Annotated in this window: 50 protein-coding genes and 5 pseudogenes (2 of these 55 running past the window's edge); 28 read left to right on the forward strand and 27 right to left on the reverse strand. The window is 69.7% G+C overall.

Annotation, left to right across the window (positions count from 1 at the left end):
* Both ACH4DX_RS06605 and ACH4DX_RS06610 read left to right on the forward strand, forming a co-directional pair.
* Positions 1-524, forward strand: the 3' portion of a protein-coding gene (locus tag ACH4DX_RS06605; protein WP_398154257.1) for an acyl-CoA thioesterase. The gene continues 355 nt to the left of window position 1, outside the view; the window shows 524 of its 879 coding nt (coding positions 356-879); its start codon lies off the left edge, out of view; the stop codon is at positions 522-524.
* A gap of 281 nt (positions 525-805) precedes the next feature.
* Positions 806-1,282 (forward strand): tetratricopeptide repeat protein, encoded by a 477-nt coding sequence (locus tag ACH4DX_RS06610; RefSeq protein WP_398154739.1) that lies wholly within the window; start codon positions 806-808, stop codon positions 1,280-1,282.
* Positions 1,283-1,480: 198 nt separating this feature from the next.
* On the opposite strand, the gene ACH4DX_RS06615 is transcribed toward ACH4DX_RS06610, so the two are convergent.
* Together ACH4DX_RS06615 and ACH4DX_RS06620 are read right to left on the reverse strand one after the other, a co-directional pair.
* A complete protein-coding gene (locus tag ACH4DX_RS06615; RefSeq protein WP_398154258.1) occupies positions 1,481-2,734 on the reverse strand; it encodes a DUF6397 family protein in 1,254 nt (417 codons plus the stop codon).
* Positions 2,735-2,869: 135 nt separating this feature from the next.
* On the reverse strand, positions 2,870-3,283 hold the full coding sequence (locus ACH4DX_RS06620) for a roadblock/LC7 domain-containing protein (RefSeq protein WP_030572088.1): 414 nt from the start codon (positions 3,281-3,283) through the stop codon (positions 2,870-2,872).
* A 93-nt stretch (positions 3,284-3,376) separates the two neighbouring features.
* On the opposite strand from ACH4DX_RS06620, the gene ACH4DX_RS06625 reads away from it, so the two are divergent.
* On the forward strand, positions 3,377-3,805 hold the full coding sequence (locus tag ACH4DX_RS06625) for a PPOX class F420-dependent oxidoreductase (RefSeq protein WP_398114030.1): 429 nt from the start codon (positions 3,377-3,379) through the stop codon (positions 3,803-3,805).
* Between the two features lie 66 nt (positions 3,806-3,871).
* Here the strand turns inward: ACH4DX_RS06625 and ACH4DX_RS06630 are convergent.
* Positions 3,872-3,940, reverse strand: a pseudogene (locus ACH4DX_RS06630) (ATP-binding protein); the annotation flags it as partial.
* A 16-nt stretch (positions 3,941-3,956) separates the two neighbouring features.
* Here ACH4DX_RS06630 and ACH4DX_RS06635 point away from each other — a divergent pair.
* Entirely contained in the window at positions 3,957-4,565 is a 609-nt protein-coding gene (locus ACH4DX_RS06635; RefSeq protein WP_398154259.1) for a class I SAM-dependent methyltransferase, read from the forward strand.
* Positions 4,566-4,712: 147 nt separating this feature from the next.
* Here the strand turns inward: ACH4DX_RS06635 and ACH4DX_RS06640 are convergent, their stop codons facing one another.
* Positions 4,713-5,468, reverse strand: coding sequence for an alpha/beta fold hydrolase (locus ACH4DX_RS06640; RefSeq protein WP_398154740.1), 756 nt, complete (start codon positions 5,466-5,468; stop codon positions 4,713-4,715).
* Between the two features lie 171 nt (positions 5,469-5,639).
* On the opposite strand from ACH4DX_RS06640, the gene ACH4DX_RS06645 reads away from it, so the two are divergent.
* Positions 5,640-6,161, forward strand: a complete 522-nt coding sequence (locus tag ACH4DX_RS06645) for a PadR family transcriptional regulator (RefSeq protein ID WP_398154260.1) — start codon at positions 5,640-5,642, stop codon at positions 6,159-6,161.
* 55 nt (positions 6,162-6,216) lie between these two features.
* Here ACH4DX_RS06645 and ACH4DX_RS06650 read toward each other — a convergent pair whose 3' ends face one another.
* Positions 6,217-7,125 carry an oxygenase MpaB family protein gene (locus tag ACH4DX_RS06650; RefSeq protein ID WP_398154261.1) on the reverse strand — a complete coding sequence of 303 codons (909 nt, stop codon included), beginning with the start codon at positions 7,123-7,125 and terminating at the stop codon, positions 6,217-6,219.
* A 95-nt stretch (positions 7,126-7,220) separates the two neighbouring features.
* Here ACH4DX_RS06650 and ACH4DX_RS06655 point away from each other — a divergent pair, with 95 nt between their 5' ends.
* Complete coding sequence (locus ACH4DX_RS06655; RefSeq protein WP_398154262.1) at positions 7,221-7,520, forward strand: hypothetical protein; 300 nt, start codon at positions 7,221-7,223, stop codon at positions 7,518-7,520.
* A gap of 133 nt (positions 7,521-7,653) precedes the next feature.
* Here the strand turns inward: ACH4DX_RS06655 and ACH4DX_RS06660 are convergent, their stop codons facing one another.
* A complete protein-coding gene (locus ACH4DX_RS06660) occupies positions 7,654-7,866 on the reverse strand; it encodes a hypothetical protein (protein WP_398154263.1) in 213 nt (70 codons plus the stop codon).
* Between the two features lie 133 nt (positions 7,867-7,999).
* Between ACH4DX_RS06660 and ACH4DX_RS06665 the strand changes: the two genes are divergently transcribed.
* The gene (locus tag ACH4DX_RS06665) at positions 8,000-8,836 is read left to right on the forward strand and encodes a hypothetical protein (RefSeq protein ID WP_398154741.1); all 837 of its coding nucleotides are present in this window, start codon (positions 8,000-8,002) and stop codon (positions 8,834-8,836) included.
* Positions 8,837-9,064: 228 nt separating this feature from the next.
* Here the strand turns inward: ACH4DX_RS06665 and ACH4DX_RS06670 are convergent, their stop codons facing one another.
* The 3 genes from ACH4DX_RS06670 to ACH4DX_RS06680 form a co-directional block, all read right to left on the reverse strand.
* The gene (locus ACH4DX_RS06670; protein ID WP_398154264.1) at positions 9,065-10,615 is read right to left on the reverse strand and encodes a hypothetical protein; all 1,551 of its coding nucleotides are present in this window, start codon (positions 10,613-10,615) and stop codon (positions 9,065-9,067) included.
* A 363-nt stretch (positions 10,616-10,978) separates the two neighbouring features.
* Complete coding sequence (locus ACH4DX_RS06675) at positions 10,979-11,161, reverse strand: hypothetical protein (RefSeq protein ID WP_398154265.1); 183 nt, start codon at positions 11,159-11,161, stop codon at positions 10,979-10,981.
* 127 nt (positions 11,162-11,288) lie between these two features.
* Entirely contained in the window at positions 11,289-12,344 is a 1,056-nt protein-coding gene (locus tag ACH4DX_RS06680; RefSeq protein WP_398154266.1) for a fatty acid desaturase family protein, read from the reverse strand.
* A gap of 306 nt (positions 12,345-12,650) precedes the next feature.
* Between ACH4DX_RS06680 and ACH4DX_RS06685 the strand changes: the two genes are divergently transcribed.
* The 3 genes from ACH4DX_RS06685 to ACH4DX_RS06695 all read left to right on the forward strand — a co-directional run bounded on the left by ACH4DX_RS06685 (position 12,651) and on the right by ACH4DX_RS06695 (position 18,387).
* Positions 12,651-15,479, forward strand: coding sequence for an SNF2-related protein (locus ACH4DX_RS06685; protein WP_398154267.1), 2,829 nt, complete (start codon positions 12,651-12,653; stop codon positions 15,477-15,479).
* 127 nt (positions 15,480-15,606) lie between these two features.
* On the forward strand, positions 15,607-16,881 hold the full coding sequence (locus tag ACH4DX_RS06690; RefSeq protein ID WP_398154268.1) for an SWF or SNF family helicase: 1,275 nt from the start codon (positions 15,607-15,609) through the stop codon (positions 16,879-16,881).
* Positions 16,882-17,016: 135 nt separating this feature from the next.
* Positions 17,017-18,387: an esterase-like activity of phytase family protein gene (locus tag ACH4DX_RS06695; RefSeq protein WP_398154269.1), complete on the forward strand. Its 1,371-nt coding sequence runs from the start codon at positions 17,017-17,019 to the stop codon at positions 18,385-18,387.
* Positions 18,388-18,871: 484 nt separating this feature from the next.
* On the opposite strand, the gene xylA is transcribed toward ACH4DX_RS06695, so the two are convergent.
* On the reverse strand, positions 18,872-20,038 hold the full coding sequence (xylA, locus tag ACH4DX_RS06700) for a xylose isomerase (RefSeq protein ID WP_398154270.1): 1,167 nt from the start codon (positions 20,036-20,038) through the stop codon (positions 18,872-18,874).
* 136 nt (positions 20,039-20,174) lie between these two features.
* On the opposite strand from xylA, the gene xylB reads away from it, so the two are divergent.
* From xylB to ACH4DX_RS06735, 7 genes and pseudogenes are all read left to right on the forward strand, one after another.
* On the forward strand, positions 20,175-21,638 hold the full coding sequence (gene xylB, locus ACH4DX_RS06705; RefSeq protein WP_398154271.1) for a xylulokinase: 1,464 nt from the start codon (positions 20,175-20,177) through the stop codon (positions 21,636-21,638).
* Positions 21,639-21,894: 256 nt separating this feature from the next.
* A complete protein-coding gene (locus ACH4DX_RS06710) occupies positions 21,895-23,025 on the forward strand; it encodes an ROK family protein (RefSeq protein WP_398154272.1) in 1,131 nt (376 codons plus the stop codon).
* Between the two features lie 430 nt (positions 23,026-23,455).
* The gene (locus ACH4DX_RS06715; RefSeq protein ID WP_398154273.1) at positions 23,456-24,136 is read left to right on the forward strand and encodes an N-acetylmuramoyl-L-alanine amidase; all 681 of its coding nucleotides are present in this window, start codon (positions 23,456-23,458) and stop codon (positions 24,134-24,136) included.
* A 242-nt stretch (positions 24,137-24,378) separates the two neighbouring features.
* Positions 24,379-25,659: a GAF domain-containing protein gene (locus ACH4DX_RS06720; protein WP_398154274.1), complete on the forward strand. Its 1,281-nt coding sequence runs from the start codon at positions 24,379-24,381 to the stop codon at positions 25,657-25,659.
* A gap of 116 nt (positions 25,660-25,775) precedes the next feature.
* On the forward strand, positions 25,776-27,299 hold the full coding sequence (locus tag ACH4DX_RS06725; protein WP_398154275.1) for an aldehyde dehydrogenase family protein: 1,524 nt from the start codon (positions 25,776-25,778) through the stop codon (positions 27,297-27,299).
* Positions 27,300-28,029: 730 nt separating this feature from the next.
* Positions 28,030-28,749, forward strand: coding sequence for a DUF6082 family protein (locus ACH4DX_RS06730; RefSeq protein ID WP_398154276.1), 720 nt, complete (start codon positions 28,030-28,032; stop codon positions 28,747-28,749).
* Between the two features lie 34 nt (positions 28,750-28,783).
* Positions 28,784-29,099, forward strand: a pseudogene (locus ACH4DX_RS06735) (IS5/IS1182 family transposase); the annotation flags it as partial.
* A 470-nt stretch (positions 29,100-29,569) separates the two neighbouring features.
* On the opposite strand, the gene ACH4DX_RS06740 reads toward ACH4DX_RS06735, so the two are convergent.
* Positions 29,570-30,265, reverse strand: coding sequence for a TetR/AcrR family transcriptional regulator C-terminal domain-containing protein (locus ACH4DX_RS06740; RefSeq protein ID WP_398154277.1), 696 nt, complete (start codon positions 30,263-30,265; stop codon positions 29,570-29,572).
* 656 nt (positions 30,266-30,921) lie between these two features.
* On the opposite strand from ACH4DX_RS06740, the gene ACH4DX_RS06745 reads away from it, so the two are divergent.
* Both ACH4DX_RS06745 and ACH4DX_RS06750 read left to right on the forward strand, forming a co-directional pair.
* Positions 30,922-31,146, forward strand: coding sequence for a hypothetical protein (locus ACH4DX_RS06745; RefSeq protein WP_398154278.1), 225 nt, complete (start codon positions 30,922-30,924; stop codon positions 31,144-31,146).
* A gap of 24 nt (positions 31,147-31,170) precedes the next feature.
* Positions 31,171-32,211, forward strand: a complete 1,041-nt coding sequence (locus ACH4DX_RS06750; protein WP_398154279.1) for a threonine/serine dehydratase — start codon at positions 31,171-31,173, stop codon at positions 32,209-32,211.
* A gap of 1,118 nt (positions 32,212-33,329) precedes the next feature.
* Here the strand turns inward: ACH4DX_RS06750 and ACH4DX_RS06755 are convergent.
* The 6 genes and pseudogenes from ACH4DX_RS06755 to ACH4DX_RS06780 all read right to left on the reverse strand — a co-directional run bounded on the left by ACH4DX_RS06755 (position 33,330) and on the right by ACH4DX_RS06780 (position 39,131).
* Positions 33,330-34,433 (reverse strand): DUF4037 domain-containing protein, encoded by a 1,104-nt coding sequence (locus tag ACH4DX_RS06755; RefSeq protein WP_398154280.1) that lies wholly within the window; start codon positions 34,431-34,433, stop codon positions 33,330-33,332.
* A 440-nt stretch (positions 34,434-34,873) separates the two neighbouring features.
* A complete protein-coding gene (locus ACH4DX_RS06760; protein ID WP_398154779.1) occupies positions 34,874-35,236 on the reverse strand; it encodes a hypothetical protein in 363 nt (120 codons plus the stop codon).
* Between the two features lie 209 nt (positions 35,237-35,445).
* Positions 35,446-35,664 (reverse strand): annotated as a pseudogene (locus ACH4DX_RS06765) (NUDIX domain-containing protein); the annotation flags it as partial.
* 113 nt (positions 35,665-35,777) lie between these two features.
* Positions 35,778-37,766, reverse strand: coding sequence for an ATP-binding cassette domain-containing protein (locus ACH4DX_RS06770; protein ID WP_398154281.1), 1,989 nt, complete (start codon positions 37,764-37,766; stop codon positions 35,778-35,780).
* Between the two features lie 913 nt (positions 37,767-38,679).
* On the reverse strand, positions 38,680-38,883 hold the full coding sequence (locus ACH4DX_RS06775; RefSeq protein ID WP_398154282.1) for a hypothetical protein: 204 nt from the start codon (positions 38,881-38,883) through the stop codon (positions 38,680-38,682).
* Between the two features lie 110 nt (positions 38,884-38,993).
* Positions 38,994-39,131 carry a hypothetical protein gene (locus ACH4DX_RS06780; protein WP_398114081.1) on the reverse strand — a complete coding sequence of 46 codons (138 nt, stop codon included), beginning with the start codon at positions 39,129-39,131 and terminating at the stop codon, positions 38,994-38,996.
* Positions 39,132-40,041: 910 nt separating this feature from the next.
* On the opposite strand from ACH4DX_RS06780, the gene ACH4DX_RS06785 reads away from it, so the two are divergent.
* Together ACH4DX_RS06785 and ACH4DX_RS06790 are read left to right on the forward strand one after the other, a co-directional pair.
* Positions 40,042-40,908, forward strand: a complete 867-nt coding sequence (locus ACH4DX_RS06785; protein WP_398114083.1) for a hypothetical protein — start codon at positions 40,042-40,044, stop codon at positions 40,906-40,908.
* 708 nt (positions 40,909-41,616) lie between these two features.
* Positions 41,617-42,006, forward strand: a complete 390-nt coding sequence (locus tag ACH4DX_RS06790) for a hypothetical protein (protein ID WP_398154283.1) — start codon at positions 41,617-41,619, stop codon at positions 42,004-42,006.
* Here the strand turns inward: ACH4DX_RS06790 and ACH4DX_RS06795 are convergent.
* Positions 41,970-42,239 carry a hypothetical protein gene (locus tag ACH4DX_RS06795; protein ID WP_398154284.1) on the reverse strand — a complete coding sequence of 90 codons (270 nt, stop codon included), beginning with the start codon at positions 42,237-42,239 and terminating at the stop codon, positions 41,970-41,972. The two genes, ACH4DX_RS06790 and ACH4DX_RS06795, sit on opposite strands and share 37 nt — an antisense overlap.
* 802 nt (positions 42,240-43,041) lie before the next feature.
* Between ACH4DX_RS06795 and ACH4DX_RS06800 the strand changes: the two genes are divergently transcribed.
* The 3 genes from ACH4DX_RS06800 to ACH4DX_RS06810 all read left to right on the forward strand — a co-directional run bounded on the left by ACH4DX_RS06800 (position 43,042) and on the right by ACH4DX_RS06810 (position 46,826).
* Positions 43,042-43,689: a hypothetical protein gene (locus ACH4DX_RS06800; RefSeq protein ID WP_398154285.1), complete on the forward strand. Its 648-nt coding sequence runs from the start codon at positions 43,042-43,044 to the stop codon at positions 43,687-43,689.
* Between the two features lie 1,133 nt (positions 43,690-44,822).
* A complete protein-coding gene (locus tag ACH4DX_RS06805) occupies positions 44,823-45,779 on the forward strand; it encodes a CehA/McbA family metallohydrolase (RefSeq protein WP_398154286.1) in 957 nt (318 codons plus the stop codon).
* A gap of 618 nt (positions 45,780-46,397) precedes the next feature.
* A complete protein-coding gene (locus tag ACH4DX_RS06810) occupies positions 46,398-46,826 on the forward strand; it encodes a signal peptidase I (protein WP_398114092.1) in 429 nt (142 codons plus the stop codon).
* Between the two features lie 188 nt (positions 46,827-47,014).
* Here ACH4DX_RS06810 and ACH4DX_RS06815 read toward each other — a convergent pair whose 3' ends face one another.
* The 3 genes and pseudogenes from ACH4DX_RS06815 to ACH4DX_RS06825 all read right to left on the reverse strand — a co-directional run bounded on the left by ACH4DX_RS06815 (position 47,015) and on the right by ACH4DX_RS06825 (position 48,796).
* Positions 47,015-47,695, reverse strand: coding sequence for a hypothetical protein (locus ACH4DX_RS06815; protein ID WP_398154287.1), 681 nt, complete (start codon positions 47,693-47,695; stop codon positions 47,015-47,017).
* A gap of 423 nt (positions 47,696-48,118) precedes the next feature.
* Positions 48,119-48,583: pseudogene (locus ACH4DX_RS06820) on the reverse strand (SDR family oxidoreductase); the annotation flags it as partial.
* A gap of 12 nt (positions 48,584-48,595) precedes the next feature.
* Positions 48,596-48,796: a hypothetical protein gene (locus ACH4DX_RS06825; protein WP_398154288.1), complete on the reverse strand. Its 201-nt coding sequence runs from the start codon at positions 48,794-48,796 to the stop codon at positions 48,596-48,598.
* A 54-nt stretch (positions 48,797-48,850) separates the two neighbouring features.
* Between ACH4DX_RS06825 and ACH4DX_RS06830 the strand changes: the two genes are divergently transcribed.
* On the forward strand, positions 48,851-49,165 hold the full coding sequence (locus tag ACH4DX_RS06830) for a hypothetical protein (protein WP_398154289.1): 315 nt from the start codon (positions 48,851-48,853) through the stop codon (positions 49,163-49,165).
* A 211-nt stretch (positions 49,166-49,376) separates the two neighbouring features.
* Positions 49,377-49,682: pseudogene (locus tag ACH4DX_RS06835) on the forward strand (diadenosine tetraphosphate hydrolase); the annotation flags it as partial.
* Positions 49,683-49,832: 150 nt separating this feature from the next.
* On the opposite strand, the gene ACH4DX_RS06840 reads toward ACH4DX_RS06835, so the two are convergent.
* Positions 49,833-51,086, reverse strand: coding sequence for a serine hydrolase domain-containing protein (locus tag ACH4DX_RS06840; protein WP_398154290.1), 1,254 nt, complete (start codon positions 51,084-51,086; stop codon positions 49,833-49,835).
* A gap of 341 nt (positions 51,087-51,427) precedes the next feature.
* Positions 51,428-51,820 (reverse strand): Dabb family protein, encoded by a 393-nt coding sequence (locus ACH4DX_RS06845; RefSeq protein ID WP_398154291.1) that lies wholly within the window; start codon positions 51,818-51,820, stop codon positions 51,428-51,430.
* A gap of 96 nt (positions 51,821-51,916) precedes the next feature.
* Here ACH4DX_RS06845 and ACH4DX_RS06850 point away from each other — a divergent pair, with 96 nt between their 5' ends.
* Positions 51,917-52,552, forward strand: a complete 636-nt coding sequence (locus tag ACH4DX_RS06850) for a TetR/AcrR family transcriptional regulator (RefSeq protein ID WP_398154292.1) — start codon at positions 51,917-51,919, stop codon at positions 52,550-52,552.
* Positions 52,553-52,642: 90 nt separating this feature from the next.
* Entirely contained in the window at positions 52,643-53,056 is a 414-nt protein-coding gene (locus ACH4DX_RS06855; protein ID WP_398154293.1) for a cytidine deaminase, read from the forward strand.
* Between the two features lie 52 nt (positions 53,057-53,108).
* On the opposite strand, the gene ACH4DX_RS06860 is transcribed toward ACH4DX_RS06855, so the two are convergent.
* The 4 genes from ACH4DX_RS06860 to ACH4DX_RS06875 all read right to left on the reverse strand — a co-directional run.
* Positions 53,109-53,822, reverse strand: coding sequence for an alpha/beta fold hydrolase (locus ACH4DX_RS06860; RefSeq protein WP_398154294.1), 714 nt, complete (start codon positions 53,820-53,822; stop codon positions 53,109-53,111).
* 119 nt (positions 53,823-53,941) lie between these two features.
* Positions 53,942-54,742, reverse strand: a complete 801-nt coding sequence (locus ACH4DX_RS06865; protein ID WP_398154295.1) for a helix-turn-helix domain-containing protein — start codon at positions 54,740-54,742, stop codon at positions 53,942-53,944.
* Positions 54,743-54,892: 150 nt separating this feature from the next.
* Positions 54,893-55,744 (reverse strand): alpha/beta fold hydrolase, encoded by an 852-nt coding sequence (locus ACH4DX_RS06870; protein ID WP_398154296.1) that lies wholly within the window; start codon positions 55,742-55,744, stop codon positions 54,893-54,895.
* Positions 55,745-55,882: 138 nt separating this feature from the next.
* Positions 55,883-56,768: the 3' portion of a PucR family transcriptional regulator gene (locus ACH4DX_RS06875; protein ID WP_398114115.1), read on the reverse strand. 362 nt of this gene lie beyond the right edge of the window; only the last 886 of its 1,248 coding nucleotides appear in the window; its start codon lies off the right edge, out of view; the stop codon is at positions 55,883-55,885.

The raw sequence follows: 56,768 nt of genomic DNA on the forward strand, positions 1-56,768 counted from the left end.
AGCTGCCGCCCCGTATCGACGCGCCCGCCCCTGAGTCGCTGCCGACGGTCGCCGAGGAGATCAAGGAGCACCTCGGCGCGCTCCCGGAGCAGCTGGAGCGGATGGCCAGGCGGCAGCCCTTCGACATCCGCTACGTGGACCGGCTGCGCTGGACCGCGGAGGAGGTCGAGAACGCCGAGCCGCGGAGCGCCGTGTGGATGCGTGCCGTCGGACCGCTCGGCGACGATCCGCTGGTGCACACCTGCGCGCTCACCTACGCCAGCGACATGACCCTCCTCGACGCCGTCCGCATCCCGGTCGAACCGCTGTGGGGCCCCCGCGGCTATGACATGGCCTCCCTCGACCACGCCATGTGGTTCCACCGGCCCTTCCGCGCCGACGAGTGGTTCCTGTACGACCAGGAGTCCCCGATCGCCACGGGCGGCCGCGGTCTCGCCCGCGGACGGATCTACGACGCCGAAGGCCAGCTCCTCGTCTCGGTCGTCCAGGAGGGGCTCTTCCGCCCGCACACGCCGCACCACTAGGCAACGCCCGTGCCGACGCTCGGGCGGGGGGCGGTGCTCCGCGGTCGGCGGGGCGGGCGGCAGGTTCGGTCGACAGGACATGACAGCCTCCGGGGCCGGGCGGGCCACCCGCCCTGACGGACGGGGTGACCAAGACGGACATGAGCGACTCCCGGAACCGGGCAGGTCGCTGGGGACGGGAGAACCAGATGAACGACAGCGGCACCACTGGCTCGGGCAGAGCCACCAACACGCCCGCGCCCACAGCCACGGACACGGAAGCCGGTGACGACCGCGACCGAATGCTCGCGGAGGCCATAGGGCTCCGTGCGAGCGGCAACCGCGAGGAGGCACGCGACCTCCTGGTTCCGCTCAGTGAACGCTTCCCGGACGACGCCGAGATCGCCTACCAGACCGCGTGGGTGCACGACACCCTCGGCCTCGAAGCCGAGGCACTGCCGTACTACCTGCGCGCGATCCAGCAGCCCGGCCTGTCGGACGACGACCGTCGTGGCGCGCTCCTCGGCCTCGGCAGCACCTACCGTGTCCTCGGTCGGTACGAGGAGGCCGTGGCATCCCTGCGCGACGCGTCCGCCGAATACCCGGACGACGGCGCCCTGAAGACATTTCTGGCCATGGCGCTCTACAACACTGATCAGTCGCACGAGGCGATGGGGATCCTGCTGCACCTGCTCGCCACAACGAGCCAGGACCCCGACATCACTGCCTACAGCCCCGCCATCGAGCACTACGCGAAGGATCTCGACGAGACGGTGTAGGCGGAGAGACGGTGCAGGCGGTGAGACGGTACGACGGTGTGGGCGGTGCGACTTCGCGGGCGGTGCGGCGTTTCGAACGCAGCACCGTCGACAATGCTGTGACGGTGAGCCGCCCGCGGCCAGGTCCCCTTACGGTCAGTTCCGCCTGAGGTCAGTTCCGCCTACGGTCGTTCCGCCTGAGGTCAGTTCCGCTTGAGGTCAGTTCCGCCTGCGGCGGAGCCACTTCCACAGCCCGCGCGGCTCGTCCGGGCCCGTGTTGCCTCGTGCCCGCCCCCGGGTTTCCTCGTCGGCGCTCATCCGCTGTGCCGGCATACCGGCGTCGGAGGGCGTGGCAGGCCACGGCGGCAGATCCGGCACCGGATGCGGACGCGGACGCGGTGAAGCCAGGATGGGCGGTCGGCCCGGGCGGGGTGCGGGCCGCAGTCTGCGAGCCTCCTCCAGCGTGAGGATCAGGTTCACCCGCACCCAGCTGATCTCGTCCGCGTCGTCGGCTGTCGTGAGCCGTTCGATGAGGTGTGCCGTGGGTGATGCGGGTGCTGCCTGTGTGAGCGGCTCGGGGCCGAGTCGGTTCAGGTAGGCACGTTCGTAAGGATCCCTCACCACCTCCGCGAGCTGTACCGGGTCGAGCAGGGACGCGGCGGCAGCAGCGCGTTCCCACGGGTCCTCCGACTGCCGCAAGAGGAACCCGGCATACCGGCCCCGCCAGTTGCGTGCCCGAAGGTCGTCCCCTCCTTCCAGTCGGTCGCGCACTGCTTGTGGCACGCGACCGGTGAGCAGTGCGGCATTCGCCTCCGAGGCCGCGAACTGCGTCAGTTCCTCCGCGAGATAGAGCCAGACGACTGCTCGATATCGGTTGATGTACCACTTGACGGGTGTGAGGACCCCTGCGCGCGCCAAGCGTGTGAAGCGAGCAGGGGTGATCTCCATAAGAGCCGCCCCTGCCGCGGTTCCCACCGTCTTGATGTGCTTCCGCAAGGATTCCGGGTAGCCCGGTGTCTCACGTACCCGGTCGATCTCCTCGAGCCGGACGCGGCGACGGCCGCCCGCCGGGTCCGCCACGGTGCGCACTCGGCCCAGCATCACGGCCAGGTCGAACTCGCCGCGCTTCAGGCCCAGTTCACGTGCCGCCCGGCTGCGCGCGACGGTTGGCGGTGGACCGCCCGATGAGGTGGGAGGGCGGCTGAACGGATCGGGCGGCGCCGTCGCCTCCGCGGGAGCGGCGACAGCCGCGGTCACGCGTGCGGACACGGACTTGGACACGGCTGCCGCTGCGGAAGCGGGCACGGACGCGGATGTCCATACGGGTGCAGATACGGATGCGGGTGCGGGTGCGGGTGCGGGTGCGGGTGCGGGTGCGGGCAGAGATTCGTGGGTCGAAGCGCTTTCCAGTGCCGGCGCCCGGACGGGCCCCGTCTCGGATGCGGACGTGATGGTCCTGATGTCGCCGTTCATGGCGGTTCTCCCCCGTGCGTGGTCATTGCTCGTGGAAAAACCGTAGCCCGGCCGCCGCTCATCTCGCTCGGCCTGTGGATAACTCTGGATCTCGATGCGTTTCAGCAGGTCATAGCTGCCGAACAGCGCGCTGGGTCAGAGATCCACGACCTGGGTCCGCTCCGGGTGACGGGCACCCACCCCCAAGTGTTCGCCGACGCGGTTCACCAGCAGGGTCATCTCGTACGCGACCTGCCCGATGTCGGCCTGCGCCGAACTGAGCACGCACAGACAACTGCCGTCGCCCGCGGCGGTCACGAACAGCACGGCGTCATCGAACTCGATCATGGTCTGCCGGACATTGCCCGCGTGGAAGTGTCGGCCCGACCCTTTGGCCAGGCTGTGCAGGCCGGACGACACCGCGGCCAGATGTTCGGCGTCCTCCCGCTGGAGTTCCGAGCTCGCCGCCGTCACCAGTCCGTCGTTGGACAGCACCAGCGCGTGCCGTACGTGCTCCACACGCCTCGTCAGATCGTCGAGCAACCAGCCGAGCCCCGTGTTCTCCGCCATGGTCCCTTCTCCCCGTGCATCGCTCCCCCTGGCTGGAGGATCTGACCTGCCAGCCTTCCCCACCTCCGGCCTCCCGGCAAGCATGATGGGGACATGGCACAGAAGATGACCGATGAACAATGGCGGAGCTTCCTCTCGCACGGAACCCGCACCGGCAAGCTGTCGACCGTCCGCGCGGACGGAAGCCCACACGTGGCACCGATCTGGTTCCTCCTGGACGGCGACGACCTGGTGTTCAACACCGGAAAGGACACTGTCAAGGGGCGCAACCTGGCGCGCGACGGGCGCGTGGCTCTGTGCGTGGACGACGACCGGCCGCCGTTCGCCTTCGTCGTCCTACAGGGGAATGCCGAACTGGTTGAGGACCTCGACCAGGTACGGCACTGGGCCGCCCGCATCGGCGCGCGTTACATGGGTGAGGACCGGGCCGAGGAGTTCGGTGCCCGCAACGGCGTGCCGGGCGAACTGCTCGTCCGGGTCCGGATCTCCAAGGTGCTCGCGCACGACGCCGTCGCCGACTGAGGACCGCTGCCCCGGTCGACGGGACGCCAGGCGCTGACCGAGCCCCCGTCCCGCGGACCGGTCACGTCATCCCACGTAGTCGAGCAGCCGGGCGGTGTGCATCCGCCCGGCGTACTCGACTAAGCGTATGAGTAACGGTGCATGCGGGATCATGAGGCGCATGACCGACGACCACACGCACGTCCAGAAATTCTTCACGGCGCGCGCCGCCGACTGGGACAGCCGCTTCCCCAACGACGGGCCGGCGTACCGCGCGGCGGTGACCGAGCTGGGTCTCGGCCCGGGCGATCGCGTCCTTGACGCCGGGTGCGGCACGGGCCGCGCGCTGCCCGCGTTGCGGGACGCCGTGGGACCGAGGGGCGCCGTGCTCGCGGCGGATCTGACTCCCGCGATGCTGGAGGCCGCCGCGCGGGCCGGGCGGGCGGCTCACGGTCGGCTGCTGCTCGCCGACGTGGCCCGGCTGCCACTGCGCACGGGGGCCTTGGACGCCGTGTTCGCCGCAGGTCTTATCGCTCATCTCCCCGCCCCCGCCGAGAACCTGCGGGAACTGAGACGGGTGGTACGCGCCGGTGGGCGACTCGCGCTGTTCCATCCCATCGGACGGGCTGCGCTGGCCGCCAGGCAGGGGCGGCAGATCACTCCGGACGATCTGCGCGCGGAGAACAATCTACGGTCACTGCTGTCCGGTTCCGGCTGGCGCCTCACGTCGTACGTGGACGAGGACGCCCGGTTCCTCGCCCTGGCCGTGCCGCAGGACTGACAACGGCGTGCGGCGACCCTCTGGTGGTCACGGAAGGCGGCGGCGCCGTACATCACCTCTGACGAGGCTATGCGGGGCGCGGCTGGTGGGGGGTGCACGAGCCGTGCGCGGCTGCTGACGGCACCGGTGCCGTCGAACGCAGTCCCCTCAGTCCTGCCCGACGACTGCCGCGGCGAAGGCCGCCGGGTTGTCCAGCATGACGTTGTGCCCGGCTTCGGGTACGACGACGACCCGCACTCCGGAGGCCACCAATTCGTCGTGTCCTGCCAGTTGGCCACTGAGCCCGCCCTGTAGGTAGGTACGTTCCACCGGGAGCCGCATCAAGGTCGTACGCAGGGTGGGGCTCGTGCCCCGGACGAGCCCGGTCGCGCTGCGGTGCAGTGCGACCGGATCGGCGAGCCGCATGGTCGCGGCCCACAGCGGACCCGCCTGCTCCAATACGCGCGCGTGCCCCTCCGTCACGAAATGCGCTTCTTCGTAGGCAGCGATTCTGCTGCTGCCCGCCGTCCGAGGAGGCTGCGCATCGAGGTTGGCCTCCGTGAGGACAAGGCGGGCCACCAGGTCGGAGCGCCGTTGTGCCAGCAGGATGGCGACGGAGCCGCCCATGCTGTGGGCGACGAGATCCGCCTGCCGCACGGCAGCCTCGTCCAGAGCGGCTGCCACAGCGTCCGCGTGGTCCTCCAGGGCGTAAGCGAAGTCGGCGGGCCGATCGCTCAGGCCGTGGCCCGGCAGGTCAAGGAACAGCGACCTGCGCCCGGCCAGTTCGGGCCGTGCGGCGATGTGGGCGTGGTAGGGCGCCGACGCCGCGCCCAGGCCGTGGACGTACACACGCGCGGGGCCGGAGCCTGCACTCTCCGTCCAGCGGATCAGGCTCCCCTTGTCGTCGAAGCGCGCTTCACGTATGGCCATGACGTCCCCCAGTCGCTTCCGATGCCCCGGCCTCCGCAGGTTCGGAGACCTCCCCGGTATCACCAGGTCCGAAGACCTCACCAGTTTGGCTAGACCTGAAGACCATACATCGCCTACGATGTATTACGGAGGCGATGTACACCCGAGATGGGGCAAGATACAGGCATGCTGGAGCTCGCCATCCTTGGCTTCCTGTACGACAACTCGCTGCACGGCTACGAGCTGCGCAAGCGCATCACGGCTCTCACCGGTCATGTGCGCCCGGTCGCGGAGAGCACCCTCTACCCGGCCATCAAGCGGCTGGAGAGAGCCGGTTTGCTGACCCGGGAGACCCAGCCCGGCGCCGTCGCCGCGCCGCGCCACGTGCTGAGCCTCACCCCCGCGGGCAGAAGCGAGCTGCGCCACCGCCTCATGGAGCCCGCGCGGACGGACATCACCGATGAGAACCGATGGTTCACGGTGCTCGCCTTCCTGCGCCACCTGGACGATCCGGCAGCCCAGGCCGCCGTACTGCGGCGCCGTCTCGACTTCCTGGAGGAACCGGCGAGCTTCTTCTACGACGGCGACCGCCCGCTGCGCGCCGAAGAGCTCGATGACCCTTTCCGGCAGGGCATCCTGACCATCGCCCGCGCCACGAGCCGCGCCGAACTCACGTGGCTGCGCGAGACACTGGCGGCACTCGACTGACGCCACGCCGCACCAATCGCGGCCGGCGGCACCGGACCGACGAGGTCCGCTGAGGTCAGTCCTGTCGCCGTGCCGTCGACGCGTCCACCTGACGCACTGGGCAGCCGCGCACGCCGGGCACCGGGCGCGTGCCGAGTTCTTCCACGCGGTAGCCGCGCGGGTAGCCCCTGATCTCACGATTCTGGCGGGCGTAGTGCGGGGCTGTGCGCGGCGGCAGCAGACGTACCGCCCGACCGCGCAGCCACACCGCGCGCCGGACCAGCGCCTTGGAGAGGGGATGGGGTTCTTCGTAACGGAAGGCCTTCAGAAGCGCGGGGTCGAGCAGGGCCACGGTGGCCGCGCGCAGGACCGGTGCGAAGGGGCGGGGGTACCAGGAGGCCATCAGGTCGATGGTCGCGTCCGAGACCGCACGCGCCCCCGCGTCCCAACCGAAGTGGGCCTCTTCGTAGGCGTCGAGGCACTCGGCGAACTCTTCGTAGTGACCGGGGATGCCTTTGATGGCCAGGTGCTGCCCCAGGGTGCGGTAGTACACGGCCGACGCCTCGGCCTCATGCCGTGAGAACTTGCGCCATCCGTAGACGTCGATCCAGCGCTTGGGGGTCACCACGAACGTGCACAGCACATACCGCATGTCGTCGTTACTGATGTCGTAGCTGCGGTGCATGTGATTGATGCGCCGTACGGCTGTGCGCCCCGTGTCACTGTCGAAGCCGTGCTCGACGATCGCGTCCAGGAGCAGGGCCGTGTCGTCGTACCGCTTCTGTGTACGATCCGTCAGTTCCGCCGTGCGGGAGAGGAGTCGGCCGATGCTCGGCACGGCGTACGTACGGTAGAGGGCGAGCTCCAGGGCTCGGGCGAAGTCCCAGGGGAACTCGTACACGGCGGAGAGTCGATAGATGGCCAGGAAGTCCTTCTCCGGGTCGAGACGCCGGATCTGCCGCAGCCGCGCGTAACGCTCCTGCACACGAACCTCCTCCTGCCGCCGCGACCCCAACCTTAGGGTCGCACACGCCAGTTGATGTGCCTCTGGTCAAAAGGCACATCGGTAAAGTGGTCCACATGTTCGACAAGCTGCGCAGGCTCCGGCGCGGGCGCAAGCCCGCGGCTCCCTCGGGCAAGGCGGCGAGCGGCGACAGGGCCCGTCCGCACAACCTCTTCGAGGCGGCCGCCGTCTACGTGGCGGCGTGCGCCGAGGACGACCAGGACCGGCTCGACGAGGCCGCGAGTTGGGTGTCGCCGGAGGCGCTGTCCTTCGGAGTCAACGAGCTCGCCTGCCGCGCCGTCATCGCGCTCGCCCGGGAGCGCGACGAGTCGCCGCGTGTCGTGGCGCGTACGCTCCTCGGCTTGCCGTCCGCCTGACGTCGGTGTGAGTCGGCTCCGGGCACACGAGCGCCGCACCCGCCGGGGTCCCTGTGGCGTCGGCGTGCGCGAGGCGTTCTCGGATCGCACGCGGCGTCCGGGGGCAGTAGCCGGGGCCCCCGCCGCAACAGTCCTACCGAAAGCGCACACCGGCGGCCAGGAGCACCGCGAGGGCACGCCACGCGGCGGTGTCCCGGCGCTTGGGTACCGCCAGGGCTGAACCCGCGTTGAGCAGTTGTTCGCCGCACCGGGGGCAGACGTCACGACGCACGCGCGCGTAGTCCGCCGGTTTCTTGAACGACGCACGACACGGCAGACAGACGAAGTGCGAACTGGCCCTGGGCATGACAGCCAGCGTAGGTGGAGTCTCCGGCAGCGTACGAGCGAATTTGCCTGTTCATCCACCCTCGACGGCGCGAAGGGCCAGTGGTTAGGGTGCGCCGACGGAGCAAGAAGTGGCCAGTGATGGGGAGGCGGGCATGGCCGGGACGGACGACGCGGTCGCCACCGACGACGACGCGCTGTACGTACTGACGGCGGTACTGCTCACACCCGCGAAGTTCCCCAGCGTGCTCGGCGACGACTACCCGGAGGCGTGCGCGGCGCTGGGGCTGCCTCCGCACGCCGCCGGGTACGGCCTGGTCCTCGGCCAGGACAGCGCCGGCGCGCGCTGGACGGTGGTCACGGACGACGTGTCGCTCGTCGCCGTCGCCATCGCCGCTTGGGACTGCGGCATGGAGTACGACCTGTCGCCCGGCGAACGGACCGTGGTCGCGGGGCTGCCGGGCTGGCCGCTCGCGGTGGCCGTGGCCGCCCCCGGAGTGCCCGCCCCGCACGATCCCGAGCCGGACCCCGACCAGCCGGACCTGGCTCCCCTCAGCCCTCCCCCGTCGGACACGTGGGGCCCGGCCCAGCGTCGCCTCGGAGCCGACGAGATAGCTCTCCAGTGGGCCGTGTGGCGCGAGCAGATCGACGACGGAGACTTCAGCGCTGCGGCGGGCGACGCGACCGCCGAGGCGGGCGGTGTGACGAGGCCGGAGACCGAGCCCCTCACCGGTGTACGGCGTGTCCTCGCGGAGGCGCGCACCTACGTGGAGACGCCTCCCCCGCTCGGACGGGTACGGTCGTCCTTCGCCTCCGGCGAGGCACGCACGCTGCGCGCCGACGGCCCCGGGTGGTCCATGGTGGCCAGGACCGACGACATCGCGTTCGTGTTGATGGACGAGGAACCCGGAGAGGTGACGCCTGTCGGGCGCGGGGCAGAGCTTCCGGACCTTCTGGAAGCGCTCGACAAGATGGCGGTTCGTCCGTCCTGAGGTTGATCCAGATTCTCAACCTGTGGATCAACCTCAGCAAGACTCGAAGCACGGGTACACATGGTCAACAGCCGGGCCGTCGTCATCAACAGCCGGACAGAATCAATACATGGGCATGGCCGGTCCATCCATGGGCACAGCCAGCCGCAGCCGGTCGAGACCCCGGACCCCTCGGGGAGCTCGGCCAGATGCGGCGCGAGCAGTTCGGCCAGGCGGGTACGGATGTCCTCATGGGCGCGGGTGTGCTGTGTGGTGGCGTCCCATATGGCTTCCGCCGTCTTCTCGCTGATGTGCAGCGGTTGGACGGGTCCTTGTGAACGTGGATCGGCGACGACGTGGCAGCAGTTCAGCGGCGTACGCGGCCCTGCCCTCGTCGGGGCCAGCGGCAGCGATGTGGATGACGCGACGTAGAAGGGTCTCGGCGGCGCTGAGGGTGTGCCGGGTCGAGTCCCGGGACTGGACGGTGGTGAGCGTGGCATCGCGGAGCACCCGGTTCGGGAGCACCGCGAGTAGGCGCGCGGGGGCGCCGGCGAGTTGCCGGAGGGCGGCTTGCCGTACTTCCTCCTGGTCGTGCCAGGCTCGCTCGCACTCGGTGGCGACGCGGACGAAGTGGTCTGGGTCCCCCTCCAGTTCGGCGCAGGCCAGTAGCGCGGGCCAAGCCAGTGCCCGCAGGTGGGAGCGGTGCCGCTCGGTGATGGCGCGCAGGAGCGGTTCGCCCTCGTCGAGTGGGAGGACGGTGGCGAAGCGGCATACCGCCAGGTCCCGGCGTGTGCGTTTCAGCAGTGACTGAATGAGTCTTGTGCGGTCGGGCGGGTCGAGGGCGGCGAGTGAGGAGAGCGGAGTGCCCCATATGGCGCGCCGCCGCTCAACGCGTTGAGCCACCAGGGTGTCGCGTTCCGCTGCCGGGAGCAGTGCCAGCAGACCGTCGGGAGTGACGTCGAGGCGTTCGTGCCTGCCGCGGCGGGTGCCGGAGGCCGGGCAGTGGCGCGCGAGGTCGGCGAGCTCGGCGGGTGGGAGTGCGCGCAGGGCGCGGCGGGTGGCCGGGGGCAGCGGTCCTGCGGGCAGTCTGACCTCGCGTGGTGAGCCGTCGGGGTTCGGCGGGGCGGCACGCAGCACGGACAGAAACTGCTCGGGGTGGCGCAGCAGGTCGCGGAGCGCCCGGCCGGGCAGGAGGTCGGGGTCCGCCTGGAGGAGCAACAGGCCGGCGTCCGGGTCGCGTTGCGACGCGAGTCCGGCGAGGGCCCGGTGGCTGCGGACGAAGCGGTGTCGGTGGTGGCCGGTGGCGGTCGGACAGCGCGCGGCGATCAGGCGCGCCAGGGCCAAGGGTGCCGTACGGGCCAGCGCATGGAGCACACCCCGTGTCGGATCGAGCCGGGGCAGCCAAGGAGTGACGGTGGCAGCGGAGCACGCGGGCAGGAGCAGGGCCGCTTCCCTGGACCCGAACCGTTCGTGGACAAGGGGCAGCAGGCGGTCGGCGAGGCTCTTGCGGCCGCTCAAGCGCACGATGCGGTAGGTATCACGTCGTGCTGCCGCCACCGGGCCGAGCGCGAGCTGTGTCAGGGCCGGTTCGGCGACGGGCAGGTGGATGGCCGCGGACAGGGCACGACGGCGCAGGAGCGGGTCGGTCAGGGCGTCGGCGACAGCGGTGAGATCACGGCGCGTGACGGCGAGGAAGAGGGCGGTGTGCCGCTCGTCCGGGCTGCCGGCGTCGAGGACTCGGTGCAGCGACGCGTAGGCGTCGGGGGTGAGAGCCCGGGCGTAGCGCGCGAGGGCGCTCATGCGGGCCGGGTAGGGCAAGGGGTCGAAGTGGGTTCTCAGCCAGGCCACGGTCAGGGGTGCGGGAGCACTTCCGGGCGTGGACGGGGGCTGCGGGGTGTGCGTCGGGGACGCGTCGTGTCCGGCCATCAGCGATCACCGAGGGATCGCTGGGCCTCCCTTCCGGAAGTCATGGATGTCATGATCACGGGCGGGGGACGGCCTGCGCAACGGGTTTTCCCGTACACGTGTGCCGACGACGAGCCGCACCGCGGTGCGGCGCGTGAGCTGTTCCGTTCGCGATGCGCGACGAAGTGAGCATGAGTTCGGTGTTGCGCCGTCGGGCCGGTGCCGCCAGGATCCGACGTGCTGGTCGTGCGGAGCCCCTCAGCGGCCGAGCTCCTTGCGTGTGACGCGGCGCAGCCTGCGCCGCTGCTCGGAGTCGAGTGTCAGATAGGCCGCCGCCGGGACACCGAGCACGATCAGGAATGCCGCCCACCAGGGCAGCCAGATCAGCATGATGAGCCCTGCCGCCACGCCCCCTGCGGCGATCTTCGCCTTCTTCGACATGTCCGTCGCCTCCTTCGCGCCTTTACCGCCGCTCTCTGTCCTGAAAGCCGCTCGCTGTCTAGAAAAACGGGTCCGGACCGCGTCCGGTTCCGGAACGCGACCCTGACCGATCCCTGATCTGCCGCCCCTACTCGACCCTGAGTGGTTCGCCGACCTCGTACATGTGGCGCAGCACCTGCCGGTAGGAGTCGACGAGCCCGGTCTGCGCGTAGGACATACCCACGGCATGACAGTGCGCGCGGACCATGGGCTGAGCAAGGCGCAGGTGCGGGCGGGGCATGCTCGGGAACAAGTGGTGCTCGATCTGGTAGTTCAGGCCGCCGAGGAGCCAGTCGGTGAGCGGGCCGCCGCGGATGTTCCGCGAGGTGAGGACCTGTCGCCGCAGGTGTCCCCAGCGCTCGCCGTCCGGGTCGGGCATCTCCATGCCCTTGTGGTTGGGGGCGAAGGCCAGCCCCAGATGCAGACCGAAGAGCGCCTGGTGGAGGGCGGCGAAGGCGAGGGCGTGTCCGAGGGGCATGGCCGTGAGCAGCAGGGTCACGTACCCCACGAGGTGGACCACGAGTAGGGGGCCCTCGACGACTCGTTCGCGGCGGCTCTGGCGGCGCAGGTCACGAAAGCCGTAGATCTTCATGGCGACGCCCTGAAGCAACGTCAGCGGGAAGAAGAGCCACGCCTGGTTGCGGGTGAGCATGCGCCTGAAGCCGGCGCGGAGCTTGGCCTGCCGTGCGGTGAACACCAGGACGTCGGCTGCGACGTCGGGGTCCTTGTCGACGTGGTTGGGGTTGGCGTGGTGGCGGTTGTGCTTGTCGTTCCACCAGCCGACGCTCATGCCCAGGAGCAGATTGCCGTGCAACAGGCCGATTAGGCGGGCGACGGTGCGGTTGCTCGTTATCTGTGAGTGCCCTGCGTCGTGCCCTATGAAGGCGGTGCGGGCGCAGAGCACGGAGAGCACCGGCGCGAGGAGCAGTACCCACCAGCTGTGCCCAATGGCGAAGAGTCCCCCGCACACGGCCGCCAGCGCGGCGGCGTTGACAGCCATGCTGCGCGCGTACCAGGCGGTGCGCCGCTCCAGGAGCCCCCGCGCGCGGACGGCGCGCAGTAGCGGAGCGAAGTCGCTCCCGGAGGACTGCCGTGCGCGGACTTCGGTGGGGCGTTCCGCGACGGCTGTGGCGGCCTGGGGCATGGCGAGGTCTCCGGTCTCCGTGAGGGTTCTCTGACCTTTGGAAACGTACGGATCGGCCACCTTCGACGACCATGACGCCATCCCCCGCGTTCTACCGGGTGCCAACGCCCCGCCATAGGGGTGCTGAATACACCCCCAGGCGGAGTGATGGAGATCACTGACTTTTTGACCCCCTGATCCCGCCAAGGATGATGTACTCTCAGCCGCTCGGTCTCATTAGTCAAATTTGAGGAATGCGTCATCGCTGTGCACAGGCTGCTCGCTGTCACCCCCTCCGAGATTGCGGATCTCGCTCGTTGCTGTGTCGTGTTCGTACCCGGCGATCCCGCGCGCACCGGACACGTCGCGTTCTGGCACGCAGACGGCGCCACCCCGCCCGGCACGCAGGCAGGCACCATCGGCGAACTCACCGTGGCGACACCCGAAGCCGAGAAGATCGACGTGGGAACCGTACCGGCGTCGCTAATCCCCCTCGGCGCCGCGCTGCCGGTGCTCACGCGCGCGCGAGCCATGACCGGCGCTCACCCGGCGGCTAGCTTCTGGGGCACTGCGGCCGTCCTCGGCCTACAACTGGCGGCCCGAGGGCTGCTGCTGCCCGGCCTCTCCGAAAGCGATCACGACGCCTGGCGTGCGGGTCCGCTCGGCGCCGAGGACCTGGAGCGGCTCCGCGACCTCGCGGCCGCGATGCCGCCCACCGCCCACGCCGTCCCCCTGGTTGCCGGCACGCCGCCCAGGCTGCCTGCTCCGGAGCGGCTGCTGCGCCAGTTCCTCGACGCCGTCGCCGACACGCTGCCGCGCTCGCCTGCCGCCGCGTCGGCCGCCGGGCACCCGGCGTTCGCCGCGCCGGAACCCCAGTACGTACCCGCACAGCGCGCCTGGGCGTCGGACGTCGCTGCGGGTCATGACGCGGGGGTGCGGATCTCGCTGCGCGTCGAGATGCCCGGCTTGCGGTCGGACACGTCCGAGGAGGATGCGCTGCCGTTCCGCGCTGTCGTCCAGGTTCACGGCGTCAGCGATCCGTCACTCGTCGCGGACGCCGCCGAGGTGTGGGCCGGCTCGGGTGCCGCCGCGGAAACGTTCGGCCCACGCGCCCGGATGGACGCCCTGCTGGCACTGCGTCGTGCCACGCGCGCGTGGACGCCGCTCGGGCCGCTGCTCTCGGCACCGGTGCCGGACGCGGTCGAACTCGCCGACGAGGAGGTCACCGAACTGCTCGGCGAGGGCGCGCGCATGCTCGCCGTGGCCGGCGTGGACGTGCACTGGCCCAGGGAACTCGCGCGCAGCCTCACCGCCCGCGCGGTCATCGGTCCTGAAGCTCCCGAAGCGAACGGCGACCACACCGACACAGGCCGGAACACGTTCACCACGGATACCCCCTCGTACCTCTCGGCCGACGCACTCCTCGCCTTCAACTGGCGTTTCGCGCTGGGCGGCCAGGAGCTGAGCCGCGAGGACCTCGACCGCCTCGCGGAGGCCAACCGTCCGGTGGTGCGCCTGCGCGACCAGTGGGTGCTCGTCGACCCCGACGAGGTACGCCGCGCCCGAGCACAGCACGACCGCAAGGTCACCCCGATCGACGCGCTGGGCGCTGCCCTGACCGGCACCACGGAGGTGGACGGCCGCCGCGTCGACGTCGAACCCACAGGGTGGCTCGCGACCCTGCGAGAGCGCTTGGCGGACCCGGAGGGCATGGAGCCCGTGGGGCAGCCGCCGGCGCTCGCCGCCGAACTGCGCGACTACCAGTTGCGGGGACTCAACTGGCTGGCCCGCATGACGTCCTTGGGGCTCGGCGGATGCCTGGCCGACGACATGGGGCTCGGCAAGACCATCACGCTGATCTCGCTGCATCTGCACCGCCAGAGCCACGAGGAGACTGCGGGACCCACGCTGGTCGTGTGCCCGACGTCGCTGATGGGCAACTGGCAGCGCGAGATCGAGAAGTTCGCGCCCGGTACCGCCGTGCGCCGCTTCCACGGTGCCGCACGCACACTGGACGACGTGGCGGACGGCGAGTTCGTGCTGACCACCTACGGCACCATGCGTCTCGACACGGAGCGGCTCGCCTCGACCGGCTGGGGCATGGTCGTCGCCGACGAGGCACAGCACGTGAAGAACCCGTACTCGGCCACGGCCAAGCAGCTGCGCACCATCGGCACACGTGCGCGCGTGGCGCTCACCGGCACCCCCGTAGAGAACAACCTCTCCGAACTGTGGGCGATTCTCGACTGGACCACTCCGGGGCTGCTCGGCAAGCTCGGTGCCTTCCGCACCCGCTACGCCAAGGCCGTCGAGGGCGGTGCCGATCCGGGTGCCGCCGAACGGCTCTCCCAGCTGGTGCGCCCCTTCCTGCTGCGCCGTCGCAAGTCGGACCCGGGCATCGCTCCGGAGCTCCCGCCCAAGACGGAGACCGACCGTGCCGTCGCCCTGAGCACCGAACAAGCGGGTCTCTACGAAGCGGTGGTCCGTGAGACGCTCGCCGAGATCTCCGGAGCCGACGGTTTCGCCCGCCGCGGACTGATCGTCAAGCTGCTGACCGGCCTGAAGCAGATCTGCAACCACCCCGCCCAGTACCTCAAGGAGGACAAGCCGCGCATCACCGGCCGCTCCGGAAAACTGGAGCTCCTGGACGAGCTGCTCGACACCATCCTCGCCGAGGAAGCGAGCGTTCTTGTCTTCACCCAGTACGTACAGATGGCACGGCTCATCGAACAGCATCTGTCATCGCGTGGCATCGCCTCGCAGTTCCTCCACGGCGGAACCCCGGTGGCCACGCGGGAGGCGATGGTCCGGCGATTCCAGGACGGCGAAGTGCCGGTCTTCCTCCTGTCGTTGAAGGCGGCCGGCACCGGCCTCAACCTCACGCGGGCCGAGCACGTCGTGCACTACGACCGGTGGTGGAACCCCGCCGTCGAGGCCCAGGCCACCGACCGCGCGTACCGCATCGGGCAGACGCAGCCCGTCCAGGTGCACCGGCTGATCGCGGAAGGCACCATCGAGGACCGCATCGCCGAGATGTTGCTGCGCAAGCGCGAGCTCGCCGATGCCGTCCTCGGTTCCGGCGAGGCTGCCCTGACCGAGCTCACCGACGCCGAGCTGTCCGACCTGGTCGAGCTGCGGGGAGGGACCACGCGATGAGGGGGGCGTACGACGTGAGGACGCACTCGGCACGGAACACCCGCCAGGAAGCTCGTACGGCGGGGCAGGCCGGCAGGCGCGTACAGACAGCGAAGACGGCAGCAGTGGTGACGACGGGAGCGACGGCGTGACGGAGTACGACGACGAGCGGACCTTCGAGGCGCTGCCCACCCCGCACGGAAGGGGGTTCGCGCAGACCTGGTGGGGCCAGGCGTGGATGAAGGCCCTGGAGGACACGGCCCTGGATCTCGCGCAGCTCAAGAACGGCCGCCGGCTCGCCCGGGCGGGCTCGGTGGGAGCGGTCTCGGTGCGCCCCGGGCGCATCACCGCGGTCGTGCGGGACAAGGACGGCACACGGCACCGCTCGGACGTGCTGCTACAGGAGTTGAGCGACGACGAGTGGGACCGCTTCCTCGGCATGGCCGTGGAGCGGGCGGGACACATCGCCGCACTGCTCGACCGGGACATGCCGCCGCATCTCCTGGAGGACGCGGCAGCCGCCGGCGTCGAGCTGCTGCCCGGGATCGGCGACCTGGAGCCCGAGTGCGACTGCGAGGCGTGGGACCACTGCGGGCACACGGCGGCCCTGTGCTATCAGGTGGCCCGTCTGCTCGACCAGGACCCTTTCGTGCTGCTCCTGATGCGCGGTCGGGGAGAACGGCGGCTCCTGGACGAGTTGCAGGTGCGCAGCGTCGCGCACCTAGCCACGTCGGACACCGAGCAGCCGGAAGCGCCGGAAGCCCCTCAGGAGGGCGTGACGGCCTCCGAGGCGTACGCGGACGGCGCCGTGCTGCCGCCGCTGCCCGAACTTCCCGCGCTGCCCGCACAGCCCGGCCTGCCGCCTTCCCTGGACACCGAGACGGAGCCCGCCCCCGGCGTGGATGTCGCGGCGCTCGGGTTCCTGGCGGCACGCGCGGCGGCAGAGGCCCACCGGCTGCTGGCCGAGGCGCTGGCGCCGGGACATGACCAGCAGCCCGTCGAGTCCCCCCTGACGCCGGAAGAGGACGGGGTCCGGCTGGCCGCAGCCGCGCCGGACTCCGTGATCACCGACCGGCTGGCGGCGGGCTCGGGGCGCGACCGTGAAGGGCTTGCCCGCGCGGTACGGGCGTGGGAGCTCGGGGGGCGTGCCGCTCTGGCCGTCCTGGAGGAGGAGTGGGCCCCGGAGGGCGAGGCGCTGGCACGCGCGCGTGCTTCGCTGGACCAGGCGTGGGACGAGGACGAGCGCCCCGTCCTGCGTGCCGCCAGGAACCGGTGGACGGTGGTGGGTGCCGACGCCCAACTGCGTCACGGTCGGGACGGTCGCTGGTGGCCCTATCGCAAGGAACGCGGCCACTGGATGCCGGCGGGCCCGGCCGCGCACGATCCGGCGACCGCTATGGCTGCCATCACCGTGAGTGAGTGACGGGTGCGGTGGCCGCCTCCCGCCCCTCGCAGGAGGCGCCGTCGGCGCGTCATGCGGCGTTCACTCAGGCGACGGACGGAGTTCGTGGGGGCGGCGAAGGGTGGCATTGTCACGAACCCCGCCTCAGGAGGCCCGATGTCCCCGCAAGCCGCAGGTCGGCGCCGTGCCCGCCGCTCCCTCGCCCTCGGCGCGCCGCTCGCGCTCCTGACTGCCGTCGCCGTGGCAGGCACCGCCGTAGGAGCCCAGACCGGCACGTCCGGCGAGAACCGCGACGGGCGGGCTGTTCCCACAGTGACCGGCAGCGCGAAGCTTGGTGACATCCCCTTGGGAGGCTTCAGCAACCGCCTGCTGCCGGGCACGGTGCGCAACGATCGTGGAGTGAACCTCGGCGGCATCGGCAGCGACATATATCCGTCCGGCCGCAAGGGCGAGTTCTGGACAGTCACCGACCGTGGGCCCAACGGCCAGATCAAGGTCGACGGGAAGAAGCGGCGGACCTTTCCCGTGCCCGGTTTCGATCCGGCCATCGTGAAGATCCGGGTCTCCGGCCACTCCGTGAAGGTGATCGACGCACTGCCCGTCACCACCCGCTCCGGCAAGCCCGTCACCGGACTGCCGAACCAGAAGGAGCGCGACGAGGCCCCGTACACGTACGACGCGAAGAAGCCCCTCCGCTACGACCCGAACGGTCTGGACACCGAAGGCATCGTGCGGGCCGGGGACGGCACCTTCTGGCTGGTCGACGAGTACGGGCCCTCCCTGGTCCACGTCTCCGCGCGCGGGAAGGTCATCAAGCGCTACGTACCCAAGGGCCTGAAGCTGCGGGGCGCGGACTACCCGGTGGCCGAGACGCTGCCTGCCGTCCTGCTGCACCGGAAGGTCAACCGCGGCTTCGAAGGGCTCGCTCTCCTGCCGGGCGGTGACCTGGTGATGGCGGTCCAGAGCCCGCTGTCCCTGCCGGACGGGGGTGCGGGAGACAGTTCGCGCACGGCGCGGTTGCTGCGGTTCTCCCCGAAGAAGCAGGCGGTCACCGCCGAGTACGCATACCGCTTCGACCCGGTCGGCGTCGTGGACCCGGGCGAGAGCGACACCTCCGAGCTCAAGATCTCCTCCGTGGTCGCTGTCGGCCGGGACCGGCTGCTCGTCGAGGAACGCACCGACAAAGCGGCTCGGCTGCAACTCGTGCGCCTGACCCGGAGCGCCGACATCCTCGGGGACCGGTGGGACGACGCTGCGACGCGCCCCTCCCTGGAGCAGTTGGACGACCCGTCCGCGACGGGGGTGCCAGTGCTGCGCAAGCGTTTGGTCGTCGATCTGGGCGCCGTCGCCGGGGTCCCTGGCAAGATCGAAGGGGTGGCCCGTGTGAACAGCCGCACGCTGGCGCTGATCAACGACAACGACTTCGGGATGACCGACGGCCCGGAAGCATTCGATAGCAACGGCCGCCTGGTGGACAGCGGTGTCAAGACGACGGTGACGTACGTGCGGCTTCCCAGGGGTTTGTGACGCCTCTTCGTAGTGCAGTGATCGGTGTGACCGCCCTCTACAGGGGGGCGGTCACACGTCTGTCAGGGCACTACGTAGTCGTTGACAGACGGACCTGGCATGTCGAGCCCATCGGGCAACCCGGTGAGCAGCCCGGTGGGCAGCGTCGGAGGATCAGTGGGGAGACCGGTCGGGAAGTCGCTGGGCAACCGGGTCCGGAGGTCGCTGGGCAGCTCGCTGGGCGACGACGGCCGTCCTCAGCAGCCGCCGTCGGGTGGGCCGCCCGGTCGGCGCCCCCTGTTCCTCCTGCTCGTCGCCGTCGTGGCCGCGGGGGTCGTCGTCGCGGTTGTTCTCATGGCCGCCGGAGGCCCCCGGAGGCGGGCCGTACCCGCCCGAAGGAGGGTCGTACCGGTCCGGCGGGCCGTACCCACCGGGAGGCACGGAACCGGGACACGTCGGCCACGTCCGCGCTCGCCACACGACAGCCGGGCCCGCCGTCGCCCACTCAGCCCCTGGCGCCCAACAGGTGATCCATGGCCAACTGGTCCAGCCGCTCGAAGGCCATACCCCGCGCGGCGGCCGCCTCGACGTCGAAGGCTTCGTAGGCGCTCCGGTCGGCGAGCAGGCCCGCGAGGCCGTCCTCCGCAGTCGGCCGTGCCAGTTCGGGCAGGCGCGCCACCTGGAGGGCTTCGACGACATCGGGGTCCGCACGGAAGGCTGCCGCGCGGTCACGCAGGATCAGGTAGTTGCGCATGCAGCCGGCTGCGGACGCCCACACTCCGCTGTAGTCCTCCGTACGAGGAGGCTTGAAGTCGAAGTGGCGTGGACCGTCGTAACCACCCCTCTCCAGGAGGTCGACCAGCCAGAAGGCGCTGCGCAGATCCCCCGCGCCGAACCGCAGGTCCTGGTCGTACTTGATGCCGCTCTGCCCGTTGAGGTCGATGTGGAAGAGCTTGCCGGCCCACAGTGCCTGGGCGATGGCGTGCGGGAAGTTCAGGCCCGCCATCTGCTCGTGGCCCACTTCGGGGTTCACGCCGTACAACTCGGGCCTCTCCAGGCGCTCGATGAACGCGAGGGCGTGCCCGACGGTGGGGAGCAGGATGTCGCCGCGCGGCTCGTTCGGCTTGGGCTCGATGGCGAACCGCAGGTCGTACCCCTGTTCGGTCACATAGGCGCCCAGCAGGTCGAAGGCCTCCTTCATGCGCTCCAGGGCGTCACGTACGTCCTTGGCGGCGCCTGACTCGGCGCCTTCCCTGCCGCCCCAGGCGACGTACGTACGCGCACCGAGCTCGACCGCCAGGTCGATGTTGCGGATCGTCTTGCGCAGCGCGTAGCGCCGCACGTCGCGGTCGTTGGCGGTGAACGCGCCGTCCTTGAACACGGGGTGCGTGAACAGGTTGGTGGTCGCCATCGGCACGACGAGGCCGGTCGCGTCGAGGGCTTCCCGGAAGCGCTTGACGTGTCCGTCGCGTTCGGTGTCCGACGATCCGAACGGGATGAGGTCGTCGTCGTGGAAGGTCACTCCGTAGGCACCCAGTTCGGCCAGATGCCGTACGGAGTCGGCGGGATCCAGTGGGGCCCGGGTGGCGTCTCCGAAGGGGTCCCTGCCCTGCCATCCGACGGTCCACAGGCCGAAACTGAACTTGTCCTCAGGGGTGGGGCGGCAGTTCATGTACGACTCCTCGCCGACGGCTCGACTATTTCGTCATGGCAGTTGACAAATTAGTATCCCGAGGCACCGCTGGGAAGGTCGAGAGAAGCAAGTTCCCGGACACGGGTCCGGGTGAGCCGCCAGAACGGAGTCGTCGATGTCATCAGCGCCATCAGGCCCCCTCGTCGTCGGTGTGGACAGCTCCACACAGTCCACCAAGGCCCTCGTCGTCGACGCGGCCACCGGGGAGGTCGTGGCGAGCGGCCAGGCACCCCACACGGTGAGCTCCGGAACCCTCCGGGAGAGTGACCCCGAGCAGTGGTGGGAGGCGTTCCGCGAGGCGCTGCGCCAGTGCGGCGACGCCGCGCGCGAGGCGGCCGCCGTGTCGGTGGGCGGCCAGCAGCACGGACTCGTCACTCTGGACACCCGGGGCAGGCCCGTGCGGCCCGCGCTGCTGTGGAACGACATGCGCTCCGCACCCCAGGCCCGGCGGCTGGTCGAGGACCTGGGAGGGCCCGGGGTCTGGGCCGACCGGGTGGGCAGCGTGCCCACGCCCTCGTTCACGGTGACGAAGTGGGCCTGGCTCGCCGAGCACGAGCCGGCGTCGGCCCGGGCCACGGACGCGGTGCTCCTCCCCCACGACTACCTCACGTACCGTCTCACGGGCTCCCGGACGACGGACCGCGGCGACACCTCCGGTACCGGATGGTGGGCGTCTGCCACCGAGTCGTACGACGAGGACATCCTGCGCCTGGTGGACCTGGACCCGGCGCTTCTGCCACGTGTGGTGCGATCAGGGGAGGTCGCGGGCACGGTGCACGCCGACGACGAACTGCCCTTCTCCAGGGGCACGCTGGTGGCCGCCGGCACCGGCGACAACGCCGCCGCCGCTCTCGGGCTCGGCCTGCGCCCCGGCACTCCGGTCCTCAGCCTGGGCACGTCCGGCACCGTGTACGCCGTCTCCGAACGCCGCCCCACGGATCCGACGGGTACGGTGGCCGGTTTCGCGGATGCGCACAGCGCGTGGCTGCCGCTGGCCTGCACCCTCAACTGCACCGTCGCCATCGACCGGGTGGCCGCCCTGATGGGCCTCGACCGGGAGGCCGTGGGTCCCGGCGGTTCGGTCACCGTGCTTCCCTACCTGGACGGCGAGCGCACACCGGACCTGCCGCACGCCTCAGGGATGCTGCACGGTCTGCGCCACGACACGACACCTGGGCAGGTGCTCCAAGGGGCCTACGACGGTGCCGTCCACGCCCTCCTGGGCGCTCTGGACGCCGTCCTGGACGCGGACGCCGACCGTTCCGAACCGTTGCTCCTCATCGGCGGCGGGGCCCGGGGCACGGCATGGCAGGAGACGGTACGCCGCCTCTCCGGCAGACCCGTGCAGACCCCTGAAGCCCGTGAACTCGTCGCCCTGGGTGCCGCCGCGCAGGCCGCCGGACTGCTGGCGGGCGAGGATCCGACCGCGGTGGCACGGCGCTGGGGAACAGCGCGCGGGCCGGTACTCGACGCCGTGGAACGCGACGAGGAGACCCTCTCCAGGATCACTTCCGTCCTCTCCGATGCCGTGCCGTTGCTGAGCAGGGATCATGAAGTCGGCGAGGTTCGCGGAGGATGAGGGTTTGGGATGGACGAGGTGGGTCGTGGTGCGGACGGGGTCCATGGGGCGTGACGGTACTGAGCGGGACGGTGCGGGACCCGACAGTGCGGGGCGGGGCGATGCGGGACCGGACTGTGCGGGGCGTGATGGTACGGGACCGGACTGTGCGGGGCGTGGCGGCATGAAGCAGGGTGGTACGGGGCGAGGCGGTACGGGGCGGGGTGGGCTGCCCGGTGCTCCACGAGGGCAGGGTCTGCCCGACACCCAGCAGGGGATGCGTCGCCGTAACCTGTCGCGCGTCATGCACGCCGTCGCCGCCCACGGGCCGCTCTCCCGGGCGGCGGTGGCGGCACGGATCGGTCTGACCCGTGCCGCCGTGTCCACGCTGGTGGACGAGCTGATCCGGGCCGGGCTCATGGAAGAGCTCGGCCCCGAACGCCCCTGCCGGGTGGGACGTCCGGGTTCGGCCCTCGCGGTCAGCGCGCAGGGCCCCGCGGGCATCGGAGCGGAGGTCGGCGTCGACCACCTTGCGGCATGCGTGGTCGATCTCCGCGGTGCGGTACGCGCGCGTGCGTCGCGGCGAGTCGACAACCGGGGGCGCGCCCCGGGCCCGGTGCTCGCCGATCTCGTGACGCTGGTACGGCAGGTGAGCGCTGAAGCCCAACAGGAGGGGCTGGACCCGGCGGGTCTGGCGATCGCCGTCCCGGGCCTGGTCGCAAGGGACTCGCACACAGTCGTCCGTGCGCCCAACCTCGACTGGCACGACACGGATGTCGGTGCGCTTCTCCCCGCGGAGCTGCCCCTCGTCGTGGACAACGAGGCGAATTTCGGCGCCCTCGCTGAGCTGTGGCTGACTGAGACGCCACCGGCGGACTTCCTGCATGTCTCGGCAGAGATCGGCATCGGTGCCGCGCTGGTCGTCGACGGGCGTCTGCTGCGTGGAACCCGCGGCTTCGCGGGCGAGTTGGGGCACGTTCCCGTGTGGCCGGACGGGCCGATGTGCCCCTGTGGAGGACGAGGATGTCTGGAGCAGTACGCGGGTGAGGAAGCCGTGCTGCGGGCGGCCGGCCTGACACCGGGCGCCGACCGTGTCGGGCTGCTCGCCACACGTGCCGCAGAGGGGGACCAGAACGTGCGGGTGGCTCTGCGGCAGGCCGGGGCGGCGCTGGGCATCGCCCTCACGGGTGCGGTGAATCTTCTGGATCCGCACGCGGTGGTACTAGGTGGCGCACTGTCTCGACTCGCCCCGTGGCTCCTGCCCTCGCTGCGGGCCGAGCTGGGCCGACGTATCGCTGGTCCCGGCTGCGCGGTCGTCGCCTCCCGCCTCGGGCCCGACGGGCCGCTGCTCGGGGCGGCGCATGCGGTGGTCCGGTCGGTGCTCGATGACCCGGTGGGGGTGGCGTGACGGGTGGGTTCTGTGGGTCGAGCGGCATGGGTGGGTCGAGTGGCATCAGGTAGGTCGGCTGAGGCCCGTCGTGGGCCGAGCGGGTCTGTGGGCAGAGCGGGGGTGTGGGCGGAGCGGGGGTGGGCTGCGGGAACCCCTCAGGGGCGCGCCAGGGGAGCCACGAACGCCACTGGTCTGGGCCAGTCGTGAGTTTGTGTCAGCCGAACGAGTGACCGACTTTTCCACAAGCGCCGTCCCTTCCACAGATGCGTGGCAAGCCCTTCCACCTCAGCGGATATGACCCGTACCGTAATTCGTGCGAGGCCGATCGGGCTTCGGCCCGAACCGCCCGCATGGCCGATACGAGGCGGCCGCACACAGCACAAGGATCCTGGCCGAACCCCAGGCACCGTGCCGATCAGCTGCTCCCCCCACGAGAGGCAGACCAGCCATGGATCGAGCAAGAGACCGAGCGAAGGACACCGCCGAGAACGAGGGCACCGCTGAGAACACGGCATCTGCACTCACGTCCCTGTCCGCGCTCGGCTCGAGCAGACGCCGCCTGCTCCAGGGCGCGGCACTCGCCGCAGTCCCCGCCGCGCTGCTGACCACAAGGCCACAGCCCGCTGTCGCGGAGACCCGCGCGGTCGACTACCCAGGGGCCGAATCAGTCCCGGCGAGCACCTCCAACTACACGGCCGCGAGCCGCCCCACCAGCTATCCGGTCGACTACGTGGTCATTCACGTCACGCAGGAGACGTACCTCGACACCCTCGCCATCTTCAAGAACCCGGCCAAGAAGGTCTCCGCTCACTATGTGGTCCGCTCCGCGGACGGACACATCGCGCAGTGCGTCCGCGAGCGCAACGTCGGCTGGCACGCGGGCAATTGGAGCTACAACACACGGAGCATCGGCATCGAGCACGAAGGATGGGTGGACAAACCGGAGTACTTCACCGACGAAATGTACGAGCGGTCCGCCGCCCTGACCGCGGCCATCTGCGAGAAATACAACATCCCCAAGAACCGCGAGTACATCATCGGCCACTCCGAGGTGCCGGGCGCCGATCACACCGATCCCGGTCGGTACTGGGACTGGACACGTTACATACGCATGGTCAACGTGTCCTGACAGCTCTCCGCTTTCCGATGACGGTGCAGGACGGCGTCGGGAACAGCGGCAGCCACAGCGTCAGCACCAGGAGCCGACAGCCCACGGCTGGCGCCGAATGGCGACGCCTGACCACGGTTGACGACGGCTGACCACGGCTGACGACAACTCAACATCAACCGGAGCAAGTGCGCGCACGCTTGTCGGCCATCGTTCCCGGGGTGACGATGGCAGCACCGCGTCGCCGTCCCGGGAGGCTCGACTTGACCGATTCATGGGTGGCCCTGGAACCCGGTACCGACCCTGCCGAGCGGGTGCGGACCATCCGAGTCGCGCACGAGCGGTTCACAGCGGCGGGCACCGTGGAGCGGCCCGTGCGCCCGGTGGTTGCCGAGTCCTGGCGCCGCTCGGTACGGGCACGGGTCAGCCCTGAGGACACCGGAGCCGCGGTGGAACTGACGGCCGGAGATCTGAGTGCGTACCGGGCGGAGCATCCGCTGTCCCGCGTGATGCCGTTGTTCCGTGAGCTGATGGGTGGCTTCGCCAAGGACGGGGAGCACCTGCTGGCGGTGTGCGACGCGCACGGCAGGCTGCTCTGGGTGGAAGGGCACCCGGCCACACGGATGCTGGCGGGGCGGATGAACTTCGTGGCCGGGGCACGGTGGGCGGAGTCGGCCATGGGAACGAACGCGCCCGGCACGGCGGTGGCTGTGGACCGGCCGGTGCAGGTGTTCGCGACGGAGCACTTCGTGCGCAGGGTGCAACCGTGGACGTGCGCGGCGGCGCCGGTGCACGATCCCCGGTCGGGCCGGGTCATCGGCGCCGTGGACATCACCGGAGGGGACGGTCTGGCGCATCCGCACAGCCTGGCGTTCGTCCAGGCGGTCGCGCGAGCAGCGGAGTCGCATCTCGCCCTCCTTGCGCCCCCGGTGGCGGACGACGGCGCACTGGAACTCACCGCGCTGGGGCGGGACGAGGCCATGCTCGTCGTCGGCGGCCGCAAGGTGCGGTTGAGCCGGCGGCACAGCGAGATCGTGGTGCTGCTCGCCCGGCACCCGGAGGGACTCAGCGGCGACGAGTTGTTGTGCGCGCTGTACGAGGACGAGTCGGTGACACCGGTGACGTTGCGGGCGGAGCTGGCGCGGCTGCGTCAGGTGCTCGGACCCGAGATACTGCGGTCGCGCCCCTACCGGCTGGGGGCGCCCGTCACGTCGGATGTCGTGACCGTCGAGCGCCGCCTGGGGTGCGGGGCGGTGACGGCAGCCGTGTCCGCGTACCCGGGGCCGTTGCTGCCGGGATCACAGGCGCCGGCGGTGGTGCGGTTGCGGCGGCGGCTGACGGATCAGGTGCGGGCGGCGCTCATCGCCCGGGCGGACCCGGATCTGCTGTCGGACTGGGTGCACGCGCCCTGGGGGGAGGACGATGTGGAGGTGTGGCGGGCGCTCGCGGCGGTAAGGCCTACGGCGCCCGTCGTGGCCCGGCTCCGGGCTCTGGACGACGAGCTGACGGCGGTGACCGTACCCAGAACAGGTCGACATCGCTGAGCCCGTACGGCTGTCGCACGAGGCACGGCTCCGCAACGTATATGCAACCTCCGCGTACCTAGCCTCCCGCGGAGAGCTGCCCAACGGCGGGCGGCGTGTCCGGGGAGGCAGTCAAGATGGCCCGTTACGCAGCGCCCGGTACGGAAGGCGCAGTCGTCTCCTATCAGGCCCGGTACGACCACTACATCGGCGGCGAGTACGTGGCGCCGGCGCGTGGGCAGTACTTCGAGAACCCGAGCCCGGTCAACGGACAGCCGTTCACCGAGGTCGCCCGTGGCACGGCAGAGGACGTGGAGCGTGCCCTGGACGCGGCGCACGCCGCGGCGCCCGCGTGGGGCCGTACGTCCGTGGGTGAGCGGGCGGCCATCCTGCGGCAGATAGCCGACCGGATGGAGGCCAGTCTGGAGACGCTCGCGGTGGCGGAGAGCTGGGAGAACGGCAAGCCGGTGCGGGAGACGCTGGCCGCCGACATCCCGCTGGCCATCGACCACTTCCGCTACTTCGCGGGAGTGATCCGCGCGCAGGAGGGGACGCTGAGCCAGATCGACGACGACACCGTCGCGTACCACCTGCACGAGCCGCTCGGTGTGGTGGCGCAGATCATCCCGTGGAACTTCCCGATCCTGATGGCGACATGGAAGCTGGCGCCCGCGCTCGCGGCCGGGAACGCGGTCGTCCTGAAGCCCGCCGAGCAGACGCCTGCCTCGATCCATGTCTGGCTCAGCGTGATCGGCGACCTGTTGCCGCCCGGCGTGGTCAACGTCGTGAACGGTTTCGGTGTGGAGGCGGGCAAGCCACTGGCGTCGAGCCCGCGGGTCGCGAAGGTCGCGTTCACCGGTGAGACGACCACGGGGCGGCTGATCATGCAGTACGCCTCGGAGAACATCAAGCCGGTCACGCTGGAGCTGGGCGGCAAGAGCCCGAACATCTTCTTCGACGACGTGTGGGCCGCCGACGACGACTTCCGTGACAAGGCGCTCGAGGGCTTCACCATGTTCGCCCTCAACCAGGGCGAGGTCTGCACGTGTCCGTCGCGGGCCCTGATCCAACGGGGTCACTACAGCGAGTTCCTGGAGGCGGCGATCGCCCGGACCGAGGCGATCAAGCCGGGGCACCCGCTCGACACCGACACGATGATCGGCGCCCAGGCCTCCAACGATCAACTGGAGAAGATCCTTTCGTACCTGGACATCGGCCAGCAGGAGGGTGCCAAGGTTCTGACGGGCGGCCAGCGCATCGACTACGACGGTGAGCTGGCCGGCGGCTGGTACGTGCAGCCCACGATCTTCGAGGGCAACAACAGGATGCGGATCTTCCAGGAGGAGATCTTCGGGCCGGTCGTGTCCGTGGCGTCCTTCAACGACTTCGACGACGCCATAAAGATCGCCAACGACACTCTGTACGGCCTGGGTGCCGGAGTGTGGACGCGTGACATCAACAACGCCTACCGCGCGGGTCGTGCCATCCAGGCGGGCCGCGTGTGGACGAACTGCTACCACTCGTATCCGGCGCACGCGGCGTTCGGTGGCTACAAGCAGTCCGGCATCGGCCGCGAGACGCACAAGATGATGCTGGAGCACTATCAACAGACCAAAAACCTTCTGGTGTCGTACTCGCCGCAGAAGCTCGGCTTCTTCTAAGAGCACGAGAGGAGGGCGCCTGACCTGGGCTTTGGCCATTCAGGCGCCTTCCGCTCGGCCCACTCAGCGCATAGCCCGGTTTGGCTTGCAATTTCCAGTTCCTCGCACGGCTATCCGCCATCTGACGGGCAACCTGCTCCCGGACGTTGTCCAGGAACTTGGCGTAGTGGCGGAAGAAACCGGCGGAGACTGGGAGCTGGTCCTGGAGACACTAGATGCCGTTGGGGCGACGAGGTCGGTCCATGAGCCCGAAAGGGCTTTTTGGCGACGAATCACCGAGGATGACCAATCGTCCTCGACCGGGTCCGCGCAGTGACGCCTGGGCAAGCTCTCAGCTCCCCAAGGCGTGATCAAGGCCATCCGTTGATCAGCCTTACGACACCCTTAGTCAGCGCGCTCCCGCGCTCCCGCTCAACTCCCACCGCGCATTCGGCCCGTCGTGCGCGGCGAACTCGCCCAGTCCATGCCTCTTCTTCCTCGGGAGCCCCGGATGTCTGGACTTCGCCTTCCGCCAGTTGGCCTAAGGGATGTCCCGTAAACGATCTCCGGTCGTTGTGGCGGCGGTCCTCCGGCAGGCGCCGGTCATCTTGTGCAGGCGGACGATGCCGAGCGTGACGGCTGCACGTAGGCTGCCCCTGGCTCGGCCTAGTCACTGGGACAGGCTCGCCTGGGGGTGATTTAGCTGATAGCTCGTCATCGGCCCGTAGCTGTGGGATCAGCGGCTCGCCGGGTGGGCAGAGTTCTGGGGCTGGGCGCGGCTGCGGCGGCCGTGCTGACGGGGCTGCTGTTGTCGCCTTTCGTGCTGGAGGACATCGCAGGCTCCGAGGGGGTGGACTGGAACAGGCTGGGTCAGGTAGGCGCGGCGTACGGCTTCACGTCGGCGATCGTCTCGGCCTTCGCGTTGGTCGGCGTCGCTGTTTCGCTAGTTGTTCAGAACCGCCAGGCCAGGGCGGACCAAGTCCAGGGAATCCGCAGTTTCTACCTTGAACTAGTACGCCTGGAACTTGATGACATGGCGCTCTATCAGCCCGTTTGGGGCGCCACGGACATTGCCGATCCCCATGAGCGCAAGCGGCACGTATACGCCGATCTCTTGATGAACTATGCGTGGATGGGCTTCGAGATCGGAACCATTCGCGAACCTCTCCTGCGCGACATGCTGGCGGGGATGTTCACCGGAGAGGCTGGGCGGCACTACTGGAGCAGGGCCCAGGTCTCGTGGATCGCCAGCTCGTCCGGTAGCCGTATCGGTCGTCGGTTTCTGGCCATCGTGGGTGAGGAGCACGCTCGCGCTGTCGCTGCCGGACCACCGACGCCGTCGGCCGTCGCACCTCGTCCACCTGACGTGCCCGTCACGGGAGCGGCGCCCGCATGGCGGACGTCAGTGGGCGCCCTGATCGGTCTGGGCGCCGGTTTGGCGCTGGGATCGCTCCTGCGCAGCCGCCGCTGAAGGCGGCTGTCGGCTACGGTTGGATGATCACGGTGTGGCTGGTGTGATCACGGCGTCGGAGCCGTTTGGGACAGCCCAGTTCTCCGGACTGAGCCCGCGCTGCTTCGGGAAGCTAGTGGGCGCGGTACGGAGTGAGGGGGCCGACGCGGTTGGGCGTGGACGGCCCTGGAGCCTACCCCTTGAGGACCGAGTGCTGCTGGTCACGACCTACTGCGCACCAAACTTGACTAGGCGGCAGCTGGCCCTGCTGTCGGCATCTCGAAGTCGGCGTCAGACCGGATCATCGACAACCTTGGCCGCTGCTGTCCCTACAGCCGCGGCGCTGGTTCGCCAACGACGCCGTGCTGGTCAGCTGGAGGCCGATCTGCTCGTAGTCGCGGATCGCGAGCGTGTCCTCGTCGGTCCGCCGGTCTACCGGTCCACCGATCCAGGCGAGGACGGCCTGGAGGATGCTCTCGTACGGCTCGCGGTCGAGCGGCAGCTCCGCCGTGACCAGGCCGTCGGGGTCGTACAGGACGGTGTGGCTGCTGTTGTGCATGGCGGGCCTCGCTGCTGGGGCGTCGTCGCGCGGGTGGCCTGCGGTCACCGCCGAGGGTCCTCGCTGCCCTCGTTTCCGTCCTCCTGGTCCTCGGTCCGCTGGGCGAGGAACCGGGCGAAGCCGCGGCCTGCTTGGGCTGGCAGGGTTGGGGAGGGTACGCGGTGGGCGGGCGGTTAGAGAGCGCGGCACTCTGGGGCTGGCACGGTGAAGTCGGTGTGTGAGGGCGAGGCGGCGCCCCGGGGCCGTTCGGCTGGTGGGGCTGTGGCTGCTGCCCTTCGTCGGCTACTCCGCTTCGTCGGTGGGTTCGAGCCCCGTGGGGTGGTCGTGGTCTCTGTCGGTGCGGATGGGGGCGGCGGCGTGGATGAGTTGGCGGAGCCCGCCGAAGTAGACCTGATGGTCGGCCATGGCGGGCAGGATGGCGGCTAGGTGACCGGTCAGCACCGGGAACTCCTCGGGGTCGAGCGCGGCCAACGCCCGCCGTGTCGCAGCCTGGGCGGACTTCGGGTCACGGTGGTCGACGAAGCTCGCGCTGCCCAGGGTGAGCAGGTAAAGCCGCCGGTAGCAGGTGAACGCCTCCTCGGCGGTCATGCCGGCCGCAAGAGAGTCGGCGAGCTGCGGCTCGACCAGGCGCTTCAGCAGTTGCGGGCCGAGCCAGGGCCGACTGCCGCGCAGGGCGACCAGGCCCGGATGGGCCGTCAGTAGCTCGTACAGCGCGGTGAAGCGGGTCTCGGTGGCGGTCGCCCAGTCGGTGCCTGGCGAGATCTCGGGCAGGTGGGCGGCGAGTTGGTCGGTGACCAAGTCCAGCAGACCGGCCAGGTCGGTGCAGCGGCGCTGGAGCGAGGCGACGGAGATGTCCAGCGCGGAGGCGAGGGTGCGGAAGCTGAGTGCGCCGGGACCTTGCTGATCCACCAGCCACAGGGCTGTCTCGGCGATGCGTTCGGGAGTCGCGAGGTCCAGGGAAGCGGATTGCCGTGGCATATGAGTCAGTGTACGGTACGGCGTATCGTCACGGTGGGTTTTCCTTTCCTCACGGAGGCGCCATGCCCGGCACCACGGCGCTCGACCCGCTGTTCACGTTCACCGCTGTGAACGCTGGTGCCTCCACCGACCGGCACCTGGTCAACTTTGCGGTCGGCTTCCTCGCTGCCATCCGAGTTCTCGACTTCCTCGACCGGTACCCGCCCCAACGCCGCTGGTCGCGCTGGACCGGCTGCCCGCCGCTGACTACGCCCCGGCCCGGGTGCCGACCCCGATCCTCCGCTTCGGCCCGGCGCTCAATGGCTACCGCGTCCAGCAGGACGGCCGACTGGACGCCGAGCGGTACTGGCGCGACGCCGGGGCGACCCGGCGGCCTGGCTCCGGGCCGGGATACGTCTGGCCCGATTGCCGTCTCGCTGGCCCGGCTCGGCTCCGCCTGGGGTGCCGCCGTCACCCCGGCACCGTCCGCGGCGGGGTGGTCTTCGGCGGAACCCGCGAAAGCAACGCCGGGGCCCTGGTCCACTACGACTCGATCACCCGGGAGTTCTCCGCCGGGATCTTCGACCAACAATTCGTCGCTCAGCTCGTGTGCAACGTCTGGGCGGTGGTCCCCGTCACGGGCCGGCGGGGCGACCATCGTGTGGTGGCACCACTAAGTGCCGGCCGACGAACAGCACCGCCAGCCGTACGGCTACCAGCCCCAGACCGTTGCGCACTGCCAGCGGATCAGCCTGCGGCCGGAACCCAGTGGCGGACTGCTGTTCGACCCATTCGACCCAGCCAACTTCCACGTGGTCGGGCCCTGCCCCGGTCAACGGCGGATCACCTTCACCCTCTTCCTGGCACTCACCACCACCGGCCAGCACATCGCCTGGTCCTGACCTTCTCCCAGCAGGAGCAACAACGTGCACCAGCTCACGTACGGCGACATCAAGGCAGCAACCGACCGGATCGCCGGACGCGTCCGCCCCGTCACCCTTGCCCCCGTCGACCCCGGCGCTATTCGCACCGCACACCGTGACCCCGTGGACGCCCGCGAGCCACAGGACTGCGAGGTATGGCTCGCGCTGGAGTACATGCAGCACACCGGCTCCTTCAAGGCCCGCGGCGCCCAGAACTTCATCCAGGCCCACCGCGAAACCGGCACCCTCCCGGACACGGGGGTGACCATCGCCTCCGGCGGCAACGCCGGACTGGCGTGCGCGTGGGCGGCCCAGCAACAGGGCGTGCGGGCCACGGTGTTCCTCCCGGCCACCGCCCCGGAGGTCAAGATCGCCAGGCTCCGCGGCTATGGCGCGGACGTGCGCCTGGTGGGCTCGGAGTACGCCGAAGCGCTCGGCGCCTGCGAGAACTTCGCGGCCACGACCGGTGCACTTCCCTCCCACGCCTACGATCACCCCCTGATTGCCGCCGGGGCCGGCACCCTGCTGCAAGAGATCCGCGCTCAGGTCCCGGGTCTGGACACCGTGGTGGTCGCCGTCGGCGGCGGCGGCCTGTTCGCTGGCATCGCCACCGCCGCCCAGCACCACGGCATCCGAACCGTCGCCGTGGAACCGGAGAACTGCCGCGCCCTCAACGCCGCCCTCAATGCCGGCCACCTCGTCGACGTCACCGTGGACTCCGTCGCCGCCGACTCCCTCGGCGCACGCCGCACCTCCGCCATGGCGCTGCACGCCGCCCAGCAGGAACGCGTGCGCTCCGTGCTCGTACCGGACAGCGAGATCATCCGAGCCCGCCAGGCACTGTGGGACCACCGCCGCATCGCCGTGGAGCACGGAGCGGCAACCGCACTCGCCGCCCTCACAACCGCGCCGCACCATGTGCCCGATGGCGACCTCACCACCAGTCCCACCGGGCCGTCCCACAACTACCACCCCGCCAATGGCGAGAAGGTCGCCGTCGTGCTGTGCGGAGCGAACACGGACCCAGCACAACTCACCCGGTAAGCCCCCCCCCGCCCCACTGATCCACCAGCTCGATTGGAGAAGCCCTGTTCCTGGCACGTGCCAGCCACAGGTCGCCCGGCAGATCCTGCGGCGTGGTCCTTCTCGGCTGCGCTGCATGCTGCCCTGTGTAGGGCCTGCGGTTGTGTAGGGCCTGCGGTGGACTGTCGTCGTCGGACAGGCCCGTCCGTCCCACGCGGTGGCGTGGTGGCTTCGGGACCGGTCCCGCTGTGCGGCCTGGCGGCTGTCGACCGCACGGCGGGCTTGCGTGATCAGGTTCGCCGGTGGAACCAGCCACAGCCCCTGCCCGGCTTGGAGTCGTCCTCCGGCTCCGGCGCCGCGACAGCCTGGAGGCGACCTGCTTCGGCGGCGGCCTCTCGTGGGCGATGTCGTCGGCACGGCAAGGGCCGCACGACGACGACTGGCACAGCCTAGCTGTAGTCCTTGGCCGTGATCGCCTTTCGGTAGTAGCTCTCGTACCGGCGCGGCGTAGATCCGTGAGCACGTGCCGGGTGGAGCGAGCGTTCGCCCACCTGCACTGGTTCCGTCGCCTGCGAATTCGTGGGGAGATTCGCGACGACATCCCCGAAGCTCTTCCCGCCCTCGGATGCAGCACATCTGCTGGCGGCACCTGACCTCATCGCGACATGGGCCGTATCCGGCGTTCGCACCCGGCTACGGCCGTGCCGAGCTGAATCCCGTTCCCCCGAGCCACGCGCTACTTCGACGCAGCCGGTAAACCGATGATGATGCCGGGCCAGGGCACGAGCACGGGTATCGTCCCCGCCGCCAACCCCGGTACATCCGGCGGCGGTTCAGGTGGCGGCGCGGACGGCGAGGACTAGGGCACGGGGAACGACAGCGGCCAGTGACGCATGTAGGACCGGTTCTGGTCGTGACGAAACTCGACGACCCCACGGCCGGCCCGACCTGGTGATCAACGAGCTGCACTACCGGGACATCCCGGTAGTGCTGTTCGATTCCGGCGACTTCCTCGCCACCCTGTCGCTCACGTCCACACTTAATGACGAGGGCCTGGCAAGAACGCTGACGACGCAGGCTGTGGGTGGGAAGCTATCGAGTGCAACAGCTGTGGTGCAAGGCGGGCGGTTGGGCTGGCTTCACCGTTTTGGGTCGGTGAGCGTGGCGTGGGCGGCGGCGCGTGTCAGCTCGGGGCGGCTCAATACGTCGGTGGTGTCGATGAACTGGTCGACGGCCCCGATCATCGGAAGGGCACGGACGGTGGGGTCGGTGATGCGGGTGGCCAGTGCGGCGGTGAAGCGTTCGGCGTGCAGGACCTGGAAGGGGCGGCTGTGGTAGGGCCGTGTGGCCGGGTCCACCGGGTCGGTGAGGGCGAGTTCATTGTGCAGGCCAGCGATGGCCTCGTACGCGTGGGCCAGGTGCTGTTCGCGGCTATGCCAGTCGGTGGCGGCGAGGGCGGCGGTGAAGTGCGGGGTAAGTTCGCAGGCTTGACGGGCGCGGTTGAAAGCGGAGCCAAGCCATTTGCTGTAGGGCGGATAGCGGCGGTCCATGAGCAGGCAGAGCCGCATCAGATCGCGCACCAGCCGCGCGGCGACGACGGCGGAGCCGAGTTCGTCGCCCACTTCGCCGCAGCGGCCGACGAAGGCTTCTTCCTGGGAGATTCGCTGCCACTGGCAGGCGAGCAGGTAGAGCCAGAGATCGTGGGGGTACCAGGCAAGGTTGGCGCGGGCCAGGGCGAGCTGTCCGAGCCCGTCGTGGAAGACGGCGCCGGCGGTGACCTCGGCGAGGCGCTGCGTGGGAGTGGCCAGCCAGTCCGCCAGGGTGACGTCCTTGCGCGGGTCGAAGCCCAGTTGTGCGGTGAACCACGTGGCCGGATCGGTGACGTCGACGCGGTGGTGGACGGGCCCGCCAGTCGCCTGCATGACCCCGATGCCCACGTCGCCGGTGTGGGCGAAGTGGGTCGGGTAGCCGTAGAAGGTCTTAGGCAGTCGGTCGGAGAGCAGTGCGCTGAGCCGCTCGCCGTGGCGGGCGGCGTCCTGCGGGCTCAGGAAGATCTGTAGACGGGGACCCCACTCGTGGTCCGCGGAGCGAGCGGTGTCGAATCCGAGGACTTCCGAGCCGCTGCCGAGACGGGCGGCGGAGTGCGCCGCCCCTGGGACTGCTTCGTCCAGCAGGGGGCGTACGGCTTCGAGGTAGAAGCGGCGGGAGAGCTCCAGGCCGGGAATGAAGACGGGCGTGGTCATGCCGGGGAGGGTGCCGGATCAACGTGTGGTTGGTCGAGGGGTTTTCCTTGCCTGGCAGGTCAGCGCTCAGCCGGGTCATCAGGTCGCAGTTGACGGCGCATGCGGCCTGCGGTTCCTCGGTCCGTTCGTACAGCTGGAGTCGTAGGTTGACGGCTTGTTGTTTCAGGGCGGTGATGCGGAGCTCGAGCTGCTCGATGTCGTCCGGGGGCGCCGAGCCCGGACTCGCGCCAGGCTTGCTCACCGAGGAGCTGGGAGAGTTTCTTATCCAGTCGCTTCATGCGGGCGCGCGTCCAGCCGGGGAGCGTTGTCAGCTGTTGGGGTCGGCCAGCAGGGAGGCCCGGATGGTGGCCGGTCCGCCGCCGGGTCCGGCGGTGGGTTGGGCTGCGACGGTGTGGAGGTCGGCAAGCAGGTCGCGGTGGAACATGGCGCCATTGCACTGATCAAACGTGCGGCCCAACATCGGGCTGCGACGCCAAGGCACGGGCAGCGATCCTCAGTTGCGCTATCCACGTCCCTTCGTCGAGCCCCAGCCTGTGCTTGATGCAGCACGCGCACGGAGGGAGCAGTGCCCGAAAAGCTCGTTCCTCCTCGGTCTCGACCTTCAAATCCGACCACTCGTCCGATGCCATCTCGCCGAGCCCCGCCTCTCCGGCGGCGAAACGTGCAGCCAGCCTGCGCAGCGCGAATCGCAGGGCCAGGTGGCGGTCGGGCAAGGCAATCCCTGCTTCGGCAACAGCCTGCTCGAACGCGTCGCGGATGTCCCGGGGATCCGCGTGACGCGGCAGGCCGGTGAGCTCACGCAAGGCCGGTGTATCCATTCCCGCTGCGAGTGCCTGAGCAGCGGCCATAGGGAGGTCTTCCGGAGACACCTGCGATCGAGGAAGAAGGTTCGCTGCTCGGCGATCTGTGCCAGCGTGGCGGCTGTGTACGGCACAGTGTTGGAAGGCGGGGCGTCCGGGTCGGCCCACAGCAGCCCCGCGCACTTATCCAGTTCTCGGTTGTAGGGTCGGCCGCACCAGGTGTGCACGAGGAAGAGAAAGCCGATACGTGCTGGGCCGTCGTTGCGGCGGTGGACAACATGCACGAACTCGAGATCTGCGTGCGTGATGTGGACGCCGACCTCTTCGGCGGACTCGCGAACCGCTCCTTGCAGCACGGGTTCTCCATCCTCGAGATGTCCCCTGAGCGGGCACAGCAGGCCGTCTGCGTAGCCGGTGTTGGCGCGTTCCATGAGCAGGATGCGGCCGTCGGCTCTGTGCAGCAGGACGTAACGTCCACGATGCTGCGGTAGCGGTTGGGCATGGGCGCTCTCCGGGCTCGTGGGCTCGTGGTGGACGGGGTGCGTCAGCCGGTGGGGTTCGGTGGTGTGGTGGGGTGCGGCACCATGGGGAGCCGTGGCGCGTACTGGGCGGCTTGGGAGCGGAACATGGCCGCGTAGCGGCCGTCGGCGGTGATGAGCTGGTCGTGGGTGCCGGATTCGGCGAGGCGGCCTTGGTGGAGGACGTGGATGGTGTCGGCGTGGCGGACGCCGGACATGCGGTGGGTGACCAGGACGACAGCGCGCTCGGGTCCGGCGAGTTCGCGGATGCGGTCGAAGGCTTCGATCTCGGCTTCCGGGTCGAGCGCGGAGGTCGGTTCGTCGACGATGAGGAGGCCGTGGGAGGGGGAGGTCTGCGTGCGCCAGTGGGCGCGGGCCAAACCAACTTTCTGCCATTCGCCGCCGCTGATCTCGGATGCGCCGCGGAACATGCGGGCCAGTAGCGTCTGAGAGCCGTGCGGGAGCTTGTCGATGACCGGTGTGGCTGCGGCGTAGTCGAGGCAGTCGCGTAGTTGCTGCGTGGTGGGTTGCTGGTGGGGGCGTCCGAGCTGGACGTTCATGGCGGCGGTGACCGGCCACCGCTGGAAGTCCTGGGTGAGCAGCGTGACGCGTTCGAACACCGCGAAGCGATTCAGGTCGGACAAGGGAGCGTCTCCCCAGTACACGTGACCGGTGTGGGGCAGCAGCAGTCCGGACAGGACCTTCATCAGCGTGGACTTGCCCGAGCCGTTCTCCCCGACGATCGCGGTGACCGAGCCCAGCGGGATATTCAGGGACACGCCGTCCAGGGCGGGTTCGTCCCGGTCGGGGTAGCGGTAGCTGATCTTCTCCAGTCGGACCGTGGCAACGTGAGACGGAACTTCGTGCCCGCCCTGGGGGATGGCGTGGTGAGCGGCTTGGACGAGGAAACGCTCGTGGTCGCGGACGTAGAGGCTCTCCTCGTGCAGCTGGTTGACGTGCATCACCAGTGCGCCGAGGCTGGCTGACCCCGAGCGCACCGCGATCACCGCGGTGCCGGCGACCGCCAGCTCCATGCGGCCGGACATGATCAGCCAGATCATGGCCGCGTAGGTGGCGGCCATCGCCAGGCCCGACAGGGCTGCGGCTACCAGCTCGGTGATGGCTTTGCCATCGGCCAGGCGCCGCTGCTCGGCTTCGGCGCTCTCGGCCATGCGCCGGTAGCGGTCCAGGAGGAAGGACCCGACACGGTGCAGGCGGACCTCCTGTGCGGCGCTGCGTTCGGTGAGGAGGTCGCCGATCAGGCGGCTGGCGCGCAGGTGTTCCACCCAGGTCATCACCGACGCGTACCGCTCCTGGGCCACCCGCATCGCGCCCCACCCCCGGGGCGCTGCGATGAGCAGCAGCAGGGGCAGCAGGACGGGGTGCAGGACGGCCAGGACGCCGGCGGTGGCGATCAGGCTGATACTGCCGTTCAGCGCAGCCACGCAGGCGCCGATCATCCGGCGGGCCGCGGTGGCGCCTTGCTGGGCGACGTCGATCAGGCGGCGGAAGTCGGGGTCTTCGATGGCTTCCAGCTCCACCGCGGCGGCCGCTTTGAGATATTCGGTGGTGGCCACGCGTTCCACCAGGGGTTCCAGGCGTCCGGCCCGGGAGGTGGACCAACCCGCGAACCCCGCCCGGGCGATGGCGACCGCGGCGACCGCGGCCAGAGCGGGCAGCGCAGCGCGCAGCCGCTGCTGCGGGTCTCCTGCTCCGAGCAGGGCGTGCATGACCGCGTTGACAGCGAGCAGGCTCACCGCGGCTGTGATCCCCTGCCCCACCTCGCTGATTCCCACGCCGAGCAGCGAGGAGCGGTCCGCCCGCCAGGCGCGGCGCAGCGTGGCCAGTACCAGCTGCGGCATCGCCCTGATCGCGGTGACCATCGTCAGGTCGAATCGTGCCCGATCGTGCTCGGACCAGCCCATGTCGTAGCGCAAGGGCCCGCCAAACAGCTGCTCCTCGGCCTCGGACACCTGCGGTTCTGGGCTGCGTACGCCGTGCAGATAGCGCCTCACTCGGTACCCTCCGGGGTCAGGGCGGGCCAGTTCAGGGCAAGAAGCGAAGGTTCTTCGACCAGCATGCGGAAGACGGCCGCGATGTAGGTGTGGTAGCCGTGGAGGGGCGTTCTGTATCCATCGCCAGCGAGCTGGTGTGTCGGGGCAGCTCAGCGCGTAAGCCTGCCCGGTTTATGGCCGGGCGTCTCGGCTCCGGTGGTGCCGTGACAGACCGTATGGTCCCTCCATGCACAACCGAACTGTACTGAGGTCGGGCTGTGTTCGCGCCGTAGCCCGGCGGGTTGGGTGTGAGTTGCCGTGCCGACTCGGCGGGTGGGACATCGTGCCGCTCACGCACCTTGCTCCTCTTCGCGCTCCAAGTGTTCGCCATCGGTGTCATCGCCCACCTTGTGTCTGTGCGGCCGCGACTGATCATGATCCCGCCTGTCGTGCGCTACTAACAATCGGTCGACACCGACGGGTACTGGGGGCATCGCCCAACTACGGGGCGGTGCCGGCGATTATCGGGGGTGAAGTGCGGCCCGGCTCCGGGGGGGGTGAGCGTGCTCATGTGCTGGTGTTGGGGGGGCGGCAGGGCGGTCGGAGGATTCCGTCCCGGTAGCGGGTGTGGTGCTTCTCGTCGAGGTGCGGCTCTCCTCGTGGGCTGGGGTGGCGTAGCGCACCGGGTGGCAGCTGATGAGGAAATCTTGGTTGCCCGTGCTGCTGTCCGAGCGCGCATGGAGAGGCTGGCCTTCGGTCAGCGGCCGGTCAGTGGAGCAGGATCTTTCGTCACCACAGCGTGGGGTTCTCCTCCGGCTGGGGGGCGCCGGGCAGCGTGGGGTACTGCGGCGACCAGCTCCCAGGTGACGTAGTGGGTGGCCATGGTGAGCAGGAGCTGGGCTGTGGCGTAGGCGTCGAACGCGGCGCGGTGGCGCTAATGGGGTGCGGCGGACAGGTCCGGCTTGACGTGGTCGATCAGGGCGTCGAGGAAGCGGTGGCGCAGGTTGGGGTAGATGGTCTTGACCAGGCGGAGTGTGTCGAGGACTCCGGCGGGCTGCCATCGTGGCAAGTGCCTGGACAGCATGCCGTAGTCCACGTGCGCGTAGTGGGCGCAGATGCAGGTGGTGCCCAAGAACACGTGGTCGGTTTCGGTCCTCTCCTCCTAGCAGCTCCGCTTCGCCGGGTGATCGTTGGACAGGCTGTGGATCTTGTTCGTCGCGAAGGCCGTCACGGGGTGGTGCGGTCTGGTCAGCCACCAGCCTGCTGTGCTTGTGTCCGCTCGTCCGTCGCGCACGGGAGCACGGCGAACTCGACCAAGTCGGGCGGGTTGCCCCCGTTGCCTTCGACGTCGACGACGAGCAGTGGGGGCCAGGTGGTGAAGTGCACGGTGCGGGTGTTCCGTTCTGTGCTGCCGGGCCGAGGGGGCCCGGCCGTGCTGGCGGTAGAGGCGCGATTTTGTCCGATCGTTGCTTTGGTAGGCGAAGAGCTGGTGGAGGTACTCGCGGGATCGTTCGTCCAGGCCTCCGACGATGATGGCGCGTTCGGTGGTGTCGCTGGGACCCGTCGCGCCCAGTGACCGCGCCCGAGTTTCGACTTCTGCTGCATCGGGGGTGGTCCGCGCCGAGCGACACAGCAAAACCGCGTGGAATCGGGCCAGCCCCTCACAACCACCGCTGCCCCGCACTGGCGTGTGGTCAAAGCGGTGACAGTGGGGCACGTCCGCCTGCTTGCCGGTGATCACTTCGTCCACTTCGGCGAGGAGCCCTCAGTTGCGCGGCACGGCCTCGACGGGCTTTTACTTCCCGACCTCACCAGCTACCACGACGGGCCGAAGTCTCCCCTCCGGTCGCCCAAAAACTCGTCCGTGTGATGCTCCGCGACCAGGGTGCCTGGTGCCAGCTGGAGGTCGGTGACGTATTCACCCGTGCACCGTCGAGTGGGATCAGTACATGTACGTAGGCAGCGACTGGCCCTGCGCGGACGTCGTGGCGCGTACCAGGGAACTCGACCTCTTCCCGGAACCGCTGATGGCCGCACCCCAAGCGGCCGAGTTCGACGAAGCGGAAGCGACGGAGCCAGCCGACGAGCACTTCTGGATACGCGTGCACACCGCGCGAGGCCGGGCAAGGTCTGTAGAAACGGCTTGTCTCCAGATCGGATGTCAACCACGATCACCTACGACGACCAGAGAGGGCCATGCCGTCTGGGCGCCCCGCTTCGCTCCGCACCGATGGCGCGTCGCCGCACCGCAGTGCCCGATGGCCGTGACCGACCGCCCCCCCAGGAAAGCCAACCCGTGCAGCAGACCGCACTCGTTCCCTACGCCCACCTCCCTCAAGCGCACCATGATCGCCACGTCCTGACCAGTACCATCGACGTTTACGGCGCCGCCCACTGGTTGCTTGCCGAACGCGCTCCGCAACCCGGCGCCGACGTCCTGCCCTTTGACGCACTTGTCGTTTCCGTCGATCCGGGCGGCAACGTCGAACTCAGCGAACTGAACGCCGTGCGTGCCCGCTGGCCGCACCTGGACCGCCTGCCTGACCGCGGGTTCGTCATCACCGCGTCTCGCGCCCGTCGGCACGAGGACACGCACCAGGTCCAGATCTTCGACGCGCTCGGCCGCGAGACCTCGTCTTTCACCGTCGGAGACGCCATCGAGCACCTGCTCGTGGACGAGACCGGCCAGATCTGGGTCGGGCACTTCGACGAGAACCCGATCGGGATCCACCGCTGGAGCTCCACAGGTCGGCACACCTGGACGTCAGACGCCACCGACATCCCCGGTCTCTTCGACTGCTACGCCCTGAACGTGTCGGGCACCACCGCCTGGGCGTGCCCCTACACGGACTTTCCGCTCGTCGAGATACGCCCCGACCGCACCGATCGGCCGGTGAGGGTATGGGCAAACCGCGTACGAGGCGCCAAAGCGGTGGCAGTCCACGGTAAGCAGGTCGCCTTCTACGGTGGCTACGGCGAGCAGCGGGACCGACTCGCCCACGGAAGGATCAGTGAAACATCCGTCGAGCCAACGGACGTCGGCCTGCTCACCCTGCCCGGTGGCCCTGCCACCGGCCGCCGGCGGGTTGTCGGCCGAGGAAGCAGGATCTACGTCCAGGCCGAACCGTTCACCACTTGGGGCGTGTTCGACCTCAGCTGCTGATGCCCCTTCCGACCTCGCAGGGAGCAACCTGCCGCCGTCCTTCGTCCACCGGATCACTGAGTACGACTCGGCAGACTGTGACGAAAACGGCCCGCTGGGTCGCCTACGCCCGACGTGCTCGGGCGGAGTACCTCACCGCCCGAGCCGGTGATGCGGAGCCATCGCCACAACCAGCACGCCGTCGATGCGGAACGGCGCCGCGGCCGCGAGGCAGCCATCGACGCCTCACTCGTCCCACCGCCCCGCCTGGGCGACGACCTGCGGCGGCACTCGCTGTTCGCACTGCCCGACGTTCGCACTGCCCGACACCGACGCTGACGGCGAGTCCGTTCCCGGACCGGTACAGGAAGGACCGCAGTAACTAGCAACTAGAAAACGCTGCCGCTCCGGCCCTGCCCCGGTCCGCGACCGGCTGGCAGCACTGGTGCCGCACCCGCAACCTGTTCGTCCCGGCCCCTGCGATGGACCGGGCCGCGTTCCGTCTTCTGAACAGCGGAAGCAGAAGCTGCACAACCTGCGCCGCTCAGTTCCTTGCCCTCGAATTCCTCGCCAGCGCATTGCCGTTCGCGGCCGACGGCTACCAGTCGAGATGGCGGTTCTGGCCGTACGGGAGGCGGACAGTCTGCTGGCCACGGCGCTGCGCTACGCACGCTTCCTTCAGCGGGGCGGCTACCCCGTTTCACCCCACGTGCGGGCCATGACAGGTACTTGAGCGCTCTGGCCGACGTCGTCGACGCCGCCCAACAACATCCTGCGGTCACGACCGTGACCGTGACCGTGATCCGGCGCGACGGCCAGGCCCTGCTCCGCCAGGAGAGCCGGGGGCGGCAGGCGGCCTGGGCGCTCGCCGCGGAACGGACGCGGCCATATACCGCGCAGGAGGCTGTCGCGTTCCTGCGCCTCCGCCAGGCGCTGTGCCGCGCACTTCCGCAGCACCGGCAGAAGCGGGAGGAGATTGCCGCCCTCGCACGACCGCTTATGCCCGCGCAGGTACAGCAGGCCCGCATCGACTGGCCGCACCCGCACCCCTGGCCCCTGCCGGTACAGCGTCTGCCCTTGGGCTACGGCTCCCTGAGCTCCTTCAGCCAGGCCGCGTAGACGGTGACGATCCGCTCGGCCTCCTCGAGGTCGGCGGTCGCCAGCTGCGCCTGGTCGGCGAGCGCGGCCTGACGGCCAGCGGTCAACTCCTCGATCCGCTCATCGTCGGGTACCGGCGCCCCGCGTTCGGCGGCGATCTGGGTGCTGTACCAGGCCACCACGTCCCGGACGATGTCTGCCGCCTCCTGCTCCGCGCCGCCTTCCAGGTAAGAGAAGTCCGAGCTGTCGGGCATGGCTACCGCCTCTTCAGGTTGATCTTTCCAGGAAACGGTCATCGTCTCCCCGGCCCCATCCGGCGGCACCGTACCCGGACGCGCCGCATCCGCGTACACGACACCTTCGCACCGTCCGGTGCCCGGGGAAAGCTGCCCCAAGGGGCCGCCGTACGGCATAGGTTGGCCTGGGGTGTTCAGCAAAATTGTGCGTGAGACGTGGCAGGCCGGGATCTGCGGGCCCTATTCAGCACGAACGACCGGAACTTGGAGGCCGCGAAGGCGTTCACCAACCGGCAGTCACAGTGGGAGCTGGCCGCGGCCGCGCTGGCGCGCATATGCGGCGGATCACCAACCCTACGCCGGGGTTCGATGTCGAAGACCTGGGATGCCCGCGCCACAGCGTCCTGGTGTTCCACGGGGTCGGCGGGATCGGCGGGATCAGCGAGACGACCCTGTCCCACACGCTGTAGGCCGCGCTCACCGGCGCCGGCCAGCGGCCCGCGCAGCGGGGCGAGCCCGCCCGGCCCCGGGAGCAGATCCTGCCCGTACGCATCGACCTCGCCCGCTCCGCGGACGTCTGCCCCGGCCCTGCGCCTGAGCGAGCGGCCCTTCGTCCGGTACAACCCGTTCGAGTGAGCGGCGCCCGCCTGGAACACTGGGGCTACGCCAGCAACGGTGGGCGTCAAGTGAAGACCATCGTCGTCGCTCAGTGCGCACGGAAGTCTTCGGACGGACGCTATGGTGCCGACCACGGCCAGAAGGTTGGCGTCATCACTGCCTTCTGCAAGCACATGAACAAGTGCCTCAACTGGGTAAACGAGTGACGAAGATGGATAGAGAGACCGCAGAACAGCAGGCTGACATCACTCGTCTGCTGCTCCACCACTTTCAGGCGCCTCTCACCGGCACGTTGTATGTCCGAGGCGTCTTGCCCGTCCCTGCTCCTCCTGAAGCCATCCGTATCGTCACAGGGCCAGCGGACGCCTACATTTCAGGACATTTGACGGCCTATGAGATCCCTTTGCGAACAAACGACGCCGTCGTCACGGCGTACGACATCACCGGGATACTGCGCACGCTGAACGCCAGCACGCACACCTACTCGAGCGATCATGTCGGCAGATTGATGGGCATGTCCCTGATCCAGGTGGACCCCATCTCTGTCGAGGCAGCATCGCCTACGGCAGACGACAATGCGTTCACCATCCTGCGCACCCTCGTGCACCCCTTCACCGGAGAGCACACGGACCCGCGGCTGCGCGGATTCCTCTTCCTGGATCAGGACCGACTGCGGCTCTACCTAGACACCGAGGACCGCACGGGCGTGATCGCGGCAGACGTGCGGCCCTCTGGCGCCGTCACTGCGCTTCTCTCGGCACTTCCCTCGTTGATCACCGAGGAGGAACGCATGTCCGAGGACAGCACAGATCCCCATTGCACCCACGTGCTGGACCTCACCAGCTGGTGAGAGGCCGATAGACCCGCTACCGCGGACCGCCCGCCGCAGCACGCACATGGTCGGGAACGAGTCGCGCTCCGGGCGCAGCGGGTCCTGTACGAGCACGGGCAGAGCCCTCGCCACTCCGGGGCACTCGGCATCGAAGGTTCTGGGGCAGCGCGTCCCGGTACATCCCAGACCCTCACCCCCTCCCCCGGGAACCCAGAAGGCGTTCGAGGCGCCGGTCAGCTTGTGGCAGGCGGTCAGCCGGTCAACCACCGCGCGCGCAGTCGCCTCGGTGGCTGCCTCCACGGTGATCCGGGCCAGACCAGGCTGTGTCAGATGGGCGGGACGGTACGTCACTGGAGAACTGCGTCAAATCACCGCTTTCCTCTTCGTCTTCCGGCAGTGACTACAGCAACGGCTCCGCAGATGGCTCCAGCGATTCCACAGGCGAGAATTAGAGCGAGACCCATCGTCAGCCTTGCGCTGAGACATGGCCTTTCAGCTATGTGCTGCGAACACTACGGTAAGCATTAGGTGCGGTCATTCCATAGGTGGGTGACCAGCCCGTGACGCCCCCCCCGAAGCGCAGCCGCCTATGGCGCCGATGTCGCACTGAACACCATAAGTTATGGGCAGAGACCAAGGCCCTGCGAGACCCGCAGGGCCCAGCATGCTTCGGTCTTAACGGTGCTTGAACTGCTTGTATCGGATGACTGCTATCCCGGCTCCGGGTGCCAGGAGGATGAGTGGTGCGATGAGTGACACTCCGAGCGATCCGCCGGTGAGGTAAGAGATGAAGAACCACAACAGGTAGAGGACTAGCAGAACAATGAACAGTTGGGTCATCGCACGACGAAGACCTGGACGTTCCGAGGGCTCGTGCATCATTCATCATCCTGTTCTGGGACAGCCGCCGTTCGACCGCTGCCCCAGTGTTGGCACCAGCAGCAACACTGCCTGCGGTAGACAGGAAGCCAGTCTCCGGTCCCGTAGCGCCCTCGCAAGCGGCGCCTACGACGAAGCCGGGTGCGGCGGCCGAGAGCGTCATAGGTGTACGTGGTGGGCTTGAGCGGGGTGGGTGGGGTCGCCTTGAGCAGATTGTCCTAGATCGCTGATCTGGATGGTGCACAGCTATGAATAACGAAGGAACTGACACCATGGTCGTAGCCGGCTTACCTTTCGCCCTTCCCGGTCGCTTCTGGCGGGGCAACCTCCATACCCACTCCGACGAATCCGATGGAGCCCTGTCCCCCGCGGAGACGGCCCGGCGCTACCGGGAGGCCGGGTACGACTTCCTTTCCCTGACCGACCACTTCCGGGCCGAGTACGGCTTCCCGCTGACCGACACCCGGTCGCTGCGCAGTCCCGGCTTCACCACCCTGCTGGGTGCCGAGCTGCACGCGCCGCGAACCGAGGCCGGTCCGTCGTGGCACATCGTTGCCGTCGGGCTGCCGCTCGGCTTCGCACCGCCCGAACCCGGCGAAAGCGGACCCCAGCTGGCCCGCCGGGCCCGGGCGGCAGGCGCCTACATCGGCATGGCCCACCCGGCCGCCTCCCTGCTCAGCATCGCGGACGCCGAAAGCCTGGACGCCGCTCACGCGGTGGAGGTCCACAACTCGCTGGCCGGCCGCGAACACCGAGGCGACAGCTGGCATCTGACCGACGTCCTGCTCAACCGCGGACACCGGCTGCACGCGTACGCCGCGGACGACGCGCATTTCCAGCCCCAGGACCCGCCGGGCTGCACCGCCTGGGTCCAGGTACGGGCAGAGTCCCTCGACCCGGCAGAGCTGCTGGCGGCCCTCAAAGCCGGGCACTACTACTCCAGTACCGGCCCCGAACTGCACGACATCCAACTGCACGGCGACCAGCTCACGGTGCAGTGCTCGCCCGCCGTCAAGGTGCTGGTCACCGGGGGCGCACCGGGCGCCCAGGTACGGCAGGGCCACGACCTGACGCACTGCACCCTGCCCGTGGCGATGTTCCGCCGCAGCTACTGCCGGATCACGGTCGAAGATGCCGCCGGCGGCCGTGCCTGGAGCAACCCGATCGCCCTGGGCCCCCTCCGCGCCCGCCCGCGGCCAGCCCTGCTTCGACCGTATATCTCGAACTGATCCGAAGGAGTGCTTCGGAAGAACGTTGACGTGTACTAAGAGCTGTCCTCCGAATGATCTTCGAGTCGCCTCGGGTGAGATGGGCCGCCGTGCGGCCCGCTTGTCCAGCCGGTGCCGGGCGAGGTTGCGCTTCCGGGCGACGCCGAGCATGGCATGGTGGACGCCGAGACTTGTGGTGCTCCGCTTGGCAGACCGGAAGTTGGGGGCTGGCTGGGTTGTCGGGGGGGAGGGATGACGAGTCCAGTGGCGAATCGCTTGCGGGGCCGGAGCGCGAGCAAGTGGTCGAGGAGACTTTTTGCCGATGAATCGAACAGCCCGATCCGTAGTCATCGCTGCCACTCTCACGCTGGCTGCGGCCCGCACTCGCGAACTTTGCCCAGTCCCTGGCCACCTCATGAACCACCGACTGAGCATCTCACACGCTCTTCAGGCTGCTCCGCACTCGGAACCAAGACGCGTACGTGAAACAGGCTGCATTCGTGCCTGTCGCCACCCTGTTCGCGGCTCTCGTGGCCGGGATCGGACGCAGACGTGCGATGACGATCAGCCAGTGCGGTAGTTGCCTGCAATGGTTGTTGTTGTGAGTGCTGATGCAGCTGGCTGCTACCTTGCGGAGCCATGACAGACAGCGTGTATGTGGGCAATGCCAGCAAAGATGCCGCACTGGACCGGGGGTGGCTTCTGGGTCACTTCAAAGACGCTTCCGATCCTCGTTATAGCGAGGACGTGGAAATCAAGTGGGGCGTCCACCCGCGGGGCGATGAGCGGGCTCAGTGGGTGACTGGTGAAGAGCGGACCGCCCTGCTGGTCCTCATCAGCGGACGCTTCCGGGTGGAACTGCCCGGGCGCAGTGTTCTCCTGGCCGAGCAGGGCGACTACGTCGTGTGGGGCCGGGGCGTCGATCACTCCTGGTTGGCAGAGGAAGAGTCCGTGGTTCTGACGGTTCGCTGGCCATCCGTCCCCGGTTACGAGGTGACCGATGAGGACGCTTCCGCTGCTGGGCATAGCCATGCCTTCATGACCGCGACCGGCACAGTCGTCTCGTAGTCGACGGCCAACTTGTCATAGTGGGTGGCCCATCGGTGATGGTCCGGGCCTGGGTGCCATTGCGCTGCCAGCACCGGAACAGGTCATAGGCGCCGTCCCGGGAACCGTAGGGTTCCGGCGCATCGCTCGGCAGCGTTCCTGTCCCCGACTATACCCGTCCACAGGAGCGTGTGTGACAGGGCGTCAGGTCATTGGATCAGGTCTGTGTGTGGATGTTCGGGTGAGGTCGGGCAGACGTAGATCTGCATGTTGTCCGTGCTGCCTACTTCCACCTTCGTCGGCTGCGAGGAGTACTGGTCCGGGCCGCGGGTGTCAGTGAGGGCGGTGGGCTGTTCCTCCTGCGGTGCCCAGCTGCGGCCTTCACCGCCGCCCCACTCCCGGGAAGCAATCGTCAGGAGTGGGACCATCCGCACCCCGCACGCAGCGCAGTGCCGGGGATTCGGGTCGGTGCGGCCCCGAGGGGGCCAGCCACCGACCTTCCAGCCGGGTGCGTTGCCCAGGTGAAGGGAGTAGAACTCGCGTGGGTACTGTGCATAGGCGCTGTCCAGGTCGGCACCGGCCGCCTGCCACCTGTTCCAGTCCTCCAGCATCCGCTGGAGCTCGGGACTCAGGTCCAGGCTGTTGGGGTACTCGGTGATGGCCTCTGGCGCCAGTACGCACGGCTCTGGCACATAGCCCGGGTAGTCCGCCTCGTACGGTTCCGGTGGTGTGGTGAGGATGTCGCCGACCTCCGCGGCCGACCGCCAGTACAGCGCGGTCGACGGCTTGCAGTCCGGTTCGTGTTCGTACGGGCACCAGAGGACTTGGAGCAGATCGGCCTGCCCGGGTGGCCGCAACAGGGGTATGTCACGCAGGAACAGCTGAGCCACGGGCAACAGCGGGACCGGGCATTCGGCGGGCCAGGGAGGGGCGGCGTCGAGCAGTTCGGTGAACCGTGCGGCAGCGCGTTCCTTGAGCGCTGTCTCCTCGGGCGTGTACGCGGGAGACCGGTCATCAGGGCGCCCCCGAGACTGCAAGCTTCTCTGAAGCCGCAGTTCGGCCAGTGACTCACGAAATCTCGTGTCCACGTGCAGGTGCACGTCCTCGCAGTGCGGCCACGGCTCCCCCGCCGGCCACAGCAACGGCCCGCCGACCGAGCTGTCCTTGGCTGAAAGCGTCCCCGGACGTGGATGCAACCGCATGGCAGGTCGCGCCAACGGGGCCAGCTCGGGGAAGAGCGCGGTCACCTGGACGGGCCGCGGCGGAGTAGTACGTACCAAAACCATGCCGGTGATCCTGCCACCAGCCACCGATCAGACGGTCTTGACGGATCCACCGTCGATCAGCAGGTCCGTACCGGACATGCCGGCAGCCAGCGGTGAGGCGAGGTAGGTGATGGCGGCAGCGACCTCGGACGGTTCCAGGAGACGGCCGGTCGTCATGCCCATCGCGGCTGGGATCTGAGCGAGCAACTGCTCCTGGGTGACCCCCATGGAGCGGGCCAGCGCTGCTCCGTAGCCGTCCGGACTCTCCCACATCGCGGTACGCACAGCGCCCGGCGAGATGGTGTTGGCGCGCACGCCCCGCGGTCCGAACTCCTCCGCCAGCGCCTTGCCGAACGCAGTCAGCGCGGCCTCCGCCGTGGTGTAGGTGACGGGTCCGGCATGCGGCATCCGGGCACCGTTGGAGGAGACGTTGACCAGCGCCCCGCGGCGGCGCAGCAGGCTGGGCAGCGCCGCCCGGCTGGTCCGCACGGCGGCCAGGAAGTTCAGGTCGAAGGACTGCTTCCACTACTCGTCGGTGAAGGAGCGGAAGCCACCGGTCTGGTTCTCTCCGCTGTCGCCGCCTCCGACATTGTTGACGAGCAGGTCGAGGTCACCGAGCTCGGCGGTGGCGCGCTCGATGATCTGGGCGGGGGCGTCGGGGGTCAGCAGGTCCACCGGTATGGCCAGGGCGCCCTGGCGACCTGGGCGACCGAACGGTTCCACCAAGCTGTGGAGGCCGCCCGGCCGCTCACATCCCCGCCCTTGGTCGCCCTGCACCAGGTGACCGCCAACGTCCGCCAGGTGAAGATCGGCTGGAGCTTCGCGATGAGCCGGTCCGCTCCGTCCGACCCCGAAGCGGCGCGCGTGCACGCCGACGTCCTGGCCCAGTGCGATCGGCTCTCCCGCCGGGCACAGGAGGCCGGGCTGCTGTCTGCGGACACCGACCTGGAGTGGGCCCGCCGGGTGTACTACGCCCTCATCCATGAGGCGGCCGAGGAAGGGCGGGGGGCCGTCGACATCGGTGCCGTCGACCAACTGGCCGCACGTGTCGTGGACACTCTGCTGCACGGAGTCGGGGCACCGGCGCAGGCCTGACGCGAGGACCGGCCAGGGGCGTCGGCTCCTTCGGCCTCGATCACGCCTTGATGGCGGCGGGCGTCCTCGATCATGTCTCGATGGCGGCGGGCGTCCTCGATCATGCTGACACGATCGACCTGCCCGCCCCAGTCCGACCTGTGGCCTCCGGGAGAAACCGGTCCCTTCGGCGCCCCAGTCGCCTACAGGGAAGCAGGTGCAGCCCTGTCTGCGGGCCAAGCGGTTGTCGTTTCTGTCCGACATCGACCTACTCGGAGAAGCGGTCGAGCGGGTCTGTCGGCAGCGGGACCCTGCGTTCCGCCGGATCAACCTGGAGATCCTCGGGAACACGGATCCGTTCTTGCATGCCCATGTCTGGCCGCGGTTCGCATGGGAGCCGACTGAGCTGGTGGGCAAGCCGGTATGGCTGTACCCGCGTGAGCGGTGGAGTGACGAGCGGTTCGGATTGGGTCCGCAGCACGATGAGCTGCGGCAAGCGATCAGTAGTGAACTGGACCGGTTGCGTTCGTTGGACTGATGGTGCGGGCCTGCCATCGTTACGTCTGCGGGTCGGCGGACAGCGTTCAGCGGAAAGCCCTCAGCGTTCAGCGTTCAGCGGGCTGCGGGCTGCGGGCTGCGGGCTGCGGGCTGCGGGCTGCGGGCTGCGAGCACCGGACCGCGGTCGGCGTCAGCCGGTGATCGTCTGGATCTCCTGGTCGATGATCTCCCACAGTGGTACGCCGTCCGAGTTGCCGAGGATGACGCCGACCCAGCCGGTGTCCGGGTAGATGTTCCAGCTCGCGCCGGCGCCGGGGTCGCCTCCCGCACGTCCCCACACCCACTGGCCGTTGGTGATGTGGACCGGCAGCGTGTAGGCCCCGAACGACGCGTCGACGGGGGCTGTCCTGCCGCCCCGCAGGCCGCCCCCCTGAGGGGGATGCGGATGCTTGGGCCCGGTGAACAGCTCGGCGTAGTGCGGGTCGAGGAGCGTGCCGTCGCCCAGCGCTTGTGCGAACCGGACCAGGTCCGGCGCGGTGGCGAAACCGCCGTCGCCGGGAGCGTCGATGAAATTGCGGCCCGGGTTCTTGCCCGGCTGGTGCGGGCTCGGGCTGCCCTTGTTGAGGTTGCGGACGGCGTCCACCACACTGCCGTCGGCCAGCTCCATGTAGGGGTGCGCGATGTGCTTGTCCGTGAGCCACTGCGGCCTGGTGAAGTACGCTGTCCCGCTCATGCCGCAGCGCTTGAAGATGTGCTCCTCGACGTAGTCCCAGTACGACTTGCCGGTCACGGCCTCCACGATCTGCGCGGGAATGGCCACCTCGGCCCCGGCGTGGTCGGTGGGGGTACCGGGAGCGCTCACCAGCTCGGCGTCCCGTGCCCAGCGCTCGTTGTACGCACGCACCTCCTCCCGGCTCTGGAAGACGCGCTGCACGTCCACCTCCGGATTGCTCAACCCGGAGGTACCGGACAGCAGGTGGTGGATGGTCACCTTCTCGGCGACGTCCTTGGCGAAGCCCGTCAGATAGGTGCCCACCGTGTCCCACAGCTTCACTTCGCCCCGCTGCGCCAGTTGCAGGATCGCCACCGCGCCGAACGGCTTGCCCGCCGAGCTGAGATAGAACGCGACGCCCGGGTCGTTACGGACGCCCTTCTCCTTGTCCGCCATGCCGTAGCTGCGCGACAGCACCGTCCGGCCGCGGTGCGACAGCATCACCACACCGGAGAACTTGCCCTCGGCGGCCAGCTTCGCCACGTACCGGTCATAGGCACCGCCGGGCCGGGCGGCCGGCGGAACGGCATCGGGATCGGGATCGGCCGGCGCGGCACGGCCGGGACTGGCGTTCACCACCTGCACACCGCCCGCCGCCACGCCCGCGGCGGCCACCCCGCCCCAGCGGAGCAGCCGCCGTCGATCGACACCACGTACGGAGTTCGAACCCATGATCACATTCCTTCCATCGACACGGGCCCGCCGTTGCCGCGCGCTGGCCCCTGCCCTCACCCAAGACGGAAGGGTGTCGCCGCGGTGTATGCGTTTTTCGATACGCCGGGGATACGCCACTGGCCGTACTGTGCCCGAGGACGCGAGAGCGACCTCGACGTCCGCGACGTAGTGGGCGAGTCGGGTTCTGGCCTCCCGCGTCTGGCCTCCCGCGTCGGCCCTCACACGTTGCCGAGGCCGAGGCCGCGGCGGTGCGACAGGGACGGACCGACGGAACCCCTGCCCGGTCGGCAGGAAGGCGGTGGACGTGGAGGGGCACGCGGCGCCCGCCACCAGGTCGCTCAGGAGGCTGCCAGCAAGGGGCCGAGTTCGGCGGCCCACCGGGGGTGGAGCGCGACCTTCTCCTCGTGCAGGGCGACGGTGTCCTGCGCCAGGGTGGGCGTCATGTCGTCGGACAGGTCCGGGCCGATGGCGATCTTGGCCAGGTAGGGCATGATCTGCGGGTCACCGGCCAGGTGGACCGGATCGTGCATGTACCGCCGCAGCGCCGGAAGGTCGGCGATGCCGACGCAGCAGGCGTGGGTGAAGCCGTCGGGAGCGCCGAAGAGCTGACCCACTGTCGAGAACGACACCGACTCGACGGATGCCGTCCGCCGTATCACCGCGAGCACGTGCTCGCGCTCCTCCTCGCTCGCGGTCTCCTTGAACGCGAAACGCAGCATGTGAACGATCACGCCTGTGCCGTCCTTTCCGGTGGAAGTCGCCGAACTTGGATTGAACCTATTGGTTCATATTGCTGGTCTAGCTGGTTCAGTAGGTAGAGTGAACCCATGGGTTCAGAAATGTCAACGGGAGGCAGGCGTCCGGCTCGTGGGCAGGCCGAGCGGCGGCAGGCGATCCTGGACGGCGCTTTCGCGGTGTTCGCCCGACGCGGCTACGCCCAGGCGTGCGTGAAGGAGATCGCGCAGGAGGCGGGTGTGGCCAAGCCGACCGTCTACAACCACCTGAACGACAAGGAGAGCCTCTACCGCGAGGCCGTCGAGGCCGTCGCCGACCGGGTCGGCGCGCGCGGCCTCGCCGCCGTCGAGCAACTGCGCGCGTCCGCCGCGGACGCCGATCCGCGCACCGCGCTCACGGCCGTGGCCCGCGGCCTGCTGAGCGCGCTCGGCGACGCGGACGCCACCGCCGTGCGGCAGTTGGCCTGCGCGCAGGCGGTGCAGTTCCCCGAACTGGCGGCGAGCGTACGCGAGCGGACAGTCCTGCGACCGCGCTCCGCCCTCGCCGACCGCCTGGCCCGCCTCACCCTCGACGGCCGCCTGCGCGCGTGCGACCCGGAGCTCGCCGCCGAGCACTTCCTCTCCCTGCTCACCGGCTCGCTGGAGTACCGCTCCGACGCCGCCCCCGACACCGTCGCGGACACCGCCGTGGACGTCTTCCTGCGCGCGTACGGAGTCCTGCGGGCGTAGGGGAAGGATTCCCCCTCGGCCCGGCGCCACCGGGTGCACGGCGCCCTCTTCCCCCGCGAGTTGCCACACTTCACGAAGGCCGACCGACAGATGACCACGCAGACCCACCACGTCGATCACGAACTCGTCCAGGCCGCGGCGCACGTGGCTCGCACGCGCTGCCGAGGCGGCAACCACACCGTGGCAGCCGCGGCCCGCGCCCGGGACGGCCGGATCGTCACCGCGGTGAACGCCTACCACTTCACGGGAGGGCCGTGCGCGGAGCTCGTCCTCATCGGTGCGGCGGCCGCCGAGGGCGCCTACGACCTGGAGACGATCGTCGCCGTCGGCGACCGCGGCCGCGGGGTCCTCCCGCCGTGCGGACGCTGCCGTCAGGTACTTCTCGACTACTTCCCCGCCCTCGGCGTCATCGTGGGCGAGGGCGACCGCGTCCGGACCGTCCCTGTCACCGGCCTGCTGCCCGAAAGCTACGTCTGGGCCGACCAGCAGCTCGACGCCGAGTGACCACGACGCCCGGCGCCCGCGGCCGACCCTTCGGAGCGACGCCGGAGCCCGGTCAGCTCGTCGCCCGCACCGCGTCCCTGATCAGGTCGGCGACCCGGGTGGGCTCGGACAGGACGACGGCGTGGGAGGCGTCCGGAAGTTCGACGACGACGGCTCCGGCCCGTGCGGCGCAGAAGCGCTGGACCTCGGGGCTGAGCGTACGGTCCGCCCCGGCCACAAGCGCCCAGGACGGTTTCGTCCGCCACGCCGCCGCGGACGCGGCCTCGGTGAGGGCGGCCGTGGCCAGCGGGCGTTGGGCAGCCGCCAGGACGCCCGCCACCTCCACGGACACGTCCGCCGCGAAGACCTCGGGGAAGGCCGTCTCCTCGATGGTGACTTCGACCGCCGATGCGCCGTCGCGGAGCGGGTACGTCCACTCCTTCAGGTTGCCCGTCAGCGGGGACGCGGGAAAGCTCCCCTGGAGCCTGCCGAGGCTCTCGCCCTCGTGGGGCGCCCAGGCGGCCACGTACACGAGCGCGACGACGTTCTCCGCGGCACCGGCCACGGTGATCAGCGCACCGCCGTAGGAGTGCCCGACGAGGACGGCCGGGCCCTCGACCTGCGCGAGGACGGAGGTCAGGTAGGCGGCGTCCGCCGTCAGCCCCCGCAGTGGGTTCGACGGAGCGAGCACCGGGATACCGCTGCTCCGCAGTTCCGCGATGACGCCTATCCAGCCCGTCGCGTCGGCGAAGGCGCCGTGCACGAGGACGACGGTGGGGTTGGTCATGCGCGTTCTCTTCTCGGTCTCGGGCCGCGCGGGGGCGGGGCCGGCGTCTCGGACTCGGGTCACAGGGGGGCGGGCGTCGGCGTGACGGTCGGGGCGCGGCCCGGAACCCGGCCCGCGTCTCAGCGCCCGCGCCCGGTCTGCGCGCCGGCGGTCGCCGGTGCGAAGGCCGAGGTCGCCAGGGCCTGCCATTGGCTGGGGCTCATGCCGTAGGCTCCGCGGAACGTCCGGCTGAAGTGCGAGGGGCTGCTGAAGCCCCAGCGGTGTGCCACCGCGGCCATGGTGCTGCGCCGGTTGGAGCGGCCCAGTTCGAGGCGGCAGAACTCGAGCCTGCGCTGCCGCACCCATTGGCTCACCGTGGTGCCGTCGTTCTGGAAGAGCTTTTGCAGGTAGCGCACGGAGATGTGGTGGGCGCGTGCGATCGACTCCGGCGAGAGGTCGGGGTCCATCAGATGGTCCTCGATATGGGCCCGGATGCGGGACAGCATCTCGTTGCCGGTCCCGCTCGCCCGGTCGGCCCCGTCCGCCGTGCCCGCTTCGAGAAGCTCCACGACCAGGACGGAGAGGAGGTGGACGGCCGTCCGGGCCCGCCGGTCCCCGATGGTGGAGCGGTGGAACTCCGCCTCGGCGGCGAGCGCGGTGAGGAAGTCGGACACCAGCGCCCCTAGCCCCTCCCCGCCTCGTACGGGTACGCCGAGTATCTGGTCCAGTTCCGGCTCCGTGACGCCCAGATAGCAGCGGGGCACCCGGAAGAAGATCATCCGGCAGTCCTCGCCGAACCGCAGCAGGTGCCGTCGGGCCGGGTCGCAGAAGACCAGGTCGTTGGGGTCCAGCTGGGTCCTGGCACCGGCGTGGACGACGGTGACGGGTCCGCGGACGTGGACGCCGAGGTAGACGTCGTCGCCGTCGCTCGTACCCGGCATCTCGGAGAGCATCTGGACCAACCACCCCGGGCGGGGGGAGGCCGGGGCCGGGTCGGGTGCTTGCCGGGGCGCCCGTTCGGGCGCGCGAGACATCAGTGAGGGGGTCATGCGGGCTCCAAGAAGTACGGTTCGTGCGGGCGGCGTGCGGGTTCAGGCCCGGCTCGCCGACTCCTCCGCCAGGAACTTCTCCACCACGGCGTTGAAGGCCCCCGGGTTCTCCAGGAAGGGGAAGTGGGAGTTCGCCACGTCGGAGGGGAAGACGTGCAGGCGCGCGCCGGGAATGCGTCCGGCGACGAAGCGCTGCGCGTCGGGGTGCAGATGGCTGCCCTCGCAGCCGATCACCAGGGTCGGCACATCGATCCGGGGAAGCACGTCCCGCCAGTCCTGCGCGCAGTGGTCGAACAGCAGCGCCACCCCCGCGCGGGCGGGTGTCGACCCAATCTCCTCGGCGACGAACGCCAGTACCTCGGGGTCGGGTTCGCCGGAGAACATGCCGCGCACGAAGTCGGCGCGGACCGCGTCCCCCTCCGGCCCCGCGAGGGCCGCACCCAGGTACAGCAGCCCCGACACATCGAAGACCGCGCCGCAGTCCCGCTGTTCCCGCTCGGTCATCCAGGGCACGGCGGCGACCGCCGCGGGCTGGTCGACGGCGACGAAACGCCGCATCCGCGCGGTCCCGTACTGGTCGATGAAGCTCCACCACACCGAGACGCCCATGGACCAGCCCAGTGCGTCGAAACGGGCGAGACCGAGATGGTCGACGAGTTCGAGCACGTCGCGGGAGAGCCGGGCGACGCGGTGGCCGTGCCGCGGTCTGCCCGATCTGCCGTGGCCGCGGAAGTCGACGGTGACGACGCGGCGGCCGGGCGCGAACCCCTCGATCTGGTGGCGGAACATCGCCTGCGTCTGCCCCCAGCCGTGCAGCATCACCAGCGGGACGCCCGCGCCGCCGGTGTCCTGGTACGCGAGCCGCGCGCCGTCCGTCGTGATCAGTTCCCGCATGACATCTCCCCTGGTCGGAGGCGGTGTGTGCGGCCCGCCCTCCGTGCACATCATCGAATGGGGCCCGCGGCCCGCACCACCGCGAGCTGTAGGAATCGGGGCGTGGATCCTTCTCGCCCTGTCGAAGCGGGTCCGCGGTCAGCAGGGCCCGCCGCCGTCCGGGCCGATGAGCTCCTCGATCCTGAGGCCGAGGTGCAGAGTGAGCCGGTGGGCGCCGTCGTCGAGGTCGAGTCCGGTGATGTCCTGGATCTGGCGCAGGCGGTAGTAGAGCGAGGTGCGGTGGATCCCCAATGTGTCCGCGGTCCTCGGAATCGATCCCGCGTGCTGGAGGAAGCAGCGCAGGGTGTCCCGCAGGCGGTCACCGCCCTGGGCCTCGCCCAGGGTGCGCAGGGGCTCCGGGACCAGGGACGCGTCCAGGGCGTGCTCGGGGAGCTGGAGCAGCACGGCGAGTTCCCCGAGCAGCTCCCAGTCACCCGCGCCCTTCAGTGTGGGCAGCCGGCGTGCCGCGCGCGCCGCCACGAGTGCCTGCTCGTACGACGTCCAGGCGTCGTCGAGGCGGGGGTGCCGGCCGCCGACTCCGACCACCGGGTCCGCCGACGGGCCGAGGAAGGTGCGGAGTTCGTCGAGGACGCGGGCGGACTGGGCAGCGACCTCGTCCGGGCCGGGCGGGCGGTCGCGCAGCTGGAGCAGCGTCGCCTGCTCCTTGCCGATCGCGACGAGGCCCCGCGCGGAGCGTGTCCGCCGCAGCCCCTCCAACGCCCCCCACAGGGCGGCCTCGGACTGCCGGGCGGACGCGGTCGCGCAGCCCAGCCGGACGACGGTGACCAGGACGTGCTCCGCCGCGTTGAGGAGTCCGCGTTCCCGGGCCCGCCGGCGTGCGGTGGTGCGGGCGGTGGCGTCGGTGCCGACGAGCGCGAGGACCAGCTCCCGCTCGGCGGTCTTCTGGGTGTCCGCGGCGAGGTGCTCCGCGTACATCTGGGCGGCCATGGCGTCCACGGCCCGGGCGATGGCACGCGTCTCCCGC

This window comes from Streptomyces sp. NPDC017940 (assembly GCF_044328435.1).
GTDB lineage: Bacteria > Actinomycetota > Actinomycetes > Streptomycetales > Streptomycetaceae > Streptomyces.

What these genes read in the sequence shown, in the direction of transcription:
- ACH4DX_RS06695 (WP_398154269.1), top strand. Translation starts at nt 17,017, where the DNA reads ATGTCCCCGCAAGCCGCAGGTCGGCGCCGTGCCCGCCGCTCCCTCGCC.
- ACH4DX_RS06680 (WP_398154266.1), bottom strand. Translation starts at nt 12,344, where the DNA reads ATGCCCCAGGCCGCCACAGCCGTCGCGGAACGCCCCACCGAAGTCCGC.
- ACH4DX_RS06625 (WP_398114030.1), top strand. Translation starts at nt 3,377, where the DNA reads ATGGCACAGAAGATGACCGATGAACAATGGCGGAGCTTCCTCTCGCAC.
- ACH4DX_RS06710 (WP_398154272.1), top strand. Translation starts at nt 21,895, where the DNA reads ATGCGTCGCCGTAACCTGTCGCGCGTCATGCACGCCGTCGCCGCCCAC.
- ACH4DX_RS06870 (WP_398154296.1), bottom strand. Translation starts at nt 55,744, where the DNA reads ATGCGGGAACTGATCACGACGGACGGCGCGCGGCTCGCGTACCAGGAC.
- ACH4DX_RS06635 (WP_398154259.1), top strand. Translation starts at nt 3,957, where the DNA reads ATGAGGCGCATGACCGACGACCACACGCACGTCCAGAAATTCTTCACG.
- ACH4DX_RS06725 (WP_398154275.1), top strand. Translation starts at nt 25,776, where the DNA reads ATGGCCCGTTACGCAGCGCCCGGTACGGAAGGCGCAGTCGTCTCCTAT.
- ACH4DX_RS06715 (WP_398154273.1), top strand. Translation starts at nt 23,456, where the DNA reads ATGGATCGAGCAAGAGACCGAGCGAAGGACACCGCCGAGAACGAGGGC.
- xylB (WP_398154271.1), top strand. Translation starts at nt 20,175, where the DNA reads ATGTCATCAGCGCCATCAGGCCCCCTCGTCGTCGGTGTGGACAGCTCC.
- ACH4DX_RS06755 (WP_398154280.1), bottom strand. Translation starts at nt 34,433, where the DNA reads ATGACCACGCCCGTCTTCATTCCCGGCCTGGAGCTCTCCCGCCGCTTC.
- ACH4DX_RS06805 (WP_398154286.1), top strand. Translation starts at nt 44,823, where the DNA reads ATGGTCGTAGCCGGCTTACCTTTCGCCCTTCCCGGTCGCTTCTGGCGG.
- ACH4DX_RS06620 (WP_030572088.1), bottom strand. Translation starts at nt 3,283, where the DNA reads ATGGCGGAGAACACGGGGCTCGGCTGGTTGCTCGACGATCTGACGAGG.
- ACH4DX_RS06660 (WP_398154263.1), bottom strand. Translation starts at nt 7,866, where the DNA reads ATGCCCAGGGCCAGTTCGCACTTCGTCTGTCTGCCGTGTCGTGCGTCG.
- ACH4DX_RS06795 (WP_398154284.1), bottom strand. Translation starts at nt 42,239, where the DNA reads ATGCCCGACAGCTCGGACTTCTCTTACCTGGAAGGCGGCGCGGAGCAG.
- ACH4DX_RS06675 (WP_398154265.1), bottom strand. Translation starts at nt 11,161, where the DNA reads ATGTCGAAGAAGGCGAAGATCGCCGCAGGGGGCGTGGCGGCAGGGCTC.
- ACH4DX_RS06670 (WP_398154264.1), bottom strand. Translation starts at nt 10,615, where the DNA reads ATGAGCGCCCTCGCGCGCTACGCCCGGGCTCTCACCCCCGACGCCTAC.
- ACH4DX_RS06850 (WP_398154292.1), top strand. Translation starts at nt 51,917, where the DNA reads ATGGGTTCAGAAATGTCAACGGGAGGCAGGCGTCCGGCTCGTGGGCAG.
- ACH4DX_RS06860 (WP_398154294.1), bottom strand. Translation starts at nt 53,822, where the DNA reads ATGACCAACCCCACCGTCGTCCTCGTGCACGGCGCCTTCGCCGACGCG.
- ACH4DX_RS06855 (WP_398154293.1), top strand. Translation starts at nt 52,643, where the DNA reads ATGACCACGCAGACCCACCACGTCGATCACGAACTCGTCCAGGCCGCG.
- ACH4DX_RS06615 (WP_398154258.1), bottom strand. Translation starts at nt 2,734, where the DNA reads ATGAACGGCGACATCAGGACCATCACGTCCGCATCCGAGACGGGGCCC.
- ACH4DX_RS06645 (WP_398154260.1), top strand. Translation starts at nt 5,640, where the DNA reads ATGCTGGAGCTCGCCATCCTTGGCTTCCTGTACGACAACTCGCTGCAC.
- ACH4DX_RS06740 (WP_398154277.1), bottom strand. Translation starts at nt 30,265, where the DNA reads ATGCCACGGCAATCCGCTTCCCTGGACCTCGCGACTCCCGAACGCATC.
- ACH4DX_RS06610 (WP_398154739.1), top strand. Translation starts at nt 806, where the DNA reads ATGCTCGCGGAGGCCATAGGGCTCCGTGCGAGCGGCAACCGCGAGGAG.
- ACH4DX_RS06810 (WP_398114092.1), top strand. Translation starts at nt 46,398, where the DNA reads ATGACAGACAGCGTGTATGTGGGCAATGCCAGCAAAGATGCCGCACTG.
- xylA (WP_398154270.1), bottom strand. Translation starts at nt 20,038, where the DNA reads ATGAACTGCCGCCCCACCCCTGAGGACAAGTTCAGTTTCGGCCTGTGG.
- ACH4DX_RS06655 (WP_398154262.1), top strand. Translation starts at nt 7,221, where the DNA reads ATGTTCGACAAGCTGCGCAGGCTCCGGCGCGGGCGCAAGCCCGCGGCT.
- ACH4DX_RS06865 (WP_398154295.1), bottom strand. Translation starts at nt 54,742, where the DNA reads ATGCCGGGTACGAGCGACGGCGACGACGTCTACCTCGGCGTCCACGTC.
- ACH4DX_RS06840 (WP_398154290.1), bottom strand. Translation starts at nt 51,086, where the DNA reads ATGGGTTCGAACTCCGTACGTGGTGTCGATCGACGGCGGCTGCTCCGC.
- ACH4DX_RS06665 (WP_398154741.1), top strand. Translation starts at nt 8,000, where the DNA reads ATGGCCGGGACGGACGACGCGGTCGCCACCGACGACGACGCGCTGTAC.